Below are 56,278 nucleotides of genomic sequence, written 5' to 3' on the forward strand. Positions count from 1 at the left end.
CGATGATAGTGCTGCAACCAGTGTGAAAGTAGGTTATCGTCAGGCTTGTTATTCGAAAAACCCCCATCGGTGATCCGGTGGGGGTTTTTTTACGTCCGCTGGTTTTAACTGCGCCAGCGATTGCCAGGTTTTTGAAAGGGATATCTTGTCTGCTGTGCATACACTGGAACAATTACGTGCTGGCCAACTGGCTGGCCTGCGCCGTCTGAAGCTGTCCTGCGGCTTAACGGAATTTCCCCGAGAAATCTTCGACCTGGCCGACAGTCTGGAAATCCTCGACCTCTCGGGTAATGCGCTCTCGTCCCTGCCCGACGATCTGCCGCGCCTGCACAAACTGCGCATCATTTTTTGTTCGGATAACCTGTTTACTACTTTGCCGGCCGTGCTCGGTTCCTGTCCTGTGCTGGAAATGATTGGTTTCAAGGCGAACCGGATCCACCACGTGCCGGCCGCAGCCTTGCCGTCCAGGCTGCGCTGGCTGACTCTGACCGACAATGCCATTGAGGCCTTGCCGGACGAATTGGGCAAGTGCAGTGAGTTGCAGAAGCTCATGCTGGCGGGAAATTGCCTGGGCAGCTTGCCGGCTTCCTTGGCGAACTGCCGCCGCCTGGAACTGGTGCGTATCGCCGCCAACCGTTTTACGGCGCTGCCCGACTGTCTGCTGTCCTTGCCACGCCTGAGCTGGCTCGCGTATGCGGGCAATCCCTTCACGCAAGCGCGGGAGCTGGCTGCCCTGGCTGCTACCGCTGCGGCGGGCGTGGCATGGCAGCGCCTGGCACTGGCGCAGCAGCTGGGCGAGGGCGCATCGGGTGTGATTTTCCGTGCCCGCCTGGATGGCGTGGATGATGTCGCCGTCAAAGTATTCAAGGGGGCGATGACCAGCGATGGCTTGCCGCGCAGCGAAATGGCTGCCTGCGTCAGCGCTGGCGCCCATCCGGGCCTGATTCCCATCCTCGGCACGCTCGATGCGCATCCGCAAGGGGCGCTGGGGCTCGTCATGCCGCTCATCGACGTGGCCTTCCGCAACCTGGCCGGTCCGCCGAGCCTGGAGTCGTGCACGCGCGACGTGTATGCCGATGGTGCGCGCTTTGACCCACCGCAAGCGCTGGCCATTGCCCATGGCATCGCCTCGGCCGTGTGCCAACTGCATGCGCACGGCATCGTGCACGGCGACCTGTATGCGCACAATATCCTGCATGCGGACGCTGGCGCCTGCCTGCTGGGCGACTTTGGCGCCGCGTCCATGTTTGCGCCCGGCTCGCCGCAAGGGGACTTGTTGCAGGGCATAGAGGCACGCGCCTTTGGCGTGCTGCTGGGCGAGTTGATCGCGCATTGTGCGATGCCCTTGCCCAGCCTACAGGGCATGATGGACGCCTGCCTGCAGGAGGAGGTATTGCGGCGGCCGCAATTTGATGCCATGGAACTGGCATTGCGGGACCTGTTCTCCGCATAAAAAAATGGCGCAGCCTTCACAGGTTGCGCCATTTTCAGTTCAGGCTGAGAGAGTTCAGCCTTGGACTGCTTTTTCCGGCAGGGCGATCTGGTTGTCGACGCTGAACTGGTAATCCTTGAAGACATGTTCGGCCGTCAGGATCTGGTATTCGCCGTTGTCGAGCTTGTGCGTGGTGTCCTTCAGGCGATACGTGTAATGGCCGCAGGTCCAGCAGTTGAAATTGCGCATGTGCGTGCACAGGCAAGTCTTGTCCATCACGACGACGGTTTTTTGTTCCGGATGGGCTGCCACTTCGCGGTTGTACGAGTTGATGTAGGCGCAGTTGCCCGTCGCGTCGAGCAGGTAGCCATACGATTCGCAGCCTGGGCGGATGCCGGCGCCGATGGCGGGCGTGTTCTTCAGCATGCGCATCGGGTAGCCCGTCGGCGAGACGCCATTGACGATGATGTCTTCTTCCGAGGCCTTGTAGTATTCCTGCTTGACCTTGTTTGGCAAGCCGCATTCTTCGGTGACGGTAAAGCGCGTCGCCACTTGCACGCCGGCCGCGCCCGCTTCCAGGAAGGAGACGGCATCGCTGCCCGTGAAAATGCCGCCGGCGGCGATCAGCGGGATGTCCAACTGTTCCGTTTTCAGGTAGGCCAGCAGTTCCGCCGTAATCGTGTGCAAGTCGTAATTGGCCCAGTCCATGCCGAAACCCAGGTGGCCGCCGGCCAATGGACCTTCGACGATGATGAAGTCGGGCAAACGGTCCAGCTTGGCGTTCTTGCGCAGGAAAATCTGCAAGGCACGCACGGACGAGACAATGATGCCCAGCTTGGCATCGCGGAAACGCGGATGGTCGGCCATCAAGGCAAACGAGCCGAAGTGCAAACCGGCGGACAGGGTGATGCCGTCGATGCCCGCGTCCAGCGCCGCGTTCAGGCGCACGCGCAAGGTTTCGCGGGGGCCGTTCATGGTCAGCTTTTCCATGCAATTGACGAAGATCAAGCCATCGCCTTTTTTCGCCTCCATGGTGCGGCCGATATGCAGGCGCTGCGCTTCCGCCAGGCGGCCCAGGTCGAACTGCACCACGGCCTTGTCGCTGTTATTGATGTTGAACTTGTACAGTTTCGTCTTGTCTTTGACGAAGGTGGTGTCGAAACGGCGATCCGACACGTCTTCCACCATGGCATCGGAGATATGCCCGATACCGTTCAGCCGGGCCGCTTCCAGGGCCAGCTCCGACGTGGAAATATCCACACCCATTCCGCCTATCATGATGGGCACATATTCTTTTTTGCCAAATCGCAGGCGGAAATCATCAACACGTTTCATTGCTATCCTTAGACTACCGTGGTTATCACTGAGCCAGATGTACGGTCAAGCCCGCCGCCGGTCAGGCGCGCGGGCGCATGTAGCTGTGCGCAGCTTCAATTCTACTCCAAGCGGGCAGGCGCTCCGAGGCGGCTTGCCATTATGCCGGTGCAAGCGCAGGCCGCAGCGCGCGCCGCATCGGAATTAATCGCGGAAATTGTTAAATTCCAGCGGCATGTCGGGCACGTCCTTGCGCAGCATGGCCATGGCCGCCTGCAGGTCGTCGCGCTTGGCGCCAGTGACGCGCACGGCTTCGCCCTGGATGCTCGCTTGCACTTTCATCTTGCTGTCCTTGATGACGCGCACGATTTTCTTCGCATCATCCGATTCGATGCCGTTCTTGATCTTGATGATCTGCTTGACCTTGTCGCCGCCGATCTTCTTGATGTCGCCTTCGTCGAGGAAGCGCACATCGACCTTGCGTTTTGTCAATTTGTTGGTCAGCACGTCGCGTACCTGGCTGAGCTGGAATTCCGAATCCGCAAACGCGGTCAATTCGTTTTCCTTGTGCTCGACGCGAGCGTCGCTGCCCTTGAAGTCGAAGCGCGTCGTGATTTCCTTGTTGGATTGCTCGACTGCATTCTTGACTTCGATCATATCGGCTTCGGAGACTACATCAAATGACGGCATGGTCTGTTCCTTTCGTGTTAGAGCGAGCGCGCCGGTAGCGCGCCGGGCGCGCGCATTCTTTGCAAAATGGCACAGCCCCGTTAAAGATGCGACATTTTAACGGACAACGGACGGCCTGCCCTTGTCTTGCGCTGGTTTTTTGTCGGTTTCACTCTATAATCGAGCAAAATAATCGCTATCCCATGTCTGCAGAGCTCACCATCGAACACAATTACTCCCTCCAGCGCCTGAATACCTTCGGCATCACGGCCAACGCTGCCGTCTATGTACGCATCACTTCGCAGGCCGAATTGCAGGCCGCGCTGCAAGATCCGGCCTTGTCCGCCATGCCGCGCCTGATACTGGGCGGCGGCAGCAACATCGTGCTGACAGGCGACTTTCCCGGCACCGTGCTGCACATGGCCACGCGCGGCATGCGCCTGGCGCAGGCGGATTTCGAGACGATACTCGTCACGGCCGCGGCCGGCGAAAACTGGCACGACTTCGTGCAATGGACCCTGGCGCAAGGCGTGGGCGGGCTGGAAAACCTGTCGCTGATTCCCGGTACGGTAGGCGCGGCGCCTATCCAGAATATTGGCGCGTATGGCGTTGAAATCAAGGATTATCTGCACAGCGTGAGCGTCATGCACAGCGCCAGCGGCATCGTCTTCGACATGGATCGCGACGCTTGCCGCTTTGCCTACCGCGACAGCATCTTCAAGCAGGAAGACGGACGCGAGCTGATCGTGCTGGAAGTGACGTTCGCCTTGCCGGCCCAGTGGCAGCCGAACTTGCGCTATGCGGAACTGGCGCAGGCCGTGGCCGAGCGCCATCTTGCCGAACCGACGCCGCAACAGGTGGCCGAGACGGTGATGGCGATCCGCCGGCGAAAATTGCCTGACCCTGCCGTGATCGGCAATGCGGGCAGCTTCTTCAAGAATCCGGTGGTGTCACGGGAGCAATGTCTTGCCTTGCTGGAACGTTTCCCTGCGCTCGTGCACCATGCGCAGCCCGATGGCACGGAAAAGCTGGCGGCCGGCTGGCTGATCGATCAGTGTGGCTGGAAGGGGAAAAACCTGGGGCCCGCGGGAGTGTATCCCAAGCAGGCACTGGTTCTGGTGAATAATGGCGGCGCTCGTGGCGCGGACATTACCCGGCTGGCGACAGCGATACAGGATGATGTGGAGGCGAAATATGGCGTGCGCCTGTCGCCCGAGCCTGTGTTTGTTTAATTAAGCAAAATGGCAGACGTAATCGAGCGTCTCCAGCGTCTCAATATCAAAATAGCTATTGCCCGGCACCTTGAACTGCGTGCCCGCGCCATAGCTGTTCCACTCTGTCGCGTCGGCCAGGCGTACCTTGCACAGGCCGCTGATGATTTCCATGATTTCCGGCGCGCCCGTATTGAAGCGCAATGATGATGCGAAAATCACGCCCACGCTTTTCTTCGTGCCGTCGGCCAGGATGACGTTGTGCGAGATGCATTTGCCGTCAAAGTAGATATTCGACTTCTTGACGACGCTGACATTGTCCAGTTGTGTGCTCATGCTTCACTTTCCTTGCTGTTAAAAATCAGTCCTCGACGTCATCGGCGCTCAGCACGCTGTTGCGTCCGCTGCGCTTGGCCGCGTACAGGGCCTGGTCGGCGCGGTTGATCAGATGCTCGACCGTCGAGCCTGGCGACGGCACGATGGTGGCCACGCCGATCGAGATGGTAACGATGCCCGTGCTTGCCGCCGGGTTCTCGATCTGCAAGCCTTCCAGATGGCGCCGGCATGCTTCGGCGATCAGCAGTGCGCCGGCCGGGTCCGTTTCCGGCAGGATCAGGGCGAATTCCTCGCCGCCGTAGCGGGCGGCCAGGTCGGCCGGGCGTTTCAAATGTTCCGTCAGCACGGCGGCGACTTTTTTCAGGCACAGGTCGCCTGCCAGGTGGCCAAAGTGATCGTTATAGCTCTTGAAATGGTCGATATCGCAGAACAGCAGGCTCAGCGGTGTTTTGTCGCGCTGGCCCCGCTGCCATTCGAATTGCAGCGTTTCATCGAAGCGGCGGCGGTTGGCGATGCCCGTCAAGCCATCGAGGGCGGCCAGTTTCTGTAACTCGATATTCGCGTCGGCCAGGTTCTTTTGACTTTCTCGCAGGAAACGAAAAGCCTGGTCGCGCTGCAAGCGGCTGATGTGCGCGTTGGAATGGTAGCGTATGCGCGCCAGCAGCTCCAGGCGGTCCGGCAGTTTTACCACGTAATCGTTGGCGCCGACGGCAAAGCTGTGCGCCTTCAGTTTCGGGTCATCCTTGGCCGACATCACGATCACCGGCACGTGCGCCAGCGCCGCGTTTTCGCGGTACAACTGGATCAGGGCGAAGCCGTCGATGCCCGGCATCACCAGGTCTTGCAGGATGACGGTCGGCTGCAAGCGCAGCGCCGTGTCCAGCGCCTGCGTGGCGTCGGTCACGTAATGAAATTCGATATCCTGCTGGTCGCTCAGCATGCGCCGCACGGCCTCGGCAATGATCAACTGGTCGTCCACCAGCAGCACGCTGACCTTGAATTCGGTCAATGCGGGTTCGTGCTGGATGAAGCTGGAGGAAAATTCTGGCATTGCATTCTTTTCAGATGTTAGGGGAGGGCTCCCACCCATTGTTGAGTTTGGCGCCCAGGCGGCTGCGCAGGCTGGCGCCTATTCTATCCAAGGGCAGGATGTGCTGCGCCGCATCGAGTTCGGCCGCCGCGCGTGGCATGCCGTACACGGCGCTGCTGGCCTGGTCTTGCGCGATGGTCGTCTTGCCGGCGCGGCGCATGGCCAGCAAGCCGTCGCCGCCGTCGCGCCCCATGCCTGTGAGCAACACGCCGATGGCGTCGCCGCGCCAGTGCTGCGCCACGCAGTTGAAGAATACATCGACGGAAGGACGGTAAACATACTCGCGTGGTGCTGCATCGTAACCCAAACGATAATTTTGATCTAGCAGCAGGTGATCATTGGTCTTGGCGATCAGTACCGTGCCGGATACCAGTTCGTCGCCTTCGGCGATCACGCGCACGGGCATGCTGAGCTGGTCATCGAGCCATTTGGCGAAGTGCGAGGCGAAGGTTTCATCGATATGCTGCACCACCACGATGGCGCAGCCGGGCGGCGCCGTCCAGCCGGACAGCACCTTGGCCACGGCCGAGGGCCCGCCCGTTGAGGCGCCGATGGCCACCAGGGTCGATACCTGGCCGTCGCCCCGTTCGCCGCCATTGCCGTTCGCCTGGCGCGGCGGCGCTGGTTCGGCGCTGTGGCGTATCAGCTTGCCGATGGTCTTGATCTTGGCCAGCAATTCGCTGTCGCCGCCCACTTCTCCCTGCAGCACGGGCGTGGCGGTGACGTCGAGCGCGCCGGCACCCAGCGCGCGGAAGACCTGGTTGACATTGTCCTGCGGGCGTCCCGTGACCACCAGGATGGCGCACGGGCTTTGCTCCATGATCAGGCGCGTCGCTTCGACGCCATCCATCTCCGGCATGTTCAGGTCCATCAGGATCAGGTCGGGGCGGTTGCCCTCACACATGCGCACGGCTTCGAGCCCGGTGCGGGCGATCCACAGCACCTGGTGTTCCTGCGTGCTGGCGACCACGCGGCGCAGGGCCTCGGCGGCCATGGGGACATCGTTGGCAATGGCAATTTTCATGAAGTACAACTCATAAGCGGGCATCTCCTATCAGGTCGGCCACCGCGTCGAGCAAAGTCTCGTCGTGGAAGCTGCCTTTGGTCAGGTAATAGTCGGCGCCGGCGGACAGGCCGCGCGCGCGGTCTTCCGGACGGTCCTTGTAGGATACGATCATCACCGGCAGCTTGTGCAGGTGCAGATCCTTCTTGATCAGCGACACCAGTTCGATGCCGTCCATGCGCGGCATGTCGACGTCGGTGATCACCAGGTCGTATTCGCCGCTGCGCACCACGTTCCAGCCGTCGATGCCGTCGATGGCCACGTCGACTTCGAAGCCGCGCGCCAGCAGCAGCTTGCGCTCCATCTCGCGCACCGTCAGCGAATCGTCGACGACGAGGATGCGCTTGGCGCGGCGCTGCTGCGCGTGGCCAGCCTGCGCCAGCTGGTGCAGGCCGCCCTCGTGCAGCAGCTTGTCGATCGACAGCAGCAGGTCGGGCACGTCGAGGATCAGCACCGGCTCGCCGTCATCCAGCAGGGCGGCGGCGGAAATGTCGCGCATCTTGCCGAAAATCGGATCGATGGCCTGCACCGCCAGGCTTTGCTCGCCGCGGATGGCGTCGACCACCAGCGCATAGCTTTGCTTGCCGCGCCCGATCACCACCACCGGCAAGTCCTCGGACTGGTTGGCCGCTTCGCCCAGCTCCAGCACCTGCGCCGCGGACACCAGGCCCAGATGTTCGCCCTTGAGTTCAAAGAACTGCTTGTTTTCCAGCGTATGGATGGCCGCTTGCGGCACGCGCACCACGCTTTCCACCTTGACGATGGGGATGGCGTAGGCTTCGCCATGCACGTCGATCACCAGCGCGCGCACGATCGACTGCGTCAGCGGCAGGGTAATCAGGGCGCGAAAGCCCCGTCCCGATTCCGATTCCAGGCGCACCGTGCCGTTTTGCTGGCGTATCGTCTCGTGCACGATGTCGAGGCCCACGCCGCGTCCGGACAATTGATTGGCCGACGCTTTCAGGCTGAAGGCGGGCAGGAACAAAAATTCCAGCAGCTCGCCTGGCGACAGCGCGGCGGCCATGGCGGGGCTGGCCATCTTGCGCTCGATGACGGACTGGCGGATCTTTTCCAGGTCGACGCCGCGCCCGTCGTCGCTGATCTCGATGCTCAGCATGCCGGCGCGGTGGCGCGCTTCCATGCGTATCGTGCCCAGCGCCTCCTTGCCGGCATCGATGCGCTCGTACGGGCCTTCCATGCCATGGTCGATGGCGTTCCGGAGCATGTGGTTCAGCGGGCTTTCGATCTTCGCCAGGATGTCGCGGTCGACCAGGGTGTCTTCGCCTTCGATCTCCAGCTGCACTTCCTTGCCCAGGCTGCGCGCCAGGTCGCGCACCATGCGGGGAAACGCGTGGATGCCGTCGCGGAAAGGACGCATGCGCAGGGCCAGCACTTCGTCGACCATGCCTTGCGAGACGGCCAGCAGGCGCCGTTCATAGGTCTCGATGTCGGCGATGTGCTCGAGCATGAATTGCTTCAGCGGCTGCGTCTTTTGCAGCGCCAGCAGCGACTTTTCCATCAAGCCCGCGTCGCCCGAGCGGGCAATGGCGACGTGCAGGTGTTCGATGGCGGAAAACAGGCTGCTCTGGTTGCGCTTGAAACGCTGCAGCGCGCCGATGAACGGATGCATCTGGTGCGCGTTGATGCGCGATTCGCTGGCCAGCGACAGCAATTTGTCGAAGTTTTGCGCCGCTGCCTTGGCTGGTGCGCCGGCACGCGGCGCGGGCGCGGCCGCCGACTCCAGCTTCTCGCCCGCTGCCGGCGCTGGCACGGGCACGGGCGCCGAAGGCAGGGCCGGCAATTCGGGCAGCTCGGCGATGCCGGCAATGGCATTCAGGGTCTGGTCGATCTGCGCCGCATTCGCGGCCAGCCACGCTTCGGCGCCCGCGTCGTCCAGGCGCGACAACTGCACGATCAGGTCGACGCCCGACAGCAGTACGTCGACCCGCTCCGGCGTGAGTTTCAAGCGGCCATGCTGGGCGGCGACAAAGCTGTCTTCCATGCCGTGCGCCAGCTGCACCACCACCTGCAGGCCGACGATGGCCGCGGCGCCCTTGATCGAGTGCGCCGCGCGCATCATCGCTTCGACGGCGGCCGCGTCGCCCGCATGGCGTTCCATGGCCAGCAAGCCGTCGGTGAGAATCTGGGTCTGGCTGTCCGCCTCCATGCGGAACAGGTCCAGCATGGAAAAGGCACTCAGGTCGCCGTGCTGGTCCTGGCTCATCGTAATAGTCTCGCAAGTTGAAAGCCGATCAGCGCCGTGTCGAGGCAGCCGATGCGCATGTCGCCCTCCGTGATGACACCCGACAGGTAGCGCGACAGGCCCTTGTTGATGGTAGCCGCCGGCGCCTGCACGGTGCTTGAGGCGTAGCGCACGATGCCGTGCAGGTCGGCCACGGGCAGCGCGTAGGCCTGCTCTTCCCAGCGCATCAGCAGCAGGCGCGCGAACGTGTGGCGGCCGCGGGCCGCTGGCGCGCCCTGTTCGTCGATGCCCAGCAAACTGGCCAGCGACATGCACGGATACAGCTTGCCGCCGATATTGACGATGCCAGCCAGGCCGCGCCCGCTGCGGTGCGGCAGCACGTGCGGCTTGGCCTGCGGCGCCACGGCGTCGAATACGCGCGTGGGCAGCGCCAGCCACTCGCGGCCGATGCGAAACACCAGCACCGAGCTGTCGCGCACTTCGCCGCCCGCATCGATCTGGCGGAAGTGGCTGGCCCAGTCGCGCTGGTAGTGTTCATCCACGGGCCGCTGCAGGTTGCGCTGGGCGGCGCCCGCATACACGTCGCAGTTACGGCAATGCACGTTGGCCGGCAGCTTGGGGCAGCTCTGGTCGCCGACCACGCCGATATGGTTCCAGCAGTCGTCGATGGTGGCGGGGGATTCGATGGCGATGAGATTGGTCATGCATGCCCCTTAGTTGGACGCCTGGCGGCGCTGGTAGATGCGCGCCGCGCGCGCCTTCAGGGTGGCGGCGGCCGTGTGGTTGCCATTGCGTTCGGCCAGCAGGGACAGGTGGCACAGCGCTTCGTAATGGTCCGGTTGCAGGTAGATGCAGCGGCGCCAGTAATCGTCGGCCAGGTCCATCTTGCCGGCCAGTTCATTGATCATGCCCAGCATGAAATACGCTTCCGCCGCCTCGGGCACTCTGGCCAGGTGGGCATGGCATTTTTCACCGGCTTCGCGCAGCTGGCCACGGTCGGCCAGCAGGCGCGCCTCGGCCAGCAAGTCCGCTTGCGCGGCCGGCACCGGCGGGGACGCGGGCACGGACACGGGGCGCGCGCGCAAGGCCGCCGGCGCGACGGGAGCGGCGGAAGAGGTGGCTGCCACAGCAGCGCGCCTTGGCGCGGGCGGCACGCTGCGCAAGGCCGGCAGCGGCGCCACCTGGGTGACGGCAGCTGGCGGCGTGCTGTCCTTTTTCAGGGCGAAGGCCTGGCGGAACTGCAGTGTCGCAAAGCCGTTCTGGCAGAACGACGGCACTTCCGCATAGCCGGCCAGCAGCATGCCGTCGTCGGCCAGCAGGGCCGACAGGTTGGCGATGGCCGCGCGCGTGGTCGGCTTGTCGAAATAGATCAGCAGGTTGCGGCAAAAGATGACGTCGTAGTGGCGGCTGTAGGTGGCGGTGTCGAACTGCAGCAAATTGCCCTGCCTGAAGGTGACTTGCTCGCGCAAGGCGTCGATGATGCGGTAGGCGTCGTCGGCCACGTGCGTGAAATAGCGCTCGCGGAAGGCCACGTCCTGTGCGCGGAAGGCGTTGCGGCCATATACGCCCGCCTGCGCCCGCTCGATGCAGCCGGGGCTCAGGTCATACGCGTCGATGCTGAACGCCTGTTTCGGCACGCCGCCGTCGCGCAGCGCCATGGCCATCGAATACGGTTCCTCGCCGCCCGCGCAGGGGATCGACAGGATGCGCGTGGCGCGCCCGCGTGCCCAGCGTTCCTGCACCAGTTCGACGGTGGCGTAGAACGCCTGCGGATCGCGGAACAGCCACGATTCCGGCACCACCACCAGTTCGATCAATTGCGTCATTTCAGCCGGCGTGAGCGCCTGCAGGTAGGCTGCGCTATCGGTGAAGCCCGTTTGCTCCATGCGCTGGCCGACGGCCCGTTCGGCCACGGATTTGGAGACGGACAGGCCGGTCGCGCGGCGCAGCAGGGTTTGTGCCGTCATGCCGCGCCCGCGTCCTGAAACAGCAGCGCGCGCACGTCGGGCGGCAGCAGTTGCTCCAGTTGCACCAGTTGCACGATGCCGTCGGCATCGCTGGCCACCTGGCCCAGGAAGGGCGCCGTCGCCACGCCGCTATCCTCGAGCTTTTCCGTATCGATGTCGGCGATGCCGCGCACCTGCGAGGCCAGCAAGCCCAGCGCATGCGTGGCGCCGCCAGGCGCGCGATAGTCGACGATGACGATGCGCGTGTCAAATTGCGCGGCGGCGGCCGGCAGCCCGGCCAGGCGCGACAGGTCGATCACGGGCACGGGCGTACCGTGCAAGTCCATCAGGCCGGCCACATAGTCTGGCGTGAGCGGCAACTGTTTCAGCTCCAGCAGCGGCAAGACGCGCACGATGCCGGCCAGGGGCAGGCCATAGCGGTCGCGTCCAATGTGAAAGAGCAGTACTTTCATCAGATCAGATGGTGACGGCGAAGGTCGACACGCTCGACTGCAGGTCGCCCGCCGCATATTGCAGCTGGTGCACGGCCTCGCTGGTGGCTTTCAAGGACTCCACCGTCTGCTGCGTCGCATCGTTGAGCTGCATCATGGTGTCGGAAATTTGCGAGGCGCCGATGGCCTGCGACTGCATGCCTTGCAGCACGGCATCGAATTGCGGCGTGAGTTTCTGCACCTGGTCCATCACGGACGACAATTGTTCCGCCACTTGGCGCACCTCGCCCACGCTGCGGCGAATTTCTTCCGAGAATTTATCCATGCCCATCACGCTGGCGGACACGGCCGACTGCATTTCCTTGAGCATTTGCTCGATATCCCAGGTGGAGACGGACGTCTGGTCGGCCAGGCGGCGGATTTCCGTCGCCACGACGGAAAAGCCGCGGCCCGCCTCGCCCGCTTTTTCCGCCTCGATGGCGGCGTTCAGCGAGAGGATGTTGGTCTGGTCGGCCACCTTCGTGATCGTGATCAATACGCTATTGATATTGCTGGCTTTTTCCGACAGGGCCGCCAGCTTGGCATTGATGGAATCGGTGGCCGAAACCATGTGCTGCATGGTCGAATCCATGCGCTTGAGGTTGTTTTGCGCTTCGGCCGTGGCATTTGTCGTGTAGTCGGCCACGGCGGTGGCGTCTTCCATGGTTTTGAGCAACTGGCTCGTGTTGGCCGAGATTTCCTTGGTGGTGCTGAGAATTTCCACGCTCGTTTGCGCCTGCTCGATGCCCGTGGCTTCCTGCTGGCGCGCCGAGGCGGCGATTTCCGTGGCCGACGTCGTCACCTGGATGCCGGCCTTTTGCACATTGTTGAGCAGGCTGCGCAGGTTTTCGAACATCTTCGCCAGGCCGTTGCCCAGCTGGCCGATGGCGTCGCTGCCCGTGATGCCGACCTTGCCCGTCAGGTCGCCCGAGGCCGCCTTCGACACCACTTCCAGCAGCGAATCGACCTTGGCCCGCAAGCTATTCGTGGCGGCCAGTTCGTTGGCCTGGTTGTCCTGGATGGTTTGCGCCATGCGGTTGAATTCTTCTGTCACCTTGCCCAGCTCGTCGCGCGAGAGAATGGCGGCGCGCGCGTGTTGCTCGCCGCCGGCGATGCGCCCGACGGCGTCCGTCAGGCTGTTCAGCGGGCCGAGGATGGAACGGCCCAGCAGGTAGGAAATGCCCAGCGCCAGCACCACGCACAGCAGGCCGCCCAGGGCCAGCGTAAGTATCATGGTTTCTTGCAACTTTGCCGTGGTGGCCGTGCGTTCGGCCAGCAAGCGCGATTCTTCGGCCGCGACTTCGTCGAGCAGCTTGTTCGCTTGCCTGATGGCCGGATAGCCGGTCGGCGGCATGGTGCGCGCCACCGATTCCGTGGCGCCCGGCGCGTTGCCCAGCGCGCGGCGCTTCTCGATCAGGGGATCGATCCACTCCTTGACCCAGGTGCTGGTCAACTGGTCGATCTTGCGCAGGCGTTCCGACTGCGCCTTGTTGTCGACGGTCATGGCGATGGCTTTTTGCGTGTGCTGGCTCAGTGCCGCCATCGCGTCCGTTTCCGGGTTCAGCGAGGCTTCGTTGCCGGTGATAACGAAACCGCGCGCTTCCATCTGGATTTGCAGGATGGAATTGTGAATCCTGCCGATCTCGACCAGCACTTCCATCGTGTGGCGGTCCCATGCATTGGCTTGCGACAGGCGCGTAAAGCTGTTGTAGGCCATGCCCAGCAGGATCAGGATGATGGCCACGATGGAGCCGAAGCCCAGGTACAGTTTATTCTTGATACTCAGGTCTTTGAACATGGGAGGGCTCCGGAAGCGGGAAGGTCAGCACAATTGCACTGTAGCATTTTGCCATGCGTACAGCAAAATGGGGAGCAATCCGGGCGCGTGGCGGGGTGTAAATCGTGCATGAGTGCGATGCAAATGCAAAAAGCCGCCCGAAGGCGGCTTTACGCGGGAGCAAGGGCGGAGTTGCCGCCCCGTCCTGCTTACTTCTGGCCGCGCTTTTCGCGGGCGATGGCGGCGATGCGCATGCGCAAGGCGTTCAGCTTGATGAAGCCGCCGGCGTCGGCCTGGTTGTAGGCGCCGCCGTCTTCGTCGAAGGTGGCGATGTTCATGTCGAACAGCGAATCGGTCTTCGAATCGCGCGACACGACGATGACATTGCCCTTGTACAGCTTGATGCGTACCCAGCCGTTCACGGTTTCCTGCGTGTGGTCGATCAGGGTTTGCAGCGCAACGCGCTCGGGCGCCCACCAGTAGCCGTTGTAGATCATCGACGCGTAGCGCGGCATCAGGTCATCTTTCAGGTGGGCCACTTCGCGGTCCAGGGTGATCGATTCGATGGCGCGGTGGGCTTTCAGCATGATGGTGCCGCCCGGGGTTTCATAGCAGCCGCGCGATTTCATGCCGACGTAGCGGTTTTCCACCAGGTCCAGGCGTCCCACGCCATGCTTGCCGCCAACCTTGTTCAGTTCGGCCAGCACGGTGGCAGGCGACATGCGCACGCCGTTGATGGCGACGATGTCGCCTTTTTCGTACTCGATGTCCAGGTACTCCGCTTCGTCCGGCGCGTTTTCCGGGCTGACGGTCCAGCGCCACATGGTTTCTTCCGCTTCGGCGCTCGGGTTTTCCAGGTGGCGGCCTTCAAAGCTGATGTGCAGCAAGTTGGCGTCCATCGAGTACGGCGCGCCGCCGTTCTTGTGCTTCATGTCGATTTCGATGCCGGCGTCTTCCGCGTACTTCAGCAGTTTTTCGCGCGACAGCAGGTCCCACTCGCGCCACGGGGCGATGATTTTCACGCCGGGTTTCAGGGCGTAGGCGCCCAGTTCGAAACGCACCTGGTCGTTGCCCTTGCCGGTCGCGCCGTGCGAGATGGCGTCGGCGCCGGTGGCGTTGGCGATTTCGATCAGGCGCTTGGCGATCAAAGGACGGGCGATCGAGGTGCCCAGCAGGTATTCGCCTTCATACACGGTATTGGCGCGGAACATCGGGAAGACGAAATCGCGCACGAATTCTTCGCGCACGTCTTCGATATGGATGTTTTCCGGCTTGATGCCGAACTTGATGGCCTTGGCGCGCGCCGGTTCCAGTTCTTCGCCCTGGCCCAGGTCGGCCGTGAAGGTGACGATTTCGCACTGGTAGTTATCTTGCAGCCATTTCAGGATGACGGAGGTGTCGAGTCCGCCCGAATAGGCCAGGACTACTTTTTTAATGTCGCTCATATTGCTTCCAGTTGTCGTTGTCGATATATGTGTTGCGATGCTGCCGGGAGTTCTGCAGTTCCTGGCGAATTATTGGATTTTACCCAGTAACAGGTATTCGATCAGCGCTTTTTGCACGTGCAAACGGTTTTCCGCTTCGTCCCACACCACCGATTGCGGGCCGTCGATCACTTCGGCGGCCACTTCCTCGCCGCGGTGGGCGGGCAGGCAATGCATGAACAGGGCGTCGGGCGCGGCGCGGGCCATCTTCGCGCCATCGACGATCCAGCCGTCGAAGGCGGCAATGCGGGCCGCGTTTTCCGCTTCGTAACCCATGCTGGTCCACACGTCCGTGTTGACCAGGTGCGCGCCTTCGCAGGCGTCCGACGGATTGGCGAAGAAGGTGTAGCGCTGCGTCTTGACTTGCGACAGGTCGATGTCGTAGCCCTTCGGCGTCGACACGTTGACGTGGAAGCCGAAAACTTCGGCCGCCTGCAGCCACGAGTACAGCATGTTGTTGGCGTCGCCGATCCAGGCAACGACCTTGCCGGCGATCGAGCCGCGGTGTTCGATGTAGGTGAAGATGTCGGCAAAGACCTGGCACGGGTGGTGTTCATTGGTCAGGCCATTGATCACCGGCACGCGCGAATTGGCGGCGAAACGCTCGATGATTTCCTGGCCGAAGGTACGCACCATGATGATGTCGCACATGCGCGACATGACCTGGCCCGCGTCTTCCACCGGCTCGCCGCGGCCCAATTGGGAGTCGCGCGTGTTCAGGTAGATGGCGGCGCCGCCCAGCTGGTGCATGCCGGCTTCGAACGACAGTCGCGTGCGGGTCGAGTTCTTTTCAAAGACCATCACCAGGGTGCGGTCGATCAGGGGATGGTAGATTTCGTAGTTCTTGAACTTGCGCTTGATCAGATGGGCGCGTTCGATCACATATTCGTACTCTTCCAACGTGAAATCGGAGAACTGGAGGTAGTGCTTGATCGGTTTTTTTGTCGACATAATGACCACTTGAAGATGCGCAGGCCGCCGGCGGCGTGCCTTTCCCGCCGGGTTGCATCAGCGTACAACATCTCGTCTGATGACTGCCTCGCCCGGCGCGCTGCTGTGTTGATCGGTGCCAGCGCGACGCTTGTCGCGCGGGTCGATGCGGTTTACCAAGTTGAAAATAATGCAATGGCAAGTACTTCAGCCGTTCAATTATAAGGGTTTTGCTTTTAGATTGGAAAGACTGGCCGGGCGCGTACTTGTATAGGCAAGCCTGCGCCCGGGCAACGGGGTGGTGGATTAGTAGATGCTGGCGGGCGCGGCGCCGTCCAGCTGGGGTGCCACCAGCGGCAAGTCCAGGGTGAAGCGCGTGCCGGCGGGGCTGCTGGTCACCTGGATGGTGCCGCCCAGCAGGGCCGTGACGATGTTGTAGCTGATCGACAAACCCAGGCCGCTGCCGCCCTGGCCCAGCTTGGTGGTAAAGAAGGGGTCGAAGATGCGCGACAGATGCTGTTCGGCGATGCCGCCGCCATTGTCCTCGAAAACGATCTGCACGCGCGCCGCCGCCATCGTGGCGGACAGGCGCATGCAGCCTGTGCCGGTGCCGCCATCGTTGGGCACGGGGGCGAAGGCGTGCAGCAGGGCATTGTTGATCAGATTGGTGATCACCTGGCCGAACGGGCCAGGATAGCTGTCCATGGCGATGCCGAAGGCTATCTCCACTTCGATGCGGTGGCCCGAGCTGCGGATGCGGTTCATGACGGTGGCGATGATTTCATTGCTCACCTGTTGCAAGTCAAACCGGCGCCGCTGCTCGGTGGTGCGGTCGACGGCCACCTGCTTGAAGCTGTTGACCAGGTCGGCTGCGCTGCGCAGGCCGCGCATCACCAGCGCCGACGCCTTGCCCGCATCGTCGATGAAGGCGGCCAGGTCCGAGCGGCGCAGACCGGGGCCGTTCATCAGGCGTTCCATGTCTTCCGTCTTTTGTTGCATGGTACTGGCGATCAACAGACTGTTGCCGATCGGGGTATTCAGTTCATGCGCGACGCCGGCCATCAGCGAGCCGAGGGCGGCCAGTTTTTCCTGCGATACGAGTTGTGCCTGGGCATCTTGCAATTGCCGGTAGGCATTGGCGTTGTCGAGCGCGATGGCGCCATACGCGCACAGGGTGCGGAAGATCAGCCGCTCGCGTTCGCCGTAGGCACGGGCATGGCACGCTTGCACCGTCATCACGCCCAGCACGCGTTCGCCGACCATCAGCGGCACGTACAGCACGCTCTGGTTATGCAGGGTACCCGGCACGGTGTAGGCATGGCGCTTGGGCGGTACCTGGTCGATATACACTTCGCGCCGGCCCAGCAGGCAGCGCACGGAGTAGGCGCGTGGGTTGCTCAGTGGAATGGCGTTATCGGACAGGGGCCGGCCCGCTTCCATGCCATGCGCGCGGCGCAGCGCCGTGCCCGCAGCGTCGAGCATGTAAACAGCGAAGGTGTTGACTGGCAGCAAGGCATGCACGTGGCGGTCGAGCACCTGGAACACGGCGCTGGCGTCGAGGTGGGTGGTGATTTCCTGGCCGATGGCCGACAGCCGTTCCAGGGTGTCGCTGGTCTGCTGCAGCACTTCGGCGCGGCGCGCTTCGGAGGCGGCCAGTTCGCGGTGGTGATAGCCTTCCGAGCGCGCATGTTCCGTCTGGTGGTAGATCTGCATGGCGGTGGCGCGGTTGCTGGCCTGCTGGGTGTGGCTTTTTTCGCGCGCCACGCCCGCATCGAGGGCGATATCGTAGGCGCGCGCATAGTCGCCCGCATGCGCGTATTCGCGCGCCAGCGCATCGAACAGTTCGCCGGGTGGCGAATAGCCTTCGATGGAGGCCGCCACCTGCAGCGCCTGGTGCAGGAAATGCAGGGCGGGATTGCGTTCCGACATGCCTGTGGGCGGCGGCAACTCGTGACGCGCATGCAGCATGGACAAGACGCGCAGCGCGGCCACCTGGTGCATGGCGTCGCCCTGCGCCGTGGCCAGCTGGCAAGCCCGTTCGGCCGCCTGCAGCGCTTCATCGGGGCGATCCAGGTAGGACAGGGCGTGCGCGCTGCCGCGCTGCGCCATGCTGCGGAAATCGGCCTGGCCCAGCGCTTCGGCGCGCTGCGCCAGCCGGCTGAAGGCGTCGAGCGCCGTGTCGTAATCGCCCTTGTCCAGGCTCAGTTCGCCCAAGTGGAACAGCGCGTTGGCATAGGTGCGCGCGCCTGCCATGGGCGCCAGGATGAGCAGCGCTTCGCGCAGCAAGTCTTCGGCCGCGGCCAGCCGCCCCAGCTTGCGCATGGTTTCGGCCGTATGCGTCTGGCAGGCGCCGATGCTGCGTGGCCAGCCGGTGGGGCGCGCCAGGTCCAGCGCGCACTGCATCCATTCGAGGGCCGATTCGTTGTCGTTGAGGCTGGCGAAGCAGTCGCCGATATTGATGGCGGCCGTGATCGCGCCGCGCAGCTGGCCGCTTTCCAGCGCCGCCTCGTAACTTTGCATGTAGTGGCCGGCGGCCGCGCCCAGGTCGCGCGAGGTGTGTGCCAGCAAGCCGCGGAAGTCATGCACCCAGGCGGCCAGCGGCGCGGGCAGCTTGCCGCTGGCGCTGTCGGCCTGGAAGCGGCTGCCCCAGCGCGCCTGCGCGGCGGGCGCATCGCGCAACACGGCCCAGCGCGCCGTGGCCGCGTCGGCCAGGCTGGCGCGCATCGCATCGCCGGCGCTGCGCGCTTGTTCGGCAGCGGTCAGCAGTTCGGCATCGCAGCGGGCATGGTCGCCCCGGTCGACGGCAATCGAGGACAGCAGCCAGTGCGCGTCGGCGCAAGCGGCGCCGTCGCCATGCGCACACAGGATGGCCTGCGCCGCCATGGCCAGGCTTTCAGCCGCATCGAGCGCGCCTTGCAGCCATGCCACTTCCGCCTGCACCAGTTGCAGGCGCGCGAGCGCCTGTTCCAGCGCTGCCGCTTCCAGGCCGGCCAGCGGCAGCAGCAGATGCGCCTCCTCGCTCAGCTCAATTGCTCTGGCGCAATCGCGCTGGCGCAGATGCCACGACAGCGCCAGCAGCAGCGGTACGCGCCCGGCGCCGCGCAACGGCAGCAATGCGCTTTCCCACTGCGCTACGTCATGTTCGAGCGCGAACATTTCCATTCAAGCATTCTCCCCGCAAACAGTGGCGCCAGCCTGCGATCGCACAGGCCATGCGTCATCGCATTGTAAGCTGCATTCAGGGGAATTGTTCAGCGCGCCAGTCAGAATTCTTCATCGGACATGGCGCCCCAAGCGGGGGCGATTTGCCTCCGGCGGCCAAAGGCGGGGCAGGCGCCTAGCGCGACACCAGCCGGATGCTGGCGCTGCCCGTCACGGTGCTGGCGCTGCGCATGTCGGCGGGCATGCGCAAGCCGGGCAGGAACTGGGCGTCGTCGATCACCACGCGGTCGCCCGCATTGCTGAAGACGAAGGTGGCGCCCTTTTTGGTGACAAACTGGCCCGGGCCGGTGGGGTAGATTTCCACGCTGGGCTTTGCCTGCCATTCGCGGTCATCGATCAGGCGGCCAAAAAAATGGTTGTCCTGCTGGTGGACTTCCAGGCGTTGTCCATTCGACAGGCGGTATTGCTGTTCGACGTCGAAGGCTTCCTGGGCCGTGACGTGATAGTAGGTGCCAGAGGTGACGCGCACGCTGTCCGTGGTTTGCGGTGCGGCGGCGGTTTGCGCCTGGGCGGTGCCGCCGGCAAGGGCGAAGAGGGCGGCGACAATGGGGAGGAAGCGTTTGGTATGCATGACATTCACCTTCGATCAGGATGACAGGATGGGTTAGCGTTAGATCGTGTGGTCGCTGGCAGGTTTCCTGCAGGGACTGGTGTCAAGTTAGCAAACGCACCGGGCCATCGCCAGCGGCAGGCGATGGATGGCAGGTTTTACGCGATGAAGTGCATAAAACGGCAGATGAATGGTTTCGGGATTAAAATCGGAGGGCAAGCTCAGCTGCAAAATTAAATTTTGCCAGCCGAGCTTTTTTTGCCGTGATATTTGCGCCGGGGCAGGTGCTTAATACAAGGTCTGCGCCGATTCGTGCAGCAGCTGGCCATACAGGGTATGGCGCATCTTGGCGATCTTGCCTTCGGACAAGGCTTGCAGGATGGCGCACTGCGGCTCGATCAGGTGGCGGCAGTTATAGAACTTGCAGCCGCCCAGGTAGGGCTGGAATTCGCGGAAGGCGCGCTCCAGCATGCCTTCGCTCAGGTGGTACAGGCCGAATTCCTGGAAGCCGGGCGAATCGATGATGGAGCTGTTCGCGCCCAGTTCGTCGAGCTTGTACAGCCGCGTAAAGGTCGTCGTGTGCTTGCCCGTGTCGAGCGCGGCCGAGATTTCGCGCACGGCGATGTCCGCGTCCGGCACCAGCAGGTTGATCAGGGACGACTTGCCCATGCCCGACTGGCCGATGAGGATCGACGACTGGCCCGCCAGCAGCGGCGCCAGGGTTGCCACGGCGTGCTCCGGTTCGGCGCGTGCCGAGACTTCATCGACGGGATAGCCCATCGATGAATACGGCAGCAGGCGTTCGCGGGCGCGCTCCAGCGAGGCCGTCACATCCGTCTTGTTGAGGATGATGCGCGCCTCGATGCCGGCCGCGTCGGCCGCCACCAGCGAGCGCGAGATGAGGTCGTCGGCAAAGCCCGGTTCCGTCGCCACGACGATGAACAACTGCGTCAGGTTGGCCGCCAGCAATTTCGATTTGTACTGGTCCGAGCGGTACAGCAGGGTCTTGCGCTCCTCGATGCGGTCGATGACGGCCTGGTCGTTGGAGGTACGCGTCACATGCACGATGTCGCCCACGGCCACATTGGTTTTCTTGCCGCGCGTCACGCATTGCAGCTTGGCGCCGTCCACGTCGGCCAGGTAGTGGCGGCCGTGGGCGGCGATGATGACGCCCGTCAACTTGCCTTCGCTCATGGGGTCACCTGGCTGCTCTGGTAGATGAGGTCTGCCTTGGCGGCGCAGATGAAGTCGTTTTCGGACAGGCCGCCGGCGCCCTGGTTGACCGAGTGCGTATCGTAGCGCACGGCGCAGGTTTTGTAAGTGATGATGAGCTCCGGATGGTGGTCTTGCGTATGGGTCATATAGGCCAGGGCGTTCACGAACGCCAGGGTCTGGTAGTAATTCTTGAAGCCGAAGTCGCGGCACAGCTTGCCATTTTGCACCGTCCACTGGGGCATCAGGGCGTGCAGGGTGGCGATGTCCGTGTCGCCCAGCGCCTGCTGGCGCGGTGCGCAGGACAGTTGGGCCAGATCGTGCGAGGTGGATAGCGTATTCATGCGGAAGCCCCTTTCAGGTGGCGGATGCGCACGCTGGCCGGCGGGTGCGAGTCGTAGAAGGCCGAGTGCAGCGGGTCGGGCGTCAGGGTCGACGCATTGTCTTCATACATTTTGACGAGCGCCGACACCAGGTCGTCCGCCTGCGTGTGCGTGGCGGCAAAGGCGTCGGCTTCGAATTCGTGCTTGCGCGAGCTGAGCGAGGTCAGCGGTCCCAGCAGGAAAGTGAAGACGGGCAAGGCCAGCATGAACAGCAGCAGCGCCAGCGCGTCCGTCGGCTGGCCCGTCAGTGCCAGGGCGACGGGGTCGACACCCAGGCCCGCGTAAAACCACGGCTGCGTCTTCAGGAAGCCCAGCAGCGCGAGGAAACCCAGCGAGATGACGAACATCATGGCGATGCGCTTGACGATGTGCTTGAGCTTGAAGTGGCCCAGTTCATGCGCCAGCACGGCTTCGATTTCCTGAGGCGCCAGGCGCGACAGCAAGGTGTCGAAAAAGACGATGCGCTTGTTGGCGCCAAAGCCCGAGAAATACGCATTGCCGTGGGCGCTGCGCTTCGAGCCATCCATGACGAACAAGCCTTTCGAGGCGAAACCGACGCGCTGCATCAAGCCTTCGATGCGGCTTTTCAACGCTTCGTCGGCCAGCGGCGTGAATTTGTTGAACAGCGGGGCGATGACGGTGGGGAACAGTACCATCATCAGCAACTGGAAGCCGCTCCAGACGAACCACGCGTACAGCCACCACATGTCGCCCGACTTGGCCATCAGGGTCAGCACGACCCAGACCAGCGGCAAGCCGATGACGGCGCCCAGGCCCACTCCCTTGAGCATGTCCGTGAAGAACAGCTTGCGCTCCATGGTGTTGAAGCCGAAGCGTTGCTCCAGCACGAACTGGCGGTAGTAATCGAAGGGCAGGTCGATCAGGCCGGAAATGGCGGCAAAAACGGCGATCAGGCCGATCTGGTACAGCATGGGCGAACCCGGTCCCATCCATTCATTCAGGGACAGCGCCAGCCATTGCAAGCCGCCCAGCAAGGTAAAACCGATCAGCACGGCGTAGTTGACCAGCAAGGTCAGCAAGCCGAACTTGGTCTTGGCCACCGTGTAGTCGGCCGCCTTCTGGTGCGCGGCCAGCGGGATCTTTTCCGCGAATTCGGGCGGGACAGCGGCGCGGTGCGCCAGCACGTGGCGAATCTGCCGCGAAGCGAGCCAGAAGCGCACGGCCAGGGTCAAAACGAGGACGGATACAAACAAAATCGAAAACGCGAGTGAATACATTCTGTGCCTGTGAGAAAATGGCTGATTATTTAGTTTGATTAGGCCAAGAGAGAATTATGTCACAAGCGACCGACTTAACTGCACCCACCTCCGCATCCACCCCAGCACCTGCAGTGCCAGCACGTCCAAACGAGATGAACCTGGTCTGGGTCGACATGGAAATGACGGGCCTGGAGCCCGATACCGACCGCATCATCGAAGTGGCGGTGGTGGTGACGGACATGCATTTGAACCTGCTGGCCGAAGGCCCCGTGTTCGTGATCCACCAGTCGGATGAAACCCTGAACAAGATGGATGCCTGGAACAAGGGCACGCACGGCCGCTCGGGCCTGATCGACAAAGTCAAGGCGTCGACCGTGACGGAAGCGCAGGCGGAAGCGGAACTGATCGCGTTTCTGAAGAAATACGTACCTGCAGGCAAGTCGCCCATGTGCGGCAACACCATCGGCCAGGACCGCCGCTTCATGGTGCGCGGCATGCCGAAGCTGGAAGCGTTCTTCCACTACCGCAATGTCGACGTGTCGACACTGAAAGAGCTGTGCAAGCGCTGGAAGCCGGAAATCGCCACCGGTTTCAAGAAACACCAGAAGCACACGGCCCTGGCCGACATTCTGGAATCGATCGAGGAATTGAAGTACTACCGCGAACACTTTATTAAACTGTAATGGTGTTGTCGGCTTACGCGCTGCGCGCTAAGCCGACCTACGGCCCGGCGCCGCGTAGGTCGGCTTAGCGCCCTGGCGCGTAAGCCGACGCATCCACCGCCTCGAAATCGATGACGGACCAAGCGCCATCCTCGCCTTGCCATTCCAGCGCAAACGGCCCCGTTTGCCGCAAGTCCGTGATCCACACTGTTTCGCCTGGCTGGCGAAAATATCCCGCGCATCGCCCGAACGCTTGCCCCAGCCGGCACAGCACCAGTCCCTCTCCCGCCACGGCGCACCATTGTTGATTGACATCGATCAAGGCCACGGCCGGGTCGCCATAGAATTCGCCCAGGCTCGCTTGCCGGCCATCGGCGGCCAGTACGCTGGCGTGTTCGTATTCATGCTGGACAATATATGTGGCGCTGCGCGCCAGTTCGCGGCGGCTCATGCGCTCTCCACGGTGGGCCAGACGGTTTCCTGGTCGGCGCGCGCCTCGGCGATCAGCCATTCGCAGAAGGCGTGCACGAGGGGCCGCGTTTCCGCCTGGGGCGAGCGCAGCAGATAATAGCAGTGGGGGCCGCGCACGGCGTGTTCGAACACGCGCACCAGGCGGCCCGAGCGCAGGTCGTCGCCGATCAGGGGGCTGGCGGCGATGGCCACGCCCTGGCCGCTGGCGGCCGCGTCCAGGCACAGATACGTGTGCGAAAAGCGCGCGCCGCTGTTGCCGCTATTGCCGCTGTAATGCACGCCGCAGCTGTGCAGCCAGCGCGTCCAGTCGATTTCGCCGGGCAGGTGCACTTCCGGTTCGTCGTGCAGCAGCGGATAGCGCAGCAAGTCGGCGGGCTGGCGCAGGCTGGCCGCGTTGGCGCGGAAACCGGGGCTGCAGACGGCGGAAAACCATTCTTCCATCAATAAATCGACCTTCAGGCCTGGATAGCGGCCAGGTCCCAGGCGAATGGCCACGTCCACGCCATCGCGCGCCAGGTCGACCGGGTGCATCGACGCCAGCACGCGCAGTTCGATTTGCGGGTAGCGGTCGCGCAGCCGGCCCAGGCGCGGCATCAGCCAGCGCGAGACGAGCGAGCTGGTGGCCGTCACCGTCACCACCTTGTCGTCGCCCTGGCGCCGCGCCTGCTCGGACACGTCGGCCAGCTGGTTGAGGATGGGCCCCAGCGAGGCCGCATAGCGCTGCCCGGCATTGGTCAGCACCACGCCGCGCGGCAGGCGCTGGAACAGCACGATGCCCAGCCACGCTTCCAGCTGTTTTACGTGATGGCCGATGGCGCCGGCCGAGACGTGCAATTCTTCGCCCGCGCGCTGAAAGCCTTCATGGCGGGCGGCCGCCTCGAAGGCGTGCAGGGCGGCGAGTGGGGGCAAGGGACGTGACATGGCACTCTTCAAGAGATTGAGCCTCAGTAATATTCGGCCTATCCGTGAAGAATATTGGTTTGTTTCATTTTGCGCAAGCGAATATGATGCCGTCACTGCGTGAAGTGACCCGCAATAGGATTCACGCATGAACATCTCCCGGCCTTGCTGGGCATTTATATTTACAACGTTACAACGCCTGGGGAAACCGTCGCGATACGCAGCAGGTTTGCCCAGGCGTACTCTAAGAGGTTTAGTCATGTCTGATCGCCGCGCTGTTGCGCTGGTGTTGCTGTCGGCCGCCGGTTTCGGCAGTTCCGCAGTGTTTGCCAAGGCGGCCTATGCGTCCGGGGTCAACCCGTCGACCATGCTGGCCTTGCGTTTCGTCATCGCCGCCATGCTGTTGCTGCCGCTCGTGTGGCTGGGGGGCTGGCGCTTGCCGCGCGGCCGCCTGCTGGCCGGCTACATGCTGATGGGCCTGATGTACACGGCTCAGTCGCAAGGCTATTTCAATGCTCTCATGTATGCCAGCAGCGGCCTGTGCGGCATGCTGCTGTACGTGTATCCCGTGCTGGTCACCATCCTCGCGCTGGCGCTGGGCTGGGAAAAGCTGGACCGGCGCATGCTGGTGCTGATGGCGCTGGCCATTGCCGGCATGGCCATCACCCTGGGCGGCAAGCTGCAGGGCCAGCCCATCGGCATCGCCCTGGCATTGATGGCCGCCGGCGTGTACGCCGTGTACATCCTGTTTGGCAACAGCCTGTCGAAAAGCCGCGAGAATATTCACCCATTGGCCGCCTGCGTGGTGATCCTGGGCACGGCCGGCCTGTCGAACAGCGCGATTGCCTTGTGGCAAGGCGTGTCCTTGCCTGGCACGGCGGCGGGCTGGCTGGCCGTCAGCGCCATCGCCCTGTTCTCGACGGCCATCGCGATTGCCGCCTTCTTTGCCGGCGTGGCGCAGATCGGCGCGGCCAAGGCTTCCATCATTTCCACGTTTGAACCAGTCATCACGATGGCGTTCGGCGTGACCTTGCTGAAGGAGTCCGTCAGCGGCACGCAATTGCTGGGCGGCGCCATGGTGCTGGCCGCCGTGGTCTTGCTGGCGCAGCGGCCCACTGCCAAGCCGGCGGCCATGCCGGCCGTGCAGGCGAGCGCCTGAGCTGTTTTTTCCCGAACTGATCGGCAATACCGATCGGTCTCCTTTGCGCCGCGACGGGTTTCCTGTCGCGGCGCTTTTTTTGGCCGCGCACAAATAACTCTTGATTGCGAATGATTCTCATTTATAATTGATTTCAAGATTCCCCACCACCAGCCAGCCCATGCCAGCCAGTGTTCGCCTTGAAAGGAGACACCGTGACGAGCATGCCCCCTATTTGCAATACCGAGCTGGTCGCCGGCGAATTTGCCCGCCTGCGCCGCGAAAAGAAAGCCCGCCACCGCGACATCGCCGAGGAACTGGGCATTGCCGAAGGCGAACTGGTTGCCGCGCATGCCGGCCTGTCGCTGGCCGATGGCGCCTTGCTGGGCGCGGTGCGCCTGCAAGCCGACTGGCCTGCCATCATCGCCGCGCTGGAACCGCTGGGCGAAGTCATGGCGCTGACGCGCAACGCCTCGTGCGTGCATGAAAAGACGGGCGTCTACCGCAAGGCTAGCCACAACCACCACGTGGGCCTGGTGCTGGGCGGCGACATCGACCTGCGCGTGTTCTACCGCCAGTGGGCGCATGGCTTTGCCGTTCGGGAGATGGGCGAGCAGGAAGTGCAGCGCAGCCTGCAATTTTTCGATGCGGCCGGCCAGGCCGTGCACAAGATTTTCATGAAGCCGCAAAGCGACCTTGCCGCCTACGACGCGCTGGTGGCGCATTTTGCCGACGCGGACCAGGCGGCCGGCATCGCCGTGACGGCGCCCGTGGCCCCGCCGGCCGAACTGCCCGACGCGCAGATCGACGTGGCAGGCTTTCGCGCCGCCTGGGCTGACTTGCGCGACACGCATGATTTTTTCACCGTGCTGAAGAAATATTCGGTCTCGCGCCTGCAGGGCCTGCGCCTGGCCGAGGCGCGCTTCGTGCAGCAGCTCGACAAATCCTGCGTGCTCGACCTGCTCAATAGCGCCGCCCTCGAAAAGGTGGCCATCATGGCCTTCGTCGGCAATGCCGGCATGATCCAGATCCATTCCGGGCCCGTGCACAAGATCGCCGTGATGGGGCCATGGATCAATGTCCTCGACACGCGCTTCAACCTGCATTTGCGCGAAGACCATATCGCCAGCGCCTGGGTGGTGAAAAAGCCGACCGTCGATGGCCTGGTGACGTCGGTGGAACTGTTCGACGCCAGGGGCGACACCATCGCCATGTTCTTCGGCGAACGCAAGCCGGGCGTGCATGAATTGTGCGAATGGCGCCATATCGTCGACAGAGTGGCGCAGGAGGGCGAGCTATGCGCCGCATGATCGCCGCCAGCGTGGCGCGCCGCATCGCGCTGAAGAAAATGGGGGCCGGCGCATTGGCGCTGGCCGCGCCGATGCAGGTGCTGGCGGCAGTGTCCGACGCGGGCAAGCCGCAGCTCAAGGCGCGGCGCATCGTCAGCGTGGGCGGCGCCCTGACGGAAATCATCTATGCGCTCGAGGCGCAGGGCGAACTGGTGGGCGTCGATACCACCTCGCTGTATCCTGCCATGGCGCAGCAGCTGCCGCAGGTGGGCTACGCGCGCACCTTGTCGGCCGAGGGCGTGCTGTCGCTGGCGCCAACGCAGCTGATCGCCACCGAGGAAGCGGGGCCGCAAGCGGTGCTGCGCCAGGTGCGCGACGCAGGCGTGCCGGTGGCCATCCTCAATGCCAACAATCGATTCGAAGGCTTGCTCGAACGGGTGAAACAGGTGGGCCAGATCACGGGACGTGCCGACCCCGCCGCGCGTCTGGCGCAAGCCTTGCAACAGCAGTGGGACGGCGCCCTGGGCAAGGTGCGCCTGCGCAGCCAATCACCGGTACCATCAGCCGTGCGCGTGCTGTTCATCCTCGCCCATGCGCCGAACCAGGTGATGGTGGGCGGACGCGAGACGGGCGCCGACGCCATGCTCGCGTATGCGGGCGCCGTCAACGTGATGGGTGGATCGGCCGGTTTTGCAGGCTACAAGCCGCTCACGCCGGAAGCCGTGATCGCCGCGCGGCCCGACCTCGTGCTCGTCACGGACCAGGGCCTGAAGGCTTCGGGTGGCGTGGACGGCATCTTGACACTGCCAGGGCTGGCGCAGACGCCGGCCGGACGCAAGCACCGCATCGTCTCGCAGGAAGCCATGCTGTTGCTGGGCTTTGGCCCGCGCATGCCGCAGGCGCTGGCCGAACTCGATGCCGCCTTCGCCAAAGCCATGGCGGCATGAACGTGGCTTCCCTGGTGTCCGTCGCTCCCTGGCGCTGGCCACGCTGGGGCGCCGGCGGGCTGCTGGCCGCCGCACTGGCTTGCGGCTTGCTGATCGCCGTGCAGGCGGGCGCCGTGCCCGTGGCCCTGGCCGACTGGCTGGCGCCATTTCAATCTGGCGACGCGGCGTTGTCCGGCGGCGCGTATGTGCTGTGGCATATCCGTTTGCCGCGCGCCCTGTTTGCCATCCTGATCGGCGCCGCGCTGGCGCTGGCCGGCGGCTTGACGCAAGGGCTGTTCCGCAATCCGCTGGCCGACCCCGGGCTGCTGGGCGTGAGCAGCGGCGCCGCCTGCGCGGGCGCGGCCACCATCGTCTTCGCGGCCAGCCTGCACGTGGCGCCGGAACTGCGCGTGTGGCTGCTGCCGGGGGCCGCGTTTGGCGGCGCCATGTTCATTTGCGTGCTGCTCGACTGGGTCGCCCGCTGGGCCACGCCAGGCTCCATCGTCGGCCTGCTGCTGACGGGCGTGGCGCTGAACGCCATCACGGTGGCCGCCATGGGCCTGTGCATCTACCTGGCCAGCGACGACCAGTTGCGCACCCTGACTTTCTGGACCCTCGGCTCACTGTCGGCCGGCAGCTGGCGCCAGGTGGCGGCTTTGCTGATTGTATTGGCGGGCGCGCTGTGGGCCACGCGTTTCCTGATGCGTTCCCTGAACGCGCTGGCGCTGGGCGAAGCGCAGGCGCTGCACGTGGGCATCGACGTGGGCCGGCTGCGCACGCAGGTGATCGTGCTGGTGGCCGTGCTGACGGGCTTTGCCGTCGCCTGGTGCGGCGGCATCGGTTTTATTGGCCTGATCGCGCCGCACCTGGTGCGCACCTGGCTGGGGGCCGACCAGCGCCGCGTACTGCCGCTGGCGATGCTGATGGGGGGCTTGCTGCTGCTGTTGGCCGACACCCTGGCGCGCACGGTCGCCATTCCCGCGGAAGTCCCCGTCGGCATTTTCACGGCCCTGCTGGGTGGGCCATTTTTCCTGATGCTGCTGCGGCGCTTCCGCCACGGCACAGCCTAGAGGTGAATATGACGCCCCTGCTGGAACTCTCCTTCGCCACCACACAACTGGGCCAGCAGTATTTCGGCCCCTTCAATGTACGCATAGCGCCGGGCGAGCGCGTCGCCATCCTCGGCCCCAGCGGCGCGGGCAAGTCGACCCTGCTCAAACTGATGGCGCGCGAACTGCAGCCGCAGGCGGGCCAAGTGGCGTTCGCGGGCCGGCCGCTGGCGCACTGGCCGCTGGCAGACCTGGCGCTGCGCCGCGCCGTCCTGCCGCAAGGTTCGAACGTGGCCTTCGGATTGCAGTGCAAACTGGTGATCGGCCTGGGGCGGGTGGCGCGCCTGGTTGATCCGCAACTGGAACGGATCGTGCAGGAGGCGGCGGCCCTGGCGCACGCCGGGCATCTGCTGGGTCGCCGTTTGGATTCGCTGTCCGGCGGCGAACAGGCCAGGGTGCAGCTGGCGCGCATCTTTGCGCAGATGTGGGATGTCAAAGATGGCTTGATACTTGTCGACGAACCGCTGGCGGCGCTCGATCCGGGCCTGCAATTCGATCTGCTCGACAGCCTGCAGCAGTTCTGCGCCGCGCGCGGCCACGCCGTCATCGCCATCCTGCACGACATCAATCACGCCTTGCTGGGTTTTGACCGGCTGCTGCTGGTGCGTTCGGGCCAGCTGGTGGCCGACATCGCCAGCGATGCCGGCGCCGTGCCGGCCCTGGCCGCGCTGTACGGCATCGCCTTGACGACGGCGACCAGCAGCGATGGCGACGTGTGCGTCATCCCTGCCAGAAGCGCGGTGCGCAGGGCCGCCTGACCGATTAGCTCACTCACCAGACGTCCGCCGCGCGCGGCCGCATCATCTGGCCGCTGCCCAGCAGCCACACCATCAGGGCATCGGCCTGTTCGCGCGTGGCGGCGACTTCCTGCACGATGCCGAAGGCTTGCATGGCGCCGGCCGCCATCGCCTGCAGGCGCGCGCGCTGTTGCGCATCCGCTTCGACCGATACCAGGCCCCGGCAAATGGCGGCCAGCGCCACCTTGTTATGCTTTAGCCACAGGCCGCGGCGCTTGCGGTCGACGTGCGCTTCGTCGCTGCGCTCCTCTTCGAACAGCATGACGAACGGTTCGCCATGGCGCAGCAGGGCATCCATGTCGTTTTCCCATAGCGGGGCATAGCCGGTGACGGCTGTTTCAGGGCGAAAGCGCACGATGGGAAAGTCGCTGACGTCGTGGATGGAGAAATGTGCGGGATTCGGTTTCATGGCGTGTTTCCTTGCGATGTGGTTGCAAATGCTTGCCAGCCGCCGCCCAGCGCCTTGTAGACCTGGACCAGCGACAGCGACGCGGTGGCGCGGCTATCGACCAGCGCCGCTTCGTTGTTCAATAAAGTGTTTTGCACATGCAGCACGTTGATCAGGTCCGTGCCGCCCTGGCGGTACTGCAGTTCCGCGCTGCCCAATGCGCGCCGTCCCTGTTTGACGGCTTCATCGAGGCTGGCCTGGCGGCGGGCGTTGGCCTGGTAGCCCGAGAGCGCGTCTTCCACCTCGTGCCAGGCGGCCAGCACCGTCTGGCGGTAGGCGATGGCCGCCTCCTGCTGCTGCGCCTCGCGCAATTGCAGCTTGCCGCGCAGGCGGCCGCCATCGAACAGGGGCACGCTGAAGCCGGGGCCGAAGGCGAAGCGCTTGGCGTCCCAGCCGATGTCGGACAGCTGCATCGATTGCAGGCCGACGCTGCCCGAGAGCGTGATGCGCGGATAAAAATCGCCTTGCGCCACGCCGATGGCGGCCGTGGCCGCGTGCAGCTGCGCTTCGGCGCGGCGGATGTCGGGACGCCGTTCGGCCAGGCTGCTCGGCACGCCCAGCTGCACCTGCATGGCCACGGCGGGAATGTCCTTGCCCGCCGCCAGTTCCGCCTGCAGGGACTGTGGCGGCAGCGCCAGCAAGAGGGCGATGGCATTGCCCAGGCGCGCTTCGCGCTGCTGCAGCGGCGGCAGGCGCGCTTCGATGGTGGCCACGTGGGCCGCCGCCTCGGCCTCGTCGAGCTGCGTCGCCGCGCCTTCGCGCAGGCGGATGCGCGTCAGGTTCAATGTATGGCGGGCGATATCGAGCAGCTGCTGCGTGATGGCCAAGGTCTGCTGCGCGCCGCGCAGCTCGATGTAGTCGCGCGCCGCCTCGGCCAGCACGGCCAGCAGCACGCCGCGCTGCGTTTCCACGGCCACCTCGACGCGCGCGTCAGCCGCTTCCACTTCGCGCCGCACGCGGCCCCACAGGTCCAGCTCCCAGGCCGCATCGAGGTTGCTTTGCCACAGGTTGTAGTCGGATTGGCCGTTGTTGCGCGACGGGTCGCTCAAGCCTTGTTCGCTGTTGCGCGCGCGGCTATAGCCGCCATTCGCGCCCAGGGACGGGCCTTGCGCGGCGCCGGCCACGCCGCGCGCGGCGCGGCTTTGTTGCAGCCGGCTGGCCGCCGCCAGCACGTCGAGGTTGGCGCCGGCGGCGCGCTGCAGCAGCGACGACAGGGTTGCGTCGCCAAAGCTGTCCCACCAGCGCTGCTCGATGGCGCCATCCTGTGTCGCGGCGAAACGGGCATGCTCCGCCTGGCGCCATTGCTGCCCCAGCTCATGGGGCGGGCGCTGGAAGTCGTTGCCGACGCTGGCGCAGCCGGCCAGGCCCAGGGCCGTGAAGAGTATCAGTGCTTTCATCGCGCGCTCACCTGTTTGATATCTTGACGGCGCATGGCCGTATCGATGCGCACTTCGGCCGACATGCCCACGCGCAGGCGGCCGTCGCCATCCTGGCCCGGATCGAGCGCGATCCTGACGGGGATGCGCTGCACCACCTTGGTGAAATTGCCGGTGGCGTTTTCCGGCGCGATGGCGGCAAACGTCACGCCCGTGGCGGGCGCAATGCTGTGCACCGTGCCGTGCAGGAGCACGCCCGGATAAGCGTCGACGGCGATGCTGGCGCGCTGGCCCTGGCGCACGTGGGTCAGCTGGGTTTCCTGCAGGTTGGCGATGACGAAGCTGCGGTTCAGGGGCACCACGGCCATCAGGCTGGCGCCCGGGTTGACGAGGGCGCCGACGCGCACGGCGCGGCGTCCGACGATGCCGTCGATGGGGGCGCGCAGCTGCGTATGCGACAAATCCAGTTCGGCCCGTTGCAGGCTGGCGCGGGCGCGCAACAAGGCCGCTTCGGCCGCGCCTTGCTGTGCTTGCAGAATTTCCGTCTGCTTGCGGGTGGCAACCAGGGCGGCGCGGTTTTGCGCCAGGCGCGCGCGGCTCACGTCGAAGCGCGATTGCGCCTGCTGCGCGTTCTGCACGCTGCCCGCGCCCTGGCCAGCCAGGTGCTGCGAGCGGGCCAGCTCCTGCTGCGCCAGTTTGTCTTCCGCCTGGTTGGCGTCAACCAGGGTGGTGGCTTGCTCGATCACCGATTGCTGGCGCTGCAGGGTGGCGCGGGCATAGTCCAGCTGCGCTTCTGCGCCCGCTACTTCGGCGCGGGCCGAGTCGGCGGCGGTCTGGTAGTCTCGGTCGTCGATGCGCGCCAGCAGCTGACCCGCCTTGACAGTCTGGTTGTCTTCCACCAGCACTTCCCGCACGATGCCGCCCACCTTGGGAGAGAGCACGGTGTAGTCGGCGCTGACGAAGGCGTCGTCGGTGCTTTGTTCGTCGCCACGGGCGAATAGCAGTTGCCAGGCGCAAAAGGCGAGGGCGCCGGCCAGCAGGGCCAGGCCGAGGATGAACGCGCGCGAGCGCAGTATGGGTTTTTGCATGGTGAAGCTCTTTCGTGAAATAAAAGTCAGGCTGCGCGCGGCGGATAGACGCGCGTCGGCAGGATGGGAATGATCACAATCATGGCCAGCGCGATGGCCGCCACGGTGAGGTACAGGTCGGACGAGGTCAGGGTGACGACTTGCGCATGCATGCGCTGCGCCAGGCCAGGCACGTCCATGGCGGTCGGCAGGTTGCCCAGGCGTTCGCTGAGCACCGTCGAATGAAAATGGTTGCGGCGCGTGATCAGCGCATCGAGCACGCCGGTGGCGACGACGGCCGACATGCCCTTGATGGTGTTGAACCAGGCCGAGGCGAAAGGGCCATCCTGCGGCGCCAGGCCCGTGGTGGCCAGCAGCAGCAAGGGGATCACGGCCATCGGCTGCGCAAAGATTTGCACTGCTTGCAGCAGGTAGAAATGCGTGCGGATCCAGTCCGGCGACATGCGCGCGCCGAGCACGCAGGACAGGGCCAGCAGGGCCAGGCCGATGGCCAGCACCCAGCGGCAGTCGACGGCGCGGAGATTGCACAGGGCGGCCACCAGCGGCAGGGCGATCAACTGCGGCAGCGCCACCATCAGCATCACGGGCGCCGTTTGCAGCGGGCGGTAGGCGTGCACCTGCGCCAGGTAGGACGAGGGAATCAGGATCACGGCCAGCAGCACGAACAGCACGCCGCCCAGGGTCAGCAGGGCGTGGCTGAGGTTGCGCCGCGACAGCAGTTGCAGCTTGAAGAACGGCAGCGGATGCGACCATTCGTTGATGAAGAACAGCACCAGCAGCAACAGGCCGCCGCCCAGCAGCACGCAGATCAGCGGCGAGGCGAACCACGCCAGGCGTTCTCCCTGCAGTAATCCCACCACCAGCATGCTGATGGCGGGCAGGCCAAGCAGCAGGCCGCGCCAGTCGAACTGGCGCAAGCGCTCGAGGCGCAGCGGGTCTTGCGGCAAGCCCCAGGACACCATCAGCAGGGCGACGATGCTGCCCGGGACGACTTGCCAGAAGGCCCATTGCCAGCCCAGGTACTCGGTCCAGAAGGCGGCCAGCGGCGTGCCCAGGCTGGGGCCGAAGGTGGCGCTCAGCGCATAGCCGCCCAGGCCATACAGCTTGATGTTCGGCGGCAGGAAGCGCAGCGCCACCGTCATCAGCATGGGCGGCAGGGCTCCGCCGGCCGCGCCCTGCACCACGCGCAGGAACATCAGCACGGAGAGGTTAGGCGCGAACGGGCAGAGCAGGCCGGCGGCCATGCAGACGAGGATGGCGGTGGCCGTCAGCCGGCGCAGCGAAAAGGTGACGGAGCACCACGGCGCGAACGCCATGGCCGACACCGAGGCGGCCGCATACAGGGCGACGAGCCAGCTGGCGTCGTCGCGCGCGATGCCCATGGCGCCGCGGATGTCGGCCAGCGCGACCTTGGTGATGTTTTCATTCAGGCCGGCCACCAGCACGGCCAGCAGCACGCCGGCCAGGCCCGTGGCCAGGCGCAGACCGAAGATGGGAGGTGCGGGCGGCGCGGCCGCAGGGGCGGCGCCAGGAAGGGGTACAGCAGACACAGGGAACTCCGTGGATGAGAATCAGTCCACGCAGTATAGGTAGCGATAAATCTTATGAAAATTGATCATTGATGAAGTCTGAATTGCGTCTGGCGCAATGATGAATGGAGTCGGACCCCGGTCTTTGTTGTTGGGTTTGGCGTCTGGCGGGTGAGTTCAAATCAAACTCCCCCAAATCAAATGCTGGGGTCAGACCCGCAAGGGTCTGACCCCGTGCACAAGTCCTTGATCATGCGGCGCAGCCAGCGGTGCGCGTGGTCGTGGTCGAGGCGAGGGTGCCAGGCCTGGAACACGTCCACGCTGTCGACGGGGATGGGCAGCTGGAAGGTGCGCAGCTTCAAGCCCAGGCGCTCGACGATGGGCAGCAGCGGCGTGGGCATCAGCGGCAGCAGCAGGCGCGAATCGGCCACGGCGAAGATGGCGGACTGGAAGTTGGGGCTGATCAGCGACACCCGGCGCGTGTAGCCACGCTCGGCCAGGATGGTGTCGAACGGGCCGCGCGCCAGCCCGCGCCGCGAGACGCTGATATGTTCGTATTCGGTAAAGCTGTCGAGGTCGATGGGGCCGTCGAAGAGCGGGTGGTCGCTGCGGGCGATGCCGACAAAGCCGCTGGTAAACAGCTGCTGCAGCTTGATGTCGGGCGCAAAGGCGCGCCGCGCGCTGATGTACAGGTCGATGCGGCCCGCGTGCAGTGCGTCGTTTTCCGTGGCGCCATCGCCTTCGGGCACGAAGCGCAGCACCGTGTGCGGCGCGTGCACTGCCAGCAGGTCGCGCAGCTTGCCGCCGTAGGCGCCGACAAACACGTCGTTGGCGCACAGGCTGAAGGTGCGCTCCAGCGTGCGCAAGTCCACTTCGCGGCCGGACGTGAAGATGGCGTGCGCCTGTTCCACCACGCCGCGCACCTGCTCGCGCAGTTCCAGCGCGCGCGGGGTCGGCGCCAGGCCGCGGCCGGAGCGCACGAAGACGGGGTCGCCGATGGCGTCGCGGATGCGCGCCAGGGTGCGGCTCATGGCCGGCGCGCTCAGATGCATGCGCCGCGCGGCGGCCACGGCGCTGCCTTCCTCGAGCAGGATGTCGAGGGCGACGAGCAGATTCAGGTCAGGGAGTTTCATGCGCCGATTATAGCCCGGGGGCCAGTGTCAGCGCTGCGCCGGCAGGACGCCGGCACAGAGGGGATTGCTACTGCGTGATTACTCGGCTGCCGGCTCGGCGCCGCAGCACTTCTTGAACTTCTTGCCGCTGCCGCAAGGGCAGTCGTCGTTGCGGCCCACTTTCGGCTCTTCGCGCTTCATGGTTTGCACGGGAGCTTTGCGGCGCGGCACCCAGAATCGGTGGATGGCCGGCAGGTTCGCTTCCAGTTCCTGCGCCAGCTTGTGCGCCTTGACCGGGTCTTCCACCAGTTTCAGTTCTTCTTCCTTGATTTCGTCGGCGCCCAGCAGGTAGATCGGCTGCATCAGCTCGGCCACTTCGGAATCCCAGATCTCGTTCCACGAGCCGGGACGCAGCTCCATGCCGTCCCAGAAGCCCCAGCACCAGGCTTCGGCGTCGATCAGGGTCTGGCCTTCGTAGTCGTGCTCGACGAACAGGGCTTCGAATTCCTTCGGCGCCACTTCAAACGTCACCAGCACTTCGTTCATGAAGCGCATGATCAGGTTGACGATGCGTTCTTCTTCCTTGCTGTTCTTGAATTTCGGCGCATCTTCGGCATCTTCGCCCCACACGCGCGGCAACCACTCGGCCGGCATGATCGGTTCCGGGCCGATGGCCACGGCCGTCAGATAGCCGTGCAGCATATCCATGGTCATCGCGTCTTCGGAGCAGCGCTCCGACAACAGGAATTGGTCTAATTCGTCGAATTCTTTTTCTGATAATGGCTGTTCGAGTTGCATGGCTTGCTCTTTGTATTGAATATAAGCCGCCAGTATACGCCTAGCGGCGCTTCATCGCCGAAGTGTTTGCACCGGCGGTCCGCACGCGCCTTACAATGTCGCTTATGCACAATGAAAACCAGCCGCACGAGGACGACCGGCCCGTCCATCCCTTTTCCGCCCTGAGCCCCGATTGCGTGCTCGACGCCCTCGACAGCGTGGGCTTGCGCGGCGATGGCCGTCTGCTGGCGCTGAACAGCTATGAAAACCGCGTCTACCAGGTAGGTATCGAAGACGGCGCGCCCCTGGTGGCCAAGTTTTACCGTCCCGCGCGCTGGAGCGATACGGCCATCCTGGAAGAACACGCGTTCGTCTCCGAACTGGTCGAGCGCGAAATCCAGGTGGTGCCGGCGCTGGAAATCAACGGCAGCACCCTGCACCAGTACCAGGGCTTCCGCTTTGCCGTCTTCTCCCGCCACGGCGGCCGCGCGCCCGAGCTGGACGACCCGGCGACCCTGGAATGGATAGGGCGTTTCATCGGCCGCATCCACGCCGTCGGCGCGCTGTCCACCTACCAGGAACGGCCGGCGCTCGATCACCAGACGTTCGGCGTCGAGCCGCGCGAGTTCTTGCTGGAGGGTAATTTTCTGCCGCCCGAACTGCTGGCCGCGTACTCCAGCGTGGCGCAGCAGGCGCTCGATGGCGTCAAGCGCTGCTATGACCGCGCGGGCGACGTGGCCGTGCTGCGCACGCATGGCGACTGCCATGGCGGCAACGTGCTGTGGACGGATGCCGGCCCCCATTTCGTCGACTTCGACGATAGCCGCATGGGGCCGGCCATCCAGGACCTGTGGATGATGCTGTCGGGCGAGCGCAGCGACCAGGTGCGCCAGATGAGCGACATCCTGGCAGGCTATGAAGACTTTTGCGATTTCGACCCGCGCCAGCTGTACCTGGTCGAAGCCCTGCGCACCCTGCGCCTGATCCATTATTCAGCCTGGCTGGCGCGCCGCTGGGACGACCCCGCCTTCCCCGTCGCCTTCCCGTGGTTTAACACGCAGCGCTACTGGCAGGACCGCATCCTGGAATTGCGCGAGCAGGTGGCGCTGATGGATGAAGCACCCCTATGGCCAATTTAAGCGCGCGATAAAACGCCCATGGCGGCGTTGCATTGCCTAGGCGTACTATTCGTACTGCCTTCGGCAATGCGCCTTGCCCTGAGCATTTTCTCGGACGCTTAAATCCCTGGCAAATCATGAAAAGAGCGGTAAAACAGGCTCTTCTTGCCGTGCTGATTTGCAGGCGCTTACTCGATAATGGTGTTAATAAATTCCCATAAGCAAAAGAATTCACCCGAATAAGCGAGAAATCATGCAAGCACAGCAAAATCCGCGCCAGGCCGCCTCCCTCACCGTCGCGTATTGCGCCGACGACGAGTTCGACCAGGACAGCATGGTCTCGCTGCATGATTTCAAGGACCTGGAGCGCAAGGCGGAAGCGCCGGCTGTCGCCGTCACGCCTGAACTGCAAGCCGAACCGCAAGCCGAGCCGGTAGCCGAAGCCGATACCAAGGCACCGGCCGCCGAGCGCCAGAAAATGGAATTGAAAGCCATCCACGAGGCGATCGCCCGCGTGGAAGCGGAAGCGAAGGCCACCTGCGCCGCCGAAAGCCGGGCCCTGGCCGAGGCGCGCGTGCGCTCGCTGGCCGAGGATCGCGCCGCCATCGACGCGGCCGCCGCCGCCGCCGCACAGCAAAATGCGCAGGCCGCCGAGGAAGCGATTGCCGCCAACCGCGAACGTCTCGACACCATGCGCGCTGCCGCGCAAGCCAGCGTCGCCCGTCTGGAAGCCGTCAAGCAGGAGACGGCCGAACTGCGCGCCCGCGTGGAGTCCGACAATGCCATCCGCCTGGCCGCCGAACAGCGTTCGCGCGCCGAGCAGGAAAGCCGCTTGCGCGCCAGCGAGCAAGTGGCCGTGCAGTCGGAACTGGCCGAGCAGGCCGCCCGCGCCGCCGAAGAATTGCAGGTGCAGACGGAGCAGGCGCGCCTGCAAGCCGTCGAGCGCGTCGCCGCCGTGCAGGCGGCCAAGGAAGAAATGGTGGGCATCGCCTCGGCCGACGCGAGAGTCGCCGTGCTGGCGCGTGAACGCGAGCGCCATGCGCACGGTGCGCGCCAGACGGCGCAGATGCTGGCCGAAGCGGAAAGCGAAGCGCTGGACTTGACGGTGCAGCGCGAGCGCGCCGACCAGATCGCGCTGGAATCGGCCTTCAACCGCGCCGCCGCCGAAGTGCGCGCCCTGGAAGAAGCGCGCGCGCTGGCGCACCTGGAGCAGGAACGCGAAGCCATCGCGCTGGCGCAGGCCGAATCGGAGCGCCATGCGGCGCAGTCCCTGCGTTTGCGCCTGCAGACGGAAAAGGAATTGCGCGACGCGGCCATCCACCGCGAGCGCCTGGAAATGGTCGCCGTGGCCAGCGCGCAGGCACGCCGCGATGCCGATGTGCGCATCCTGGCCGCCACCGAAGCGCGCATCGAGGTAGACCGCCAGCTGCGCGCCGTGGCGCTGGCCCGCGTGGCCGCCGAACAGGATGCGGAAATCGCCGGCCACGCCAAGCTGGAAGCGGAAACGGCGGCTCTCGAAGAAACCAAGGCCCGCGAAGCGGCCGAGCAGGCAGCCGCCGTGGCAGCGGCCCGCGAACTGGAAGAGCAGCAGCGCGCCGCCAGCCTGGCGCACGAACGCGCCGAACTGGCGCGCCAGGCGTCGGAACTGGCCGCCAGCCAGAACGCAGCCGAGCAGGCCGAAGTCGATGCCGGCAAGGCTGCATTGGCCGCGCAGGAACAGGCGTCGCAACTGGCACAGGAAAAAGCCCGGCAGGCCGAGCAGCTGCTGCAGGCGGAGCAGGAGCGCCTGGCTGCCGAGCAAGCCGCCATCGCCGCCTTGAAAGAGAAACTGGAAGCGGAAGCGCTGGCGTTCAACGCGGCGCAGGAACGCATCGCCGCCGAAGGCGCGCAAGCGGAACTGCTGCGTGGCCAGCACGCGGCCGAACAGGCCTTGCGGGAAGCGGCGCAAAAGGAAGCCGACGCCATCCGCATCCTGATGGACCAGGCCCTGGTCGAAGGCGAACAGAAAGCCGCTGCCGCGCAAGCCGTGCAGGCGCAGGCGCGCCTGGCCGTGGAACTGGGGCAAGTGCATAGCGAGCGTGCCCGCGTGGAAGAAGACAAGGCGCAAGCGGCCGATGCACTGCTGGCGTCCGAGCGCGATTTCGTCGCCGCCGAACGCGAGTCGCTGGCCCTGATCGCGCAAAAACTGGTGCAGCAGCGCCAGACCAGCAGTGCCGAAGAGCGCGCCTCGCAAGCCATCGCCGGCCGCCTGGAAGCGGAAAAGCAGGCGACGGCGGCAGCTGAAACGCGCGCCGCCCTGGAACAGCAGGCGCTCGACGCCATGCGCCAGCGCGAGCAGCTGGAACGGGCCGCGCAGCAGGCGGCCAGCGAGAAGCTCGCCGCACAGCAAGCGTTGCTGGCCAGTGCCCAGGCCCACGCTGCCTTGCAGCGCAAGGCGGCCGAGACGACGCGCGCGATGGCCGCGGCCAGGCAGCAATTGCTGGACCTGGAAACGGCGCGCGCGCAGCAGCAAGAGCGCGAACTGGCCGCCCTGCGCGCCAGCCTGGAGCAGCCGCAAAGCGTCTTTTCCACCTCCTTGAGCGCCGCCCGCGCGAAAGCCGAACAAGTGAGCTCGGCCAGTTTGACGCGCGAAGTGATCGAGCGCCTGACGCAGCCGAATGAATCCGCAGGCGCCGTCTGGCGCTCACGTTGAAGGCCTGAAAACCCGATAACACCCGGGGTTGGACCTTAAGGTCCGACCCCAGTCCTAGGTTTGGGTTACGTCTGCATCTCCCTCAAAACTTCCGTCCCACCCCCACCAGCAACACATCCGCATCGCGGTGATAATCGGTGATGACCCGGTTCCACGCCACTTGCGCTACCCAGCGGCGGTTGACGTGGTAGCGGCCTACGGCTGACAGCAAGCCTGTCAGGCGCGTGCTGTGGCCTTGCGTGTCGCGGCCGTCCCAGGCCACGTACGGGCCGGCGCCCATGCCGAATTCCACCTTTTTATTCAGCGAGCGGATCAGCCACAGCTGGGCGGCCATGCCGCGCCGGTGCGCCAGCGCCGTGCTGCCTTCGTCGATGAGGGTGGCGCTCCAGTCCACGTATTTTCCTGCCGCGCGCCGGTATTCCACGGTGAACGGGCGCGAGGACTCGGAGCGGAAGCTGTTGACGATGGTGTGGCCTGTCGATAAGGTCAAGGTGTCGTCGTGGGCCCAGTTCTGCAAGTGCAGCTTGGCGCCCGGCACGCCGTCATAGCGGTAGCCGGCGCCCACCAGCAGGTGCGTGGTGGCATCCTTGCCGCTGGGGCGGATGCGGTTGACCTGGGCCAAGGCATACCAGCGGTTGTCGAATTGCCAGCGCGCCTGCAGGCTGGCGATGGAACCCCAGCCGTGGTCATTGTCGAAATTGTGCGGCGCTTCGTCCGTCTTGGCCGTGTCGAAGAAAAAATAGCGGCCGATGCCGGCGCCCAGCATCAGGCCCTGCTCCACATTTTTCGTGCGCAGCCAGACCTGGCCCGCCATGCCGTCGCGGTGATGGTCCTCCGGGTGTCCCTCGTTGATATACGACAGGCTCACCGCATTGTAATTGCCCACCGGCTGCGTGTAGCTGATGGCGCCGACAAAGGTGCGCTCCCTGGTCGTGTGCACTTTCAGGGCGCCGGCCATGCCGGACAAGTCCTGTGCCTGGGCGGACGGAGGGAGCGAGGCGGCCAGCAGGGCCAGGACAGTGCATGGTATACGCATGAGGTTTCCAGTGACGGGTGAAGACACGCTAACGATAGGCTGGCGAAGTGTCATGCGATTGTGCAAGAATTTTGCACATTGACTACATTTGTAAACTGTTCAGCCAGAACTCATCACAAGTGTATAAGAAAGCGGGAATGTGTGATGCGCGCCAATGATGAGGCGGGAGGGGAGGCGCCGGCCTGGAAGGGCTGGCCGGCGCGGTGCTGCTGGAGTTGCTGGACTTGCGGTCGTATTACTGTCTCTATTACTGGCTCAAGACGACTTTATCGGCAAAATACTCCGTCTCGCCGAAGCACTGCGTGGGCACGCCCTTGTGCTGGCTGTAGGTGACGAGGATGCGCTTGCCGGCGGCGGCCGTCAACTGCTTCGCCACGTCTTCATCGCGCACGCTGAACTGGAATTTTTCCGGGATGGTGCCCGGCAATGCCGTCAGCAGCAATTCCCCCTCCCATGTCTTGCAGATCCAGCCCCGCTTGGAGAACTTTTGCAGGTAGCCCGCCCGTTCGCCTTCCGAGTACGAGAAGCTGAGGGCCATCCACGTGTAGGCGGCCAGCAGCAGGAAGCCGGCCACGAGGAAGATGGCGAAGGCGAAGGTGACTTTTTTGGTCGTAGGGGTCATGTTAAGGGGTGAATTGTTTAGTTGGAGAAAGAGTTAGTCTTTCCGTCCGGCTTTCCAGTTCAGGCCAAAGCTGTATCGCTCGTCCATGGCCTGGTGCGCCGTGATTTTACCTTGGCCGCCGAAGTATTCCACCAATTTTGTCACCTGCAGGTTGCCGCCGTGGTTTTCCAGCATGGCGATGGCGCACATGGCGTGCGAGCTGTCTGTGTCGAGGCGCACTTCCACCGTCGGCTGGCCGGGAATCTCGATCGTCACGACGCCATCGGTGGCGGCCCAGTTCGGCACGCCTTCGTAGATGAAGGCGTACACGAGCACGCGCTTGATCTGGTCGAAATGGGTGCCGTTGATGAAGATGTTTTCGCCGCTGCTGATGCTGCCCGTGCGGTCGTCGCCCTCCAGGTGGATGTACGGCGGCCGGTCGTAGGCGCCCCAGCTGTTGCCCAGCGCCTGCACGGCGCTCTTGGCGCCGCTGCTCATTTCGAACAGGCAGCCGATATCGAGATCGATGCCGCCCGAACGGCTGGCCGGCTTGTTGAACAGCTTGCCCAGGAAGCCCGTGTCGAGCTTCGAGGCGGGCGCCTGGCCTTGCGCGGCGTTCTGGTTCCAGTTCAGGTTGACCTTGATGCGGCCATAGCCGCCGCTGTCGCGCTTGTCGAGCGAAATCTTGTCGCCGCGTTTTTCCAGGCGGATCTTCGACAGCGAGATTTTGTTCGCCGGCGGTGGCGGTGGCGCTGCTGGCGTGGACACGGGAACCGGGGACGATGTCCCCGCTTCGCTGCCGCCGAAGTGCTTCAGCAGCGCCGCCAGGCCGCCCGCGAAACCCTGGCCCACGGCGCCGAAGCGCCAGCTGCCGTCGCGGCGATACAGTTCGCCGATGATGACGGCTTTCTCGTCCTGGAAGTCATTGCCCGTGAAGGCAAACGTGGCCGCCTGGCCCAGCGCCATGCTGGAGTTGCCCAGCGCGCGCATGCTGCCCTGTTCCGTCGCCGCCGTGAAAACCAGCTTGTCGATCGAGGCGGGCAGGCGGGCCAGGTCCACCTGGAAGGTGGAACGGGGGCCGTTCAGCTCCACCGTGATGGCGTTGTCCGGCGCGCTTTTCTGGTTGAAGAACACCATGTAGCGGTCGTCCGACAGCTTGCCGGCCGCATCGACGCCGAAGCAGCTGACGTCCACTTCCATCGAACCCGAAACGATATCGAGCGTGACGGAAAACGGGCCATTCAAGCCCAGGTCAGCCAGTTTGCCTTTTTGTCCGCGTGTGAAATTGGTCATGGTCGTGCAATCCCTTCGTCGCTTGAGAGTTGAGTCAATGAGGTATTCGGCAGGTGCGCCGGTGTCGCATCAGCCGCATGGCGGATGCCGAACAGGCGCGCCTGTTCGATGATGCGCTGGGCCCAGCTTGAGTGGGTCGCCACTTCGCACATCGATTCCTGCATGCGGAACACGGCCGGGCTGTCCGGGTCGATGATGCGCAGCGCCAGTTCGATGTCCGATTGCGCCACCTGGTAGTGGCGCTCGATCTGCGGCACCTGGTCCGGGTGGATGGCCGTCTTGGCGATCATGCCGTGCGCCATGTCCTGCGCCACTTCGGCATCGAGCCAGCTGCCCTGCGACAGGTGCTCGAAGACGGGGGCCGTCAGCTGGAAGCCGTGCGGCTTGAAGATCGTCACCAGGCGGCCGATGACCTGCCCCAGCGGCGTCTGGTAAATGGTGCCGCTGGTGGGGCGGCGCAGTCCCAGCAGGGCCAATAAGTCGTTGCCGCCGATGCGCAGGGCCAGGATGCGGCGGCGTACTTCCGGCGCCGACAGGACGATGCGGAACTGCTTCATTTCCTCGTCGTCAAACACTTCCGCCGTTTCCAAGGTCGGCATCAGCAAGTGATGCGTGTGGCGCACCAGCGCGAAGTAGGCGGCGAAGTTGTGGCGCGTGGACTTGGGCAGCACGAAGCCGCTCAATTTGTCGGCGCCCGGCATGCCCAGCACGCGCGCCAGCACCTCGAGGTTACGCACGCGCACGAAGCGCAAGGTATCCGATTCGTCGCACATGTTCTGCAGCGTCAGCGACAGGTTGAACAGCGCGTAACTGAGATCGCGCTCGGCGATGGCGTCTTCGGTGCACAGAATGACCGAGCGCAAATGGCTGAATTTGTCGCCATTGGCGATCGCCAGCAAGTCCTTGTGCGTGGTCGGCAGATACATGGAGGCGCCCAGCGCCGCCTTGTGTTCGCTTTGTGGGTGTAGGGAGTTGTTATCCATCGACTGCGCTCCTGATAAGGGCGACCGCCTGGTAAGGCAGCGCCGGTTCTACTGTAACGGGTATGGCTTTTTCCTGCGCCAGAAGCAGCAAATGTGCCACGTCCGGCGCATTCGTGTCGCGCACGATCAGGCGCTCGGGCACGCGGCGCAGCAGCACGCGCGTCGCTTCGCCGATGCCTGGCTTGATCAGGTTGATGTCGCTGATGCCGTATTCCTGCTGCGCGGCGGCCATGTAGGCTTGCGAGCGGGCCGCCATGGCTGGCGCATCGCTCGCTTCGGCCAGCGGGATGCCGCTGCTGGCGGCAATGGCCATGGCGTCGGCCACCAGGCCATCGGCGAAATCGCGCGACTGGTCGTGCTGCTCGAACTGCGCGTAGTACACGCAGCCATGGAAGTCGTCCGGGCCGATGGCTTCATTGAGCACGGAGCGGCTGACCAGGCCCGAGACGGTGGCATTCAGAATGCTCGACGGGATCAGGTAGTCGCTGGCCGAGGCGGCGCAGGCGGCCGTGCCGGCCAGGTCGGACAGCACGAACAGGCCGCCGTCGATGGCCGTGCCATGCGCGGCATTGAAGTCGTTCACCGTCTGGCGCAGTTCGCGCGAAATCACGCCCTTGCCCGTCCAGCCATCGACGAAGACGATGGACGCGTCGCTATGGCCGTGCGCCAGGATGTGCTGCAGGGCGTTCGCATCGATGCCGCGGTCGCGGATGATGGAGACGGAATAGTGGCTGCACTCGCGCTGGAACACCTGGCGCAGCAAGTGCCCCAGGATGACGCCCACGGGCGTGCCGGCGCGGGCCAGCGACACCAGCGTGACGGGGCCCGTGCGGCGCGCCGCGATCAGGGCCGCCAGGCGCAAACAGTCGCGCGCCATCTGCAGGCGGTTGGCTGCAAACGCGCTCTGGAACAGCGCCAGGTAGGCGGGCGAGGGCAGGGATTCGGGCGACAGCATTTCGCTGTAGTGGCGCTGGCCCGACTGGATCAAGCGCTCCTTTTCTGCCAGGTCGAGGATGGGCTCGAGCGCCATCGGCGTGAGCAGAAACTCCACGTCTTCCTGGCGGTAGCTGCCGCTGAAATGCTGCGTGCCACCGGTCATAGCGCCGCCACCGTGAGTGCCGCCAGCTGGGTGCCGTTGGGGATGATGGCGTAGTCGCAGGCGGCCATGAAGCGGGCGTCCGAACGGCTGTCGCCCATGCCGAAGCTGACGATGGGGCCATGTTCGGCTTCCAGCTCCGCGCGCAGGTAAGCGACGGCGCGCGCCTTGTTCAGGGTCTTCGGCAGCACGGCCAGGTTGTTGCCGTTGCGGTGGATGAAGTAGTCGGCACCTTCGGTGGCGATCCACTGCTGCAGTACCTGCTCTTCGATGTCGGCCAGGCGTTCGCCGCGCGCTTCATGGTCCTTGACGACGATGTAGAACGGCGTGTTGTAGTCTTCGATCAGGCGCGCGCGCGAGGGCATGCCGGTCTTGACCTGGAAATCATCGATGATGCGCATGGCATCCCGCAGGCCGGGCAAGGCCGTCTGCATGTCGTTCTGCATCAGCGCCAGCCAGCCCGCGTCGAGCGCGCCGCCCGGCTGCAGCACGATGCCGCCGTAATCGAGCACGCTGTAGCTGGTAAATGGCAGGTCGACGCGGCGGAAGGCGTCGCCATTTCTCGCCGTGGCGGGAATCAGGGTCATGCCGCTTTGCGCGAACTCAAAGAAGGCGCGCTGGCGCGCCGTCGTAAACGAACAGGCGTCGCCATTTTTCAAATAGGCGGCTGGCTGCAGGCCGGTCTCGCCCGGGCATTTTTTCGGGGTCTGGAACAGTGTGTCGTCCAGATCAACAAACAGGAATTTCTTCAATTTTGGTCTCTGACTGAAAGTGGAACAGGCGGCCATTCAACTGGCCGGCGAGTTGCATGAGGGCCGGACTGGCCGGGGTTTCATGGCAGATGAAAACGTGCTGGTACTGGCCAGGCGCCACGTTGTACAGGTAGTTGGCGATGCCTTCGCCGTAGTTGTCGTCGCAGTTGACGATATGCCCGACGGAGCCCCACGACAGGATGGGCGAACGCGTGGTCGATTGCACCACCACGTTCTTGCCCAGGCTTTCCAATTCGCGCGCCAGCAGGAACGACGGGTGCATGAATTCGCCTGTGCCCAGTACCAGCACGGAGTCGCCGGCGCCGATTTCCTGCGCTAGCTGCACCGCCAGGCCTTGCGGCGGCGCCAGGGCGCGTCCCACGCCGATGCGGCCAAACGCGGGGCTGGCGCCCCGTTCCGCATTCGCCTCGAAGCGCTGCGCGCTGGCCGCCACGGGAGCAGGCGCATCGCCAGCCTGGAAGGTGTAGTGGCCGGAGAGCGCCGCGCCGATGCTGGTGGGCAGGCCGAAACGCTCACTCAAGCCCGCGTCGGCGGCCTGGCCCATGAAATTGGTGATCACGCCCAGGTGCAGCTTTTCCAGCTGCGGATAGCGCGCGCGGCACACTTGCACCAGGTTGGCGAAGGTGTTGCCGGTCGATGCTTCATCGTCGATCAGCACCAGGCTGCGCGCGGTGGAAAACAGGGCGCTGGCAGAGTCCGACAAATGCAGAAACTGGCGCGGCGCGTGGCTGTGCGATTCCTCGAATTCGAAGAAGGGCACCGTGCCCACGCGGTAGCGCGAGCTGTGCAAGAACAGCGCCTTGCAGGAAGTGCCGGGATTGGCGCGCAGCCAGGCCTCGAACACGCCCTGGCCCAGGCCGACGGCTGTTTCCGCCATGGCGATGAAGACCACGGGGCCGGGAAGGCTGGGGGGAATCTGCGCGGCCAGGTCGTCGTGGATGGTTTGCATGGCGCGCGGCGTGACGGGCCAGTGCTTGCCCAGCACCTTGGACAGGAACAGGAAGCCCCGCTTGGCGTTGGCGCGCGCGGCAAAGCCGATCAGCCAGTCCAGCGGAAAGCGCGCCTCGTCCACTTTCAAGGTCAGCTCGCCCGTGGGCATCTGCTGCTTGACGATGTTCATGGCAGCTCCACGGCGTAGGCGGCTTCGCCCACGCGCATGCCTTCGTGGATGGCGGGCACGCTGAGCTTGTCAAAGCCCTGGTCGAAACCGGCCAGCGCCAGGTAGGGCAGGTTCGGGCCCGCCGCGCACGCCATGCCGATGCCGCCCGACATGCGCGGATTGACCTCCAGCAGCGCCAGGCCATGCGCGCCTTCGCGGAACTGGATGTTGAACACACCATTCAAGCGGTAGTCGCGCGCCAGTTTGTCGCAGGCTGCCAGCAAGTCGGCGCGCAGCTCGATCAGCTGGCCGCTGCCGCCCCCATGCAGCTTCTTGCGCGGCACGGCGCAAACGAGCTTGCCCTGGTCTGCGACGCAGTCGGCGCTGTATTCGTGGCCATCGAGGTATTCCATCAGCAGCAGGGTCTTGAACGTTTCCATCTGCGCCAGGCCGCTGCGCAGCTCTTGCGCATTGATCTGGTAGGCGGCGCCGGCCAGCAACAGCTGGGCGCTGCTGCGCTCTTCATCGAGAATGGCAAAGCCCAGGGCATACACGGATTCGGACGGCTTGATGCACAGCTTGCGATGCAGCGGACGCAGCTCGGCGTAGGCGGCGTCGTATTCCGCGATGGTCGTCACGGCGCGGTAGTCGGCAGGGCGCGCCATGGGCAGATCGAGGCCGTCGCAGAAGCGCGCCTTGTCGTGCATCAGGGTCAGCGTCTCTTCGCTGGCCACGCTGAGCACGCGCGTGCCGATGGCGGCAAAGCGCGCGCTGGCGCTGCCGATCAGGCCCGCTTCCTTGCCGGGCCAGAAAATCGTGATGTTCCGGTCGCGGCAAAAATCCAGGCACCACTCGACATAATTGAGTCCCGTCAGGCCCGACGGTTCGACCGCGTATTCGTGGGCCGACAAGAAGGCGGCCGCGTGCGCGTTCGTATTGCTGCACACGATGTGATAGCGGGGCGTGCCGCTTGTCGCGGCCATATCGGCCTCGCGGATCAGGCGCATGGCCGTGCCGACCGAGGAAAATGTTTTGTTGAACCAGACTCTTTGCATGTACGGGGACCGGGTGAAAATAGGGGGAGCCGCGCGCAGGTGCGCGCGCGGGGATTCTAAGCGGCCAGACTTAACCTGGCCTTAGAGGGCGGGGATCAGCCGGCTTTGCCACTCGCCGTCCACTTCAGGAACGCATCGCGGTTGCGCGAGCAGATGAAGACCTTGCCCGAGCCGGAAAAGCGTAGCACGATGCCTTCGCCGCTGGTGACGCTGTTGACGATATTGCCGAGGAAGCCGCCGATGCCGCCGCCGCTGGCGCCGCCGCCTGTGGTCACGGAAATCTCGTATTTCAGGTTATTGTCCCAGCACACCACGTGGGAATTGTCGATCACGACATCCTTGCCCGGCTCGACGTCGAGCTGGAACATGGAGCCGAAGCCCGACACCACCACTTGTCCCGTGCCGGCCGTCTCCATGACGAAGAAGCCGCCCGACTGGGCGAACAAGGCATTGCCGATGCTTTGCGTGCGCACCTTCATTTCCGTGCCCGAGGTGGCGGCGACAAAGGCGCCGTCGTTGAGCAGGTACTGGCGCGCGCCCACGTCGACCACTTCGATGGCGCCCGGCAGGGTGGGCGAGAGCAGGCAATCGCCGCTGCCGCGCACCGCTTCGATGTGCTGCTGGAAGAACGATTCGCCATTCGCGAAGCGGCGCATGATGGCGCTGCCCAGGCCACCCGTCATCTTGCCTTTCAAGTCCAGCGCCGTTTCCATCATCACCATCGCATCGGATTCGCAATAGATGGTTTCGCCCTGCTTCATGCTGACGTGCAAGAATGGATCGACGTCGCCGGTGACACTAAATACTGGCATGATAAATCTCCAAAAAAAAGCCGCCTGATCTGTGCAGGCGGCAGTAATGATATGACATTAAGATAATTCACCTCGGAAAACCGTAGCGAGCAAGCTCGATTTCGGGTTAAGTCGCGCAGCTGTACGCAGGTACAGCGAGCAACGCAGGCCCGAAAGTGAGCGGCGCAGTAGGTTTAACGAGTGTGAATTAGGCGTTGACGCCGAAAGAACGGGCGAGAGGGCCCAGGCCGCCGTTGAAGCCCTGGCCGATGGCCTTGAACTTCCATTCGCCGTTGTAGCGGTAGATTTCGCCAAAGATCATCGCCGTTTCCGTCGAGCTGTCTTCGGACAGGTCGTAGCGGGCGATTTCTTTTTCGCCTTCCGCGTTCAGGCAGCGGATGAAGGCTTTCGAGACCATGCCGAAGTTCTGGCGGCGCGCGTCGGCGTCGTGAATGGTGACGGTGACGCTGATACGGTCGATGTCGTTTGGCACGCGCGACAGGTCGATTTCGATGCGCTCATCGTCGCCGTCGCCTTCGCCCGTGGTGTTGTCGCCCGTGTGGACGACGGAACCGTCGGTCGACTTCAGGTTGTTGTAGAAGATGAAGTCAGAGTCGCCACGGACTTTGCCGTCGCTTTTCAGGAGGAAAGCACTACCGTCAAGGTCGAAGGTGGCGCCATCCGTCGAACGAGGATCCCAGCCGAGGCCGACGATGATCTTCTTCAGGTTCGGTGCTTCCTTGCTCAGGTTGACGTTACCGCCTTTTTGCAAACTGATTGCCATGTGGTGCTCCTTTTCAGTAATTAAGTGCAAACATTCCTTCATGGGATGAGCGCAAGGCGCTCGTGCCATTACTCTCTTAATTGGGGGCGGAACCCCCGATTTCAAGCTTTTGCCGCGTGCCGTTTGCGATAGCGCAAGGATGACCACAGCGACACGAGGATGAAGGCCACGCCCGACAGGCCCGTGAACCACTCCGGAATATGGTATTTGACGGATGCCAGCATGATCAAGGCAAGGATGCCGATCGCATAATGGGCGCCGTGCTCGAGGTAGACGAATTCGTCCAGCGTGCCCTTGTGCACCAGGAAGACGGTCATCGAGCGCACGAACATGGCGCCGATGGCCAGGCCCAGCATGATGATGACGACGTCGTTGGTGATGGCGAACGCGCCGATCACGCCGTCAAAGCTGAACGAGGCGTCCAGTACTTCCAGGTACAGGAAGCCGCCGATGCTGCCGCGCGCCACCGTTTTTACCAGGTCGCCATTGCCGTTTTTGGCTGGCGCGGCGCCTTCGTCTGCGTCATCCTGCAAGTCCGGTTCGCCTTCTTCCAGCAGGCCGCTGATCCAGTTCACGCCGATGTAGACGGCGATGCCGACGATGCCCGAAGCGAGCACGCTGTATTTTTCGTCCACGGGACCCATCGCCACGCAGGCCGCCACGGCGCCCATGGTGATCAGCACGGCCAGGCTTTCGGTGCCCAGCGCGTTGACTTTTTCCTCGGCCCAGCCCAGCCAGTGCAATTCCTTCTCGTCATCGAACATGAAGTTCAGGAACACCAGCAGCAGGAAGGCGCCACCGAAGGCTGCCACTTGCGCATGGTTGTCCGTCAGGTGCTTGGCATATACATCCGGCGTGGTGGTGGCCATGGTCCACACGTCGACCAGGCCCAGGCCCGTGGCGACGGAAACAATGACCAGCGGGAACAGCAGCCGCATGCCGAAGACGGCCACGAGGATACCGACCGTCAAAAACAGTTTTTGCCAGAATTCATTCCAGTGACGCAAGACCGAGGCATTCACCACGGCATTGTCGAACGACAGCGACACTTCCATGATGCCCAGCACGCCCGTGATCCACAGCGCCTGGATCATGCCTGACATGCCGCCATGGCTGTAACCCCACCAGCCCGACACCGCCATCAGGATAAAAGTGACTAAAAAGGAAATTCTGAAATGCCGCATGAGGACCCCGTTGCAAGTGTTAAGACGTTTGATTATCCGCGCCGCTGTGCGCGCCGCACTCAGTGTTGATATACGTCAATTGTTGTATATGCCATGATTTTATATTAGTTGCCGCCGGGGGCGGCGTTTTATAGGCTGACGACAGACCGTTCTGCTGGCGCGGATGATCTGCGATAATTGCGGCGCGCCCATCCGGCGGCCGCAGTCTCTTGCATACTCTCTACATATATATAAGAAGGAATACCCCGTGGATATCGCTTACCTCGTCACGCCCCTGATCACCTGGATCCTGGTCGGACCGATCAAATTCCTGATCAACAGTGTCCGCACGCGGCAATGGGCGTTCGGCCTGGTCGGCAATGGCGGCTTTCCCAGCAACCATAGCGCCGTCGTGTCCAGTATGGCAACTCTGATCGCCTTGCGCGAAGGCATAGCCCATCCCGCCTTCGGCGTGGCGGTGACGTTGGCCTTCATCGTCATCATCGACGCCAACAGCCTGCGCCAGCACGTCGGCAAGCAGGCGGCGGCCATCAACCGCCTGGCCAAGGAAGCGGGCAGCGCCGCGCACAAGACCTTGCGCGAGCGCATGGGTCACACCCTGGTGGAAATCGCCGGCGGCCTGTGCACGGGCGTGGCGATCGGTTTCCTGATCAACACCGTGTTTGCCCGCTAAGCGTCTTTCCCCTGAAACGCAAAACCCCGCCTGAAGGCGGGGTTTTGCGTTTCAGGGCGCAAAAACTACGTTTCATCCATTGATTAAAGCATTACAGGAAACCGTCGATTGACATGCCCGGACGCGCTCATGGATACTTTGGCGCTTGTGGTTTTAATAAAAATATTATGCTTGCTATTGCCTGTCGCCCTATCCGGGCCGCCGGGACGGTAGTGGTGCTATCTATCCGGAGAATTATCCATGTTGCGCAAAACCCTGTTTGTTCTGGCAATCGCTTCTGCCCTGGCCGCCTGCGGCAAAGAGTCCAAAGATCCCGGCAAGGGCGGCAAGAATGCCAAGGAACAGGCGGGCGCTGCCGTCAATCTGCTGGTTTCCCCGGAAGATCTGCTGACCATCCAGAGCAATGCATTGGCGTCGGGGCCTGTCATCACCGGTTCCGTGCAGCCGGAGCGCAACGCGGACTTGCGCGCCGAAGTGTCGGCCGTGGTGATCCAGGTCATGAAGGAAAACGGTGAAGCCGTCAAGCGGGGCGACGTGCTGGTGCGCCTGGACGAAACATCCATCCGCGACAGCCTCAATTCGGCCGAGGAAGCCAGCCGCGCCGCCAGCCAGGTGCTGGAGCAGTCCGAACGCATGTTCCAGCGCATGAAAACCCTGCGCGCCTCGGGCATGACGTCGACGCAGGCGCTGGAAGACGCGGAAATCCGCCGCAACAATGCGCAAAGCGATTTGTCCGCCGCAAAGAGCCGTGCCGCCCAGGCCCGCCAGCAGCTGCAGCGCACCCTCGTGCGCGCGCCGTTTGACGGCATCGTGAGCGAGCGCAAGGTATCGAATGGCGATACGGCGCAAATCGGCAAGGAATTGATCAAGGTCATCGATCCAACCAGCATGCGCCTCGAAGGCCTGGTATCGGCCGACAAGATCGGCGTCGTCAAGGTGGGCCAGCCCGTACTGTTCCGCATCAATGGTTATCCCGGCCAGGATTTCGCGGGCAAGGTGCGCCGCGTCGATCCTGCCGCCAATGCCGTCACGCGCCAGGTGGCCGTGCTGGTCGATTTCAATGACAAGGAACAGCCTCGCGTGGCTGGCCTGTATGCGGAAGGGCGCATCGAGACGGAAACCGTCAGCGCGCTGATGATACCCGACTCGGCCCTGGTCAAGGCGGGCGACGTGACGTACACGTGGAAGGTCAAGGACAAGGCTTTACATAAAGTCAACTTGCGCATCGGCGCGCGCGACGTGCGCACGGGCCAGTGGGAAGTGCAAAGCGGCCTGGCCAGCGGCGACACCGTGCTGCGCACGCCGGGCTCGACCTTCAAGGATGGGCAGAAAGTGGAATTGACGGCCGGCAAGGCCGTGCCCGCCGCCGCCATGGCCAGCAGCAGCACCGCCATTGCCGGTAAAGGAAACTAAGCCATGTTCCTTTCCGATTTCAGTATCAAGCGGCCCACCGCCACCATCGTCCTGATCCTGGCCATGATGTGCGTCGGCTTGCTGGCGCTCAAGAAACTGCGCGTCAACCAGAATCCGGACGTCGAAGTGCCCTTCATCGTCGTCAGCATTCCATACCCTGGCGCATCGCCCGATACGGTCGAGCGCGAAGTGGTGAACCGCCTGGAAAAATCCTTGCAAAGCATTTCCGGCGTGACCGAAGTCAATAGCGACTCGAATGAAGGTTCGGCCAGCATCTTCCTGAAGTTTTCCTTCGATACCAACCTGATCGAAGCGTCCGACAATATCCGCAATGCCATTGCCGCCGTGCGCTACAAGTTGCCGACGGAAATGCGCGAGCCCATCTTGCAGCGCATCGATCCGGCTGCCGAACCGATCATGCAGCTGGCGCTGTCGTCGAGTACGCAAAGCCATGCGGAAATTTCGCGCCTGGCCGAAGACGTGCTGTCGGACCGCTTCCGCACCGTCGACGGCGTGGCGCTGGTCAACGTGGGCGGTTCGCTGAAACGCGAACTGTCCGTGCTGTTGCGGGCGGAAAAGTTGCGTGAATACAATGTGTCCGTCAGCGATGTCGTCACCGCCTTGCGCAACCAGAACACGAATGCGCCCGTGGGCAAGGTGCGCGGCATCCTGGATGAGAAAAGCATCCGCCTGGTGGGGCGCATCGAGTCGCCAAGGGACTTTGAACAAGTGGTGATCAAGCGCCGCGGCGAGGAAATCGTACGCCTGGCGCAAGTGGCCACCATCGAGGATGGCTTTGCCGAAGTCAACAGTTTGAGCATGCGCAGCGGCAAGCCGAACGTGGGCATTTCCATCACCCGCGTGCGCGACGCCTCCACCGTCAGCGTGGCCAACAAGATCCGCGACATGGTGGCGGAAATCAACAAGACCTTGCCGAAAGGCACGATCCTGCAAGTGACGCGCGACGGCGGCGAGAACGCCCAGCATAGCCTGAACAATGTGATCGAATCGCTGGTGCTGGGCGCCGTGCTGACGATCTTCGTCGTCTACGCCTTCCTGAACTCGTGGCGTTCGACCCTGATCACGGCGCTGAGCCTGCCTACGTCCGTGATTGCCGCCTTCATTGCCGTGTGGCTGTGCGGCTTTACCCTGAACTTCATGACCTTGCTGGGCCTGTCGCTGGCCATCGGCGTGCTGATCGACGATGCCATCGTGGTGCGCGAAAACATCGTGCGCCACATGCAGATGGGCAAGGACCGCCGCACGGCCGCGCTGGAAGGCACGGCCGAGATCGGCATGGCCGTGGCCGCCACGACCTTCTCCATCATCGCCGTCTTCATTCCCGTGGCCTTCATGCCTGGTATCTCTGGCGAATGGTTCCGTCCGTTTGCCTTGACGGTGACGTGCTCGGTGCTCGTCAGCCTGGGCATCTCGTTTACGCTCGATCCGATGCTGTCGGCCTACTGGGGCGACCCGGTCGAGGAACACTCGGCGCCGAAAAAGGGTATCGGCCGCGTGCTGGAAAAATTCAACCACTGGTTCGACCACCAGGCCGACCGTTACGGCCGCGTGATTGCCTGGGCCCTGCATCACCGCCGCTGGATGGCCGTGATCGCCTTCGGCAGCCTGGTGGGCGCCATCGTCCTGCACTCCACGCATGGCGGCACGAGTTTCTTGCCGGCATCCGATTCGGGCAATCTGATGATCAATGTGCGCACGCCATCGTCGAGCAGCATCGAGTATTCGCGTTTGAAACTGGAAGCGGCGGCCGTGCTGGCGCGTACCCTGCCTGAAACCAAGGATACCAACAGCTCCATCAATGCCGGTGGCGGAAGAGTGTATGTCGACATCGGCAAGCGCAACACCCGCAAGCGTTCGGCCAAGGAAATAGCGGTCGAGCTGCGCGAGAAGATGTCGCGCCTGGTGGGCGCCGAATACGTGGTGCAGGATGACTTGAGCAATGGTTCGCAAAAACCGATCCAGGTGGAATTCACGGGGCCGGATTCGCGCAAGCTCATGGAAATTACCAATGCCTACATGGACAAGCTGCGCGCCATTCCTGGCGCCGTCGATGTGGGCCTGTCCGAGCAAGACCCGAAAAACGAGCTGCAGATCGAGCTCAACCGCGGCCTGGCCAACTCGATGGGCATTTCCGTCAATGACGCGGCGCAATCGTTGCGCGTGGCGTTTGCCGGCGTGGAGGTGGGCGACTGGGTCGATCCGACGGGTGAAACGCGCGATGTTGCCGTGCGCCTGCACCCCGATGACCGCGTGGCATCGGAAAATATCGAGCGCCTGCCGATCAGCGTGACGGGCACGTCGCAAATGGTACCGCTCGACCAGATCGCCACTATCACCATGGGCAAGGGCCCGTCCGGCATCGAACACAAGAATGGCAAGCGCACGATCACCGTGTCGGCCAATGCGCAAGGCCGTTCGAACGGCGAAGTGACGAGCGACGCCATGAAGCTGGCCAATTCCATCGACTTCCCGCCCGGCTACGGCCTGGCGCTCGGTGGCGCCGGCCAGGATCAGCAAGAGCTGTTCACGGAAATGCTGATCGCGCTGGTGATGGGTATCGGCCTGATGTATTTGATCCTGGTGATGCAGTTTGGTTCATTTACGGCGCCGGTGGCCGTGATGATGTCCTTGCCGCTGAGTTTAATTGGCGTGGTGGTGGCGCTGGTGATCACGAACAATACTCTCAACCTGATGAGCTTTATCGGCATCATCATGCTGATGGGCCTGGTCGCCAAGAACGCCATCTTGCTGCTCGACGCGGCGCGCAAGCGCGAGGAAGAGGGCCATGGCCGCGAAGACGCGCTCATGTATGCAGGCCGCATGCGTCTGCGCCCCATCCTGATGACGACGTTCGCGCTGATCGCCGGCATGTTCCCCGTGGCGCTGGGCCTGGGCGAGGGCGGCGAGTTCTACCGTCCATTGGCGATCGCCATCATCGGCGGCACCATCACCTCGACGATTCTGACCCTGCTGGTGGTGCCGACCTTCTATGACAGCATCGAAATCGCCCGCGATGGCGCCGTGGCCAAGTTCCACCGCCGCGCCGCGCGCATGCCCGTCGCCGTGGCCATGATACTGACCTTGCTGGAAGGCGTGCTGACCCTGCTGCTGGTACGCTTCGTCTACCGCATGCTGAAAAAGGCCGTGCTGTTCCTGATGGGGCGCCGCACGCCGAAGGCGACGTCGGTCAGCCTGCAAAAGTAATACCGGGCCAAGGCGTGGCTCGCGCTGCGCCGTGGTATTTCAAGAGCCTTCCTCGGAAGGCTCTTTTTTTTGCCGATAGGGCGTGGCGGGACTTAGCTGCTGCGCGGCGGCGGGGCCGTTCCTGCGCCGGTGCCCGTATCCGGCGTGGCGCCATTGTCGGGCGGCGTGGTGGATGGCGGCGTGGCAGTGCCATCGGGGGGAGTGCCCGGTGTCATGCCCGGCGTGGTGGTGTCCGGGTTGGTCGTGCCCGTGGTGCCGGACGTGCCGCTGGTGGCGGGCGGCGTTGCCGGCTCGGTGGCGGCGGGTG

General features: G+C 64.0%; 50 protein-coding genes (1 of these 50 cut by a window edge). 13 read left to right on the forward strand and 37 right to left on the reverse strand.

Annotation, left to right across the window (positions count from 1 at the left end):
* The first annotated feature begins 154 nt into the window (after positions 1-154).
* Positions 155-1,453, forward strand: a complete 1,299-nt coding sequence (locus AC54AF_RS20470) for a protein kinase (RefSeq protein WP_496638040.1) — start codon at positions 155-157, stop codon at positions 1,451-1,453.
* 54 nt (positions 1,454-1,507) lie between these two features.
* Here AC54AF_RS20470 and AC54AF_RS20475 read toward each other — a convergent pair whose 3' ends face one another.
* Positions 1,508-2,767, reverse strand: a complete 1,260-nt coding sequence (locus AC54AF_RS20475; RefSeq protein WP_100876084.1) for a nitronate monooxygenase — start codon at positions 2,765-2,767, stop codon at positions 1,508-1,510.
* A gap of 183 nt (positions 2,768-2,950) precedes the next feature.
* Entirely contained in the window at positions 2,951-3,436 is a 486-nt protein-coding gene (locus tag AC54AF_RS20480; protein ID WP_034759416.1) for a YajQ family cyclic di-GMP-binding protein, read from the reverse strand.
* A gap of 182 nt (positions 3,437-3,618) precedes the next feature.
* On the opposite strand from AC54AF_RS20480, the gene murB reads away from it, so the two are divergent.
* Positions 3,619-4,647, forward strand: a complete 1,029-nt coding sequence (gene murB / locus AC54AF_RS20485) for a UDP-N-acetylmuramate dehydrogenase (RefSeq protein WP_496637995.1) — start codon at positions 3,619-3,621, stop codon at positions 4,645-4,647.
* Here the strand turns inward: murB and ppnP are convergent, their stop codons facing one another.
* From ppnP to AC54AF_RS20560, 15 genes are all read right to left on the reverse strand, one after another.
* Positions 4,648-4,962: a pyrimidine/purine nucleoside phosphorylase gene (ppnP, locus tag AC54AF_RS20490; protein ID WP_496637996.1), complete on the reverse strand. Its 315-nt coding sequence runs from the start codon at positions 4,960-4,962 to the stop codon at positions 4,648-4,650. It lies immediately after the preceding gene.
* A gap of 25 nt (positions 4,963-4,987) precedes the next feature.
* Complete coding sequence (locus tag AC54AF_RS20495; RefSeq protein WP_496637997.1) at positions 4,988-6,013, reverse strand: diguanylate cyclase; 1,026 nt, start codon at positions 6,011-6,013, stop codon at positions 4,988-4,990.
* A 10-nt stretch (positions 6,014-6,023) separates the two neighbouring features.
* Positions 6,024-7,076: a chemotaxis-specific protein-glutamate methyltransferase CheB gene (gene cheB / locus AC54AF_RS20500; RefSeq protein ID WP_131689196.1), complete on the reverse strand. Its 1,053-nt coding sequence runs from the start codon at positions 7,074-7,076 to the stop codon at positions 6,024-6,026.
* A gap of 10 nt (positions 7,077-7,086) precedes the next feature.
* Complete coding sequence (locus tag AC54AF_RS20505) at positions 7,087-9,339, reverse strand: hybrid sensor histidine kinase/response regulator (RefSeq protein WP_496637998.1); 2,253 nt, start codon at positions 9,337-9,339, stop codon at positions 7,087-7,089.
* Positions 9,336-10,022: a chemotaxis protein CheW gene (locus tag AC54AF_RS20510; RefSeq protein ID WP_496637999.1), complete on the reverse strand. Its 687-nt coding sequence runs from the start codon at positions 10,020-10,022 to the stop codon at positions 9,336-9,338. Before AC54AF_RS20510 ends, AC54AF_RS20505 begins: the two co-directional genes overlap by 4 nt.
* A gap of 9 nt (positions 10,023-10,031) precedes the next feature.
* Positions 10,032-11,285, reverse strand: a complete 1,254-nt coding sequence (locus tag AC54AF_RS20515; RefSeq protein ID WP_496638000.1) for a CheR family methyltransferase — start codon at positions 11,283-11,285, stop codon at positions 10,032-10,034.
* Positions 11,282-11,737, reverse strand: a complete 456-nt coding sequence (locus tag AC54AF_RS20520; RefSeq protein ID WP_496638001.1) for a chemotaxis protein CheW — start codon at positions 11,735-11,737, stop codon at positions 11,282-11,284. Before AC54AF_RS20520 ends, AC54AF_RS20515 begins: the two co-directional genes overlap by 4 nt.
* Before the next feature lie 4 nt (positions 11,738-11,741).
* A complete protein-coding gene (locus tag AC54AF_RS20525; protein WP_496638002.1) occupies positions 11,742-13,553 on the reverse strand; it encodes a methyl-accepting chemotaxis protein in 1,812 nt (603 codons plus the stop codon).
* 188 nt (positions 13,554-13,741) lie between these two features.
* Positions 13,742-14,977, reverse strand: coding sequence for an argininosuccinate synthase (locus AC54AF_RS20530; protein ID WP_035825961.1), 1,236 nt, complete (start codon positions 14,975-14,977; stop codon positions 13,742-13,744).
* A 69-nt stretch (positions 14,978-15,046) separates the two neighbouring features.
* Entirely contained in the window at positions 15,047-15,967 is a 921-nt protein-coding gene (gene argF, locus AC54AF_RS20535) for an ornithine carbamoyltransferase (protein ID WP_131689202.1), read from the reverse strand.
* 285 nt (positions 15,968-16,252) lie between these two features.
* Positions 16,253-19,108: an ATP-binding protein gene (locus tag AC54AF_RS20540; protein WP_496638003.1), complete on the reverse strand. Its 2,856-nt coding sequence runs from the start codon at positions 19,106-19,108 to the stop codon at positions 16,253-16,255.
* Positions 19,109-19,283: 175 nt separating this feature from the next.
* The gene (locus AC54AF_RS20545) at positions 19,284-19,739 is read right to left on the reverse strand and encodes a hypothetical protein (RefSeq protein ID WP_496638004.1); all 456 of its coding nucleotides are present in this window, start codon (positions 19,737-19,739) and stop codon (positions 19,284-19,286) included.
* A gap of 267 nt (positions 19,740-20,006) precedes the next feature.
* Positions 20,007-20,912 carry a ribosome small subunit-dependent GTPase A gene (gene rsgA / locus AC54AF_RS20550; RefSeq protein WP_131689205.1) on the reverse strand — a complete coding sequence of 302 codons (906 nt, stop codon included), beginning with the start codon at positions 20,910-20,912 and terminating at the stop codon, positions 20,007-20,009.
* Positions 20,909-21,274, reverse strand: a complete 366-nt coding sequence (locus AC54AF_RS20555) for a 4a-hydroxytetrahydrobiopterin dehydratase (protein ID WP_496638005.1) — start codon at positions 21,272-21,274, stop codon at positions 20,909-20,911. Before AC54AF_RS20555 ends, rsgA begins: the two co-directional genes overlap by 4 nt.
* Complete coding sequence (locus tag AC54AF_RS20560; protein WP_496638006.1) at positions 21,271-22,551, reverse strand: M48 family metallopeptidase; 1,281 nt, start codon at positions 22,549-22,551, stop codon at positions 21,271-21,273. Before AC54AF_RS20560 ends, AC54AF_RS20555 begins: the two co-directional genes overlap by 4 nt.
* Before the next feature lie 56 nt (positions 22,552-22,607).
* On the opposite strand from AC54AF_RS20560, the gene orn reads away from it, so the two are divergent.
* Complete coding sequence (gene orn, locus AC54AF_RS20565) at positions 22,608-23,216, forward strand: oligoribonuclease (RefSeq protein WP_180338396.1); 609 nt, start codon at positions 22,608-22,610, stop codon at positions 23,214-23,216.
* Between the two features lie 64 nt (positions 23,217-23,280).
* Here orn and AC54AF_RS20570 read toward each other — a convergent pair whose 3' ends face one another.
* Together AC54AF_RS20570 and gcvA are read right to left on the reverse strand one after the other, a co-directional pair.
* A complete protein-coding gene (locus AC54AF_RS20570) occupies positions 23,281-23,646 on the reverse strand; it encodes a hypothetical protein (RefSeq protein WP_496638007.1) in 366 nt (121 codons plus the stop codon).
* Positions 23,643-24,587, reverse strand: coding sequence for a transcriptional regulator GcvA (gcvA, locus tag AC54AF_RS20575; protein WP_131689209.1), 945 nt, complete (start codon positions 24,585-24,587; stop codon positions 23,643-23,645). Before gcvA ends, AC54AF_RS20570 begins: the two co-directional genes overlap by 4 nt.
* Before the next feature lie 238 nt (positions 24,588-24,825).
* Between gcvA and AC54AF_RS20580 the strand changes: the two genes are divergently transcribed.
* The 5 genes from AC54AF_RS20580 to AC54AF_RS20600 all read left to right on the forward strand — a co-directional run bounded on the left by AC54AF_RS20580 (position 24,826) and on the right by AC54AF_RS20600 (position 29,786).
* The gene (locus AC54AF_RS20580; protein ID WP_496638008.1) at positions 24,826-25,725 is read left to right on the forward strand and encodes a DMT family transporter; all 900 of its coding nucleotides are present in this window, start codon (positions 24,826-24,828) and stop codon (positions 25,723-25,725) included.
* Between the two features lie 203 nt (positions 25,726-25,928).
* On the forward strand, positions 25,929-27,014 hold the full coding sequence (locus tag AC54AF_RS20585; RefSeq protein WP_496638041.1) for a hemin-degrading factor: 1,086 nt from the start codon (positions 25,929-25,931) through the stop codon (positions 27,012-27,014).
* Positions 27,002-27,940: a heme/hemin ABC transporter substrate-binding protein gene (locus AC54AF_RS20590; RefSeq protein ID WP_496638009.1), complete on the forward strand. Its 939-nt coding sequence runs from the start codon at positions 27,002-27,004 to the stop codon at positions 27,938-27,940. Before AC54AF_RS20585 ends, AC54AF_RS20590 begins: the two co-directional genes overlap by 13 nt.
* Positions 27,937-28,989, forward strand: coding sequence for a FecCD family ABC transporter permease (locus tag AC54AF_RS20595; protein WP_496638010.1), 1,053 nt, complete (start codon positions 27,937-27,939; stop codon positions 28,987-28,989). Before AC54AF_RS20590 ends, AC54AF_RS20595 begins: the two co-directional genes overlap by 4 nt.
* Positions 28,990-28,997: 8 nt before the next feature.
* Entirely contained in the window at positions 28,998-29,786 is a 789-nt protein-coding gene (locus AC54AF_RS20600) for an ATP-binding cassette domain-containing protein (RefSeq protein ID WP_496638011.1), read from the forward strand.
* Positions 29,787-29,799: 13 nt separating this feature from the next.
* Here AC54AF_RS20600 and AC54AF_RS20605 read toward each other — a convergent pair whose 3' ends face one another.
* The 6 genes from AC54AF_RS20605 to AC54AF_RS20630 form a co-directional block, all read right to left on the reverse strand.
* Positions 29,800-30,234, reverse strand: a complete 435-nt coding sequence (locus AC54AF_RS20605) for a hypothetical protein (RefSeq protein WP_496638012.1) — start codon at positions 30,232-30,234, stop codon at positions 29,800-29,802.
* Positions 30,231-31,670: an efflux transporter outer membrane subunit gene (locus AC54AF_RS20610; protein ID WP_496638013.1), complete on the reverse strand. Its 1,440-nt coding sequence runs from the start codon at positions 31,668-31,670 to the stop codon at positions 30,231-30,233. Before AC54AF_RS20610 ends, AC54AF_RS20605 begins: the two co-directional genes overlap by 4 nt.
* On the reverse strand, positions 31,667-32,737 hold the full coding sequence (locus tag AC54AF_RS20615) for an HlyD family secretion protein (RefSeq protein ID WP_496638014.1): 1,071 nt from the start codon (positions 32,735-32,737) through the stop codon (positions 31,667-31,669). Before AC54AF_RS20615 ends, AC54AF_RS20610 begins: the two co-directional genes overlap by 4 nt.
* 26 nt (positions 32,738-32,763) lie before the next feature.
* Complete coding sequence (locus AC54AF_RS20620) at positions 32,764-34,287, reverse strand: MFS transporter (protein ID WP_496638015.1); 1,524 nt, start codon at positions 34,285-34,287, stop codon at positions 32,764-32,766.
* A gap of 176 nt (positions 34,288-34,463) precedes the next feature.
* Entirely contained in the window at positions 34,464-35,399 is a 936-nt protein-coding gene (locus tag AC54AF_RS20625; protein WP_496638016.1) for a LysR family transcriptional regulator, read from the reverse strand.
* 78 nt (positions 35,400-35,477) lie between these two features.
* The gene (locus AC54AF_RS20630; protein ID WP_034785080.1) at positions 35,478-36,176 is read right to left on the reverse strand and encodes a UPF0149 family protein; all 699 of its coding nucleotides are present in this window, start codon (positions 36,174-36,176) and stop codon (positions 35,478-35,480) included.
* Positions 36,177-36,280: 104 nt separating this feature from the next.
* Between AC54AF_RS20630 and AC54AF_RS20635 the strand changes: the two genes are divergently transcribed.
* Both AC54AF_RS20635 and AC54AF_RS20640 read left to right on the forward strand, forming a co-directional pair.
* A complete protein-coding gene (locus AC54AF_RS20635; protein WP_496638017.1) occupies positions 36,281-37,294 on the forward strand; it encodes a serine/threonine protein kinase in 1,014 nt (337 codons plus the stop codon).
* Between the two features lie 232 nt (positions 37,295-37,526).
* Positions 37,527-39,965: a coiled-coil domain-containing protein gene (locus AC54AF_RS20640; protein ID WP_496638018.1), complete on the forward strand. Its 2,439-nt coding sequence runs from the start codon at positions 37,527-37,529 to the stop codon at positions 39,963-39,965.
* 82 nt (positions 39,966-40,047) lie between these two features.
* On the opposite strand, the gene AC54AF_RS20645 is transcribed toward AC54AF_RS20640, so the two are convergent.
* The 11 genes from AC54AF_RS20645 to AC54AF_RS20695 all read right to left on the reverse strand — a co-directional run bounded on the left by AC54AF_RS20645 (position 40,048) and on the right by AC54AF_RS20695 (position 50,660).
* Complete coding sequence (locus AC54AF_RS20645) at positions 40,048-41,001, reverse strand: hypothetical protein (protein ID WP_496638019.1); 954 nt, start codon at positions 40,999-41,001, stop codon at positions 40,048-40,050.
* A gap of 247 nt (positions 41,002-41,248) precedes the next feature.
* The gene (locus AC54AF_RS20650; RefSeq protein WP_034759290.1) at positions 41,249-41,623 is read right to left on the reverse strand and encodes a DUF8785 domain-containing protein; all 375 of its coding nucleotides are present in this window, start codon (positions 41,621-41,623) and stop codon (positions 41,249-41,251) included.
* Between the two features lie 33 nt (positions 41,624-41,656).
* Entirely contained in the window at positions 41,657-42,895 is a 1,239-nt protein-coding gene (locus tag AC54AF_RS20655) for a TerD family protein (RefSeq protein ID WP_496638020.1), read from the reverse strand.
* On the reverse strand, positions 42,892-43,878 hold the full coding sequence (locus AC54AF_RS20660; RefSeq protein ID WP_496638021.1) for an HpcH/HpaI aldolase/citrate lyase family protein: 987 nt from the start codon (positions 43,876-43,878) through the stop codon (positions 42,892-42,894). The genes AC54AF_RS20655 and AC54AF_RS20660 overlap by 4 nt, the downstream gene beginning before the upstream one ends.
* The gene (locus tag AC54AF_RS20665; RefSeq protein ID WP_496638022.1) at positions 43,871-44,977 is read right to left on the reverse strand and encodes a cysteine protease StiP family protein; all 1,107 of its coding nucleotides are present in this window, start codon (positions 44,975-44,977) and stop codon (positions 43,871-43,873) included. Before AC54AF_RS20665 ends, AC54AF_RS20660 begins: the two co-directional genes overlap by 8 nt.
* On the reverse strand, positions 44,974-45,726 hold the full coding sequence (locus AC54AF_RS20670; protein ID WP_496638023.1) for an HAD family hydrolase: 753 nt from the start codon (positions 45,724-45,726) through the stop codon (positions 44,974-44,976). Before AC54AF_RS20670 ends, AC54AF_RS20665 begins: the two co-directional genes overlap by 4 nt.
* Complete coding sequence (locus AC54AF_RS20675; protein ID WP_496638024.1) at positions 45,704-46,867, reverse strand: phosphoribosyltransferase domain-containing protein; 1,164 nt, start codon at positions 46,865-46,867, stop codon at positions 45,704-45,706. The genes AC54AF_RS20670 and AC54AF_RS20675 overlap by 23 nt, the downstream gene beginning before the upstream one ends.
* Positions 46,864-47,901, reverse strand: coding sequence for an ATP-grasp domain-containing protein (locus AC54AF_RS20680; protein ID WP_496638025.1), 1,038 nt, complete (start codon positions 47,899-47,901; stop codon positions 46,864-46,866). Before AC54AF_RS20680 ends, AC54AF_RS20675 begins: the two co-directional genes overlap by 4 nt.
* 95 nt (positions 47,902-47,996) lie before the next feature.
* The gene (locus AC54AF_RS20685) at positions 47,997-48,713 is read right to left on the reverse strand and encodes a TIGR00266 family protein (protein WP_496638026.1); all 717 of its coding nucleotides are present in this window, start codon (positions 48,711-48,713) and stop codon (positions 47,997-47,999) included.
* Positions 48,714-48,900: 187 nt separating this feature from the next.
* Entirely contained in the window at positions 48,901-49,476 is a 576-nt protein-coding gene (locus AC54AF_RS20690) for a TerD family protein (RefSeq protein ID WP_131689225.1), read from the reverse strand.
* 101 nt (positions 49,477-49,577) lie between these two features.
* Positions 49,578-50,660 (reverse strand): DUF475 domain-containing protein, encoded by a 1,083-nt coding sequence (locus tag AC54AF_RS20695; RefSeq protein WP_496638027.1) that lies wholly within the window; start codon positions 50,658-50,660, stop codon positions 49,578-49,580.
* A 247-nt stretch (positions 50,661-50,907) separates the two neighbouring features.
* Between AC54AF_RS20695 and AC54AF_RS20700 the strand changes: the two genes are divergently transcribed.
* From AC54AF_RS20700 to AC54AF_RS20710, 3 genes are all read left to right on the forward strand, one after another.
* Entirely contained in the window at positions 50,908-51,333 is a 426-nt protein-coding gene (locus tag AC54AF_RS20700) for a divergent PAP2 family protein (RefSeq protein WP_131689227.1), read from the forward strand.
* 240 nt (positions 51,334-51,573) lie between these two features.
* Positions 51,574-52,746, forward strand: a complete 1,173-nt coding sequence (locus AC54AF_RS20705; RefSeq protein WP_496638028.1) for an efflux RND transporter periplasmic adaptor subunit — start codon at positions 51,574-51,576, stop codon at positions 52,744-52,746.
* Between the two features lie 3 nt (positions 52,747-52,749).
* Positions 52,750-55,971: an efflux RND transporter permease subunit gene (locus tag AC54AF_RS20710; RefSeq protein WP_496638029.1), complete on the forward strand. Its 3,222-nt coding sequence runs from the start codon at positions 52,750-52,752 to the stop codon at positions 55,969-55,971.
* 92 nt (positions 55,972-56,063) lie between these two features.
* Here AC54AF_RS20710 and AC54AF_RS20715 read toward each other — a convergent pair whose 3' ends face one another.
* Positions 56,064-56,278: the 3' portion of a hypothetical protein gene (locus AC54AF_RS20715; protein ID WP_131689230.1), read on the reverse strand. 106 nt of this gene lie beyond the right edge of the window; only the last 215 of its 321 coding nucleotides appear in the window; its start codon lies off the right edge, out of view; it ends in the stop codon at positions 56,064-56,066.

This window comes from Janthinobacterium sp. JF4 (genome assembly GCF_059617925.1).

What these genes read in the sequence shown, in the direction of transcription:
- AC54AF_RS20510 (WP_496637999.1), bottom strand. Translation starts at nt 10,022, where the DNA reads ATGACCAATCTCATCGCCATCGAATCCCCCGCCACCATCGACGACTGC.
- AC54AF_RS20600 (WP_496638011.1), top strand. Translation starts at nt 28,998, where the DNA reads ATGACGCCCCTGCTGGAACTCTCCTTCGCCACCACACAACTGGGCCAG.
- AC54AF_RS20580 (WP_496638008.1), top strand. Translation starts at nt 24,826, where the DNA reads ATGTCTGATCGCCGCGCTGTTGCGCTGGTGTTGCTGTCGGCCGCCGGT.
- ppnP (WP_496637996.1), bottom strand. Translation starts at nt 4,962, where the DNA reads ATGAGCACACAACTGGACAATGTCAGCGTCGTCAAGAAGTCGAATATC.
- AC54AF_RS20680 (WP_496638025.1), bottom strand. Translation starts at nt 47,901, where the DNA reads ATGCAAAGAGTCTGGTTCAACAAAACATTTTCCTCGGTCGGCACGGCC.
- AC54AF_RS20630 (WP_034785080.1), bottom strand. Translation starts at nt 36,176, where the DNA reads ATGCAACTCGAACAGCCATTATCAGAAAAAGAATTCGACGAATTAGAC.
- orn (WP_180338396.1), top strand. Translation starts at nt 22,608, where the DNA reads ATGTCACAAGCGACCGACTTAACTGCACCCACCTCCGCATCCACCCCA.
- AC54AF_RS20595 (WP_496638010.1), top strand. Translation starts at nt 27,937, where the DNA reads ATGAACGTGGCTTCCCTGGTGTCCGTCGCTCCCTGGCGCTGGCCACGC.
- AC54AF_RS20710 (WP_496638029.1), top strand. Translation starts at nt 52,750, where the DNA reads ATGTTCCTTTCCGATTTCAGTATCAAGCGGCCCACCGCCACCATCGTC.
- AC54AF_RS20560 (WP_496638006.1), bottom strand. Translation starts at nt 22,551, where the DNA reads ATGTATTCACTCGCGTTTTCGATTTTGTTTGTATCCGTCCTCGTTTTG.
- AC54AF_RS20605 (WP_496638012.1), bottom strand. Translation starts at nt 30,234, where the DNA reads ATGAAACCGAATCCCGCACATTTCTCCATCCACGACGTCAGCGACTTT.
- rsgA (WP_131689205.1), bottom strand. Translation starts at nt 20,912, where the DNA reads ATGAGCGAAGGCAAGTTGACGGGCGTCATCATCGCCGCCCACGGCCGC.
- AC54AF_RS20640 (WP_496638018.1), top strand. Translation starts at nt 37,527, where the DNA reads ATGCAAGCACAGCAAAATCCGCGCCAGGCCGCCTCCCTCACCGTCGCG.
- AC54AF_RS20540 (WP_496638003.1), bottom strand. Translation starts at nt 19,108, where the DNA reads ATGGAAATGTTCGCGCTCGAACATGACGTAGCGCAGTGGGAAAGCGCA.
- AC54AF_RS20520 (WP_496638001.1), bottom strand. Translation starts at nt 11,737, where the DNA reads ATGAAAGTACTGCTCTTTCACATTGGACGCGACCGCTATGGCCTGCCC.
- AC54AF_RS20635 (WP_496638017.1), top strand. Translation starts at nt 36,281, where the DNA reads ATGCACAATGAAAACCAGCCGCACGAGGACGACCGGCCCGTCCATCCC.
- AC54AF_RS20545 (WP_496638004.1), bottom strand. Translation starts at nt 19,739, where the DNA reads ATGCATACCAAACGCTTCCTCCCCATTGTCGCCGCCCTCTTCGCCCTT.
- AC54AF_RS20590 (WP_496638009.1), top strand. Translation starts at nt 27,002, where the DNA reads ATGCGCCGCATGATCGCCGCCAGCGTGGCGCGCCGCATCGCGCTGAAG.
- AC54AF_RS20675 (WP_496638024.1), bottom strand. Translation starts at nt 46,867, where the DNA reads ATGAACATCGTCAAGCAGCAGATGCCCACGGGCGAGCTGACCTTGAAA.
- AC54AF_RS20665 (WP_496638022.1), bottom strand. Translation starts at nt 44,977, where the DNA reads ATGACCGGTGGCACGCAGCATTTCAGCGGCAGCTACCGCCAGGAAGAC.
- AC54AF_RS20570 (WP_496638007.1), bottom strand. Translation starts at nt 23,646, where the DNA reads ATGAGCCGCCGCGAACTGGCGCGCAGCGCCACATATATTGTCCAGCAT.
- AC54AF_RS20690 (WP_131689225.1), bottom strand. Translation starts at nt 49,476, where the DNA reads ATGGCAATCAGTTTGCAAAAAGGCGGTAACGTCAACCTGAGCAAGGAA.
- AC54AF_RS20515 (WP_496638000.1), bottom strand. Translation starts at nt 11,285, where the DNA reads ATGACGGCACAAACCCTGCTGCGCCGCGCGACCGGCCTGTCCGTCTCC.
- AC54AF_RS20685 (WP_496638026.1), bottom strand. Translation starts at nt 48,713, where the DNA reads ATGCCAGTATTTAGTGTCACCGGCGACGTCGATCCATTCTTGCACGTC.
- murB (WP_496637995.1), top strand. Translation starts at nt 3,619, where the DNA reads ATGTCTGCAGAGCTCACCATCGAACACAATTACTCCCTCCAGCGCCTG.
- AC54AF_RS20650 (WP_034759290.1), bottom strand. Translation starts at nt 41,623, where the DNA reads ATGACCCCTACGACCAAAAAAGTCACCTTCGCCTTCGCCATCTTCCTC.
- AC54AF_RS20525 (WP_496638002.1), bottom strand. Translation starts at nt 13,553, where the DNA reads ATGTTCAAAGACCTGAGTATCAAGAATAAACTGTACCTGGGCTTCGGC.
- argF (WP_131689202.1), bottom strand. Translation starts at nt 15,967, where the DNA reads ATGTCGACAAAAAAACCGATCAAGCACTACCTCCAGTTCTCCGATTTC.
- gcvA (WP_131689209.1), bottom strand. Translation starts at nt 24,587, where the DNA reads ATGTCACGTCCCTTGCCCCCACTCGCCGCCCTGCACGCCTTCGAGGCG.
- cheB (WP_131689196.1), bottom strand. Translation starts at nt 7,076, where the DNA reads ATGAAAATTGCCATTGCCAACGATGTCCCCATGGCCGCCGAGGCCCTG.
- AC54AF_RS20695 (WP_496638027.1), bottom strand. Translation starts at nt 50,660, where the DNA reads ATGCGGCATTTCAGAATTTCCTTTTTAGTCACTTTTATCCTGATGGCG.
- AC54AF_RS20660 (WP_496638021.1), bottom strand. Translation starts at nt 43,878, where the DNA reads ATGGATAACAACTCCCTACACCCACAAAGCGAACACAAGGCGGCGCTG.
- AC54AF_RS20610 (WP_496638013.1), bottom strand. Translation starts at nt 31,670, where the DNA reads ATGAAAGCACTGATACTCTTCACGGCCCTGGGCCTGGCCGGCTGCGCC.
- AC54AF_RS20645 (WP_496638019.1), bottom strand. Translation starts at nt 41,001, where the DNA reads ATGCGTATACCATGCACTGTCCTGGCCCTGCTGGCCGCCTCGCTCCCT.
- AC54AF_RS20530 (WP_035825961.1), bottom strand. Translation starts at nt 14,977, where the DNA reads ATGAGCGACATTAAAAAAGTAGTCCTGGCCTATTCGGGCGGACTCGAC.
- AC54AF_RS20555 (WP_496638005.1), bottom strand. Translation starts at nt 21,274, where the DNA reads ATGAATACGCTATCCACCTCGCACGATCTGGCCCAACTGTCCTGCGCA.
- AC54AF_RS20505 (WP_496637998.1), bottom strand. Translation starts at nt 9,339, where the DNA reads ATGAGCCAGGACCAGCACGGCGACCTGAGTGCCTTTTCCATGCTGGAC.
- AC54AF_RS20495 (WP_496637997.1), bottom strand. Translation starts at nt 6,013, where the DNA reads ATGCCAGAATTTTCCTCCAGCTTCATCCAGCACGAACCCGCATTGACC.
- AC54AF_RS20480 (WP_034759416.1), bottom strand. Translation starts at nt 3,436, where the DNA reads ATGCCGTCATTTGATGTAGTCTCCGAAGCCGATATGATCGAAGTCAAG.
- AC54AF_RS20585 (WP_496638041.1), top strand. Translation starts at nt 25,929, where the DNA reads ATGCCCCCTATTTGCAATACCGAGCTGGTCGCCGGCGAATTTGCCCGC.
- AC54AF_RS20705 (WP_496638028.1), top strand. Translation starts at nt 51,574, where the DNA reads ATGTTGCGCAAAACCCTGTTTGTTCTGGCAATCGCTTCTGCCCTGGCC.
- AC54AF_RS20615 (WP_496638014.1), bottom strand. Translation starts at nt 32,737, where the DNA reads ATGCAAAAACCCATACTGCGCTCGCGCGCGTTCATCCTCGGCCTGGCC.
- AC54AF_RS20625 (WP_496638016.1), bottom strand. Translation starts at nt 35,399, where the DNA reads ATGAAACTCCCTGACCTGAATCTGCTCGTCGCCCTCGACATCCTGCTC.
- AC54AF_RS20655 (WP_496638020.1), bottom strand. Translation starts at nt 42,895, where the DNA reads ATGACCAATTTCACACGCGGACAAAAAGGCAAACTGGCTGACCTGGGC.
- AC54AF_RS20475 (WP_100876084.1), bottom strand. Translation starts at nt 2,767, where the DNA reads ATGAAACGTGTTGATGATTTCCGCCTGCGATTTGGCAAAAAAGAATAT.